50 protein-coding genes and 3 pseudogenes (2 of these 53 only partly in view) are annotated in these 56,607 nt (G+C 68.2%); 21 read left to right on the top strand and 32 right to left on the bottom strand.

Features of this window, described 5'->3' with window-relative positions; all coding sequences use genetic code 11:
• Positions 1 to 3,955: the 5' portion of a DNA-directed RNA polymerase subunit beta gene (gene rpoB, locus FGL25_RS05130; protein WP_138141130.1), read on the bottom strand. It extends 161 nt beyond the left edge of the window; only the first 3,955 of its 4,116 coding nucleotides appear in the window; its start codon is at positions 3,953 to 3,955; its stop codon lies beyond the left edge, outside the window.
• Positions 3,956 to 4,275: 320 nt separating this feature from the next.
• On the opposite strand from rpoB, the gene FGL25_RS05125 reads away from it, so the two are divergent.
• Positions 4,276 to 4,791: an FKBP-type peptidyl-prolyl cis-trans isomerase gene (locus FGL25_RS05125; protein ID WP_138141129.1), complete on the top strand. Its 516-nt coding sequence runs from the start codon at positions 4,276 to 4,278 to the stop codon at positions 4,789 to 4,791.
• On the opposite strand, the gene FGL25_RS05120 is transcribed toward FGL25_RS05125, so the two are convergent.
• Complete coding sequence (locus tag FGL25_RS05120; protein ID WP_076224669.1) at positions 4,788 to 5,729, bottom strand: DUF2268 domain-containing putative Zn-dependent protease; 942 nt, start codon at positions 5,727 to 5,729, stop codon at positions 4,788 to 4,790. The two genes, FGL25_RS05125 and FGL25_RS05120, sit on opposite strands and share 4 nt — an antisense overlap.
• Before the next feature lie 185 nt (positions 5,730 to 5,914).
• On the opposite strand from FGL25_RS05120, the gene FGL25_RS05115 reads away from it, so the two are divergent.
• The 3 genes and pseudogenes from FGL25_RS05115 to FGL25_RS05105 all read left to right on the top strand — a co-directional run bounded on the left by FGL25_RS05115 (position 5,915) and on the right by FGL25_RS05105 (position 11,137).
• Positions 5,915 to 7,864: a M61 family metallopeptidase gene (locus FGL25_RS05115; RefSeq protein ID WP_436835258.1), complete on the top strand. Its 1,950-nt coding sequence runs from the start codon at positions 5,915 to 5,917 to the stop codon at positions 7,862 to 7,864.
• A 50-nt stretch (positions 7,865 to 7,914) separates the two neighbouring features.
• Complete coding sequence (locus FGL25_RS05110; protein ID WP_138141126.1) at positions 7,915 to 9,906, top strand: M61 family metallopeptidase; 1,992 nt, start codon at positions 7,915 to 7,917, stop codon at positions 9,904 to 9,906.
• Between the two features lie 108 nt (positions 9,907 to 10,014).
• A pseudogene (locus tag FGL25_RS05105) lies at positions 10,015 to 11,137 on the top strand (Ppx/GppA phosphatase family protein).
• Positions 11,138 to 11,296: 159 nt separating this feature from the next.
• On the opposite strand, the gene FGL25_RS05100 reads toward FGL25_RS05105, so the two are convergent.
• Genes FGL25_RS05100 through gyrA form a run of 5 tightly spaced genes read right to left on the bottom strand, consistent with a single transcriptional unit; the run spans position 11,297 to position 17,177 of the window.
• Positions 11,297 to 12,190 carry a peptidylprolyl isomerase gene (locus FGL25_RS05100; protein ID WP_138141125.1) on the bottom strand — a complete coding sequence of 298 codons (894 nt, stop codon included), beginning with the start codon at positions 12,188 to 12,190 and terminating at the stop codon, positions 11,297 to 11,299.
• 35 nt (positions 12,191 to 12,225) lie between these two features.
• Positions 12,226 to 13,059 (bottom strand): peptidylprolyl isomerase, encoded by an 834-nt coding sequence (locus tag FGL25_RS05095; protein WP_167493379.1) that lies wholly within the window; start codon positions 13,057 to 13,059, stop codon positions 12,226 to 12,228.
• 26 nt (positions 13,060 to 13,085) lie between these two features.
• Entirely contained in the window at positions 13,086 to 13,571 is a 486-nt protein-coding gene (gene coaD / locus FGL25_RS05090) for a pantetheine-phosphate adenylyltransferase (RefSeq protein WP_003165515.1), read from the bottom strand.
• A gap of 54 nt (positions 13,572 to 13,625) precedes the next feature.
• A complete protein-coding gene (locus tag FGL25_RS05085; RefSeq protein WP_138141123.1) occupies positions 13,626 to 14,429 on the bottom strand; it encodes an aminotransferase class IV in 804 nt (267 codons plus the stop codon).
• A gap of 6 nt (positions 14,430 to 14,435) precedes the next feature.
• Positions 14,436 to 17,177: a DNA gyrase subunit A gene (gyrA, locus tag FGL25_RS05080; RefSeq protein ID WP_138142373.1), complete on the bottom strand. Its 2,742-nt coding sequence runs from the start codon at positions 17,175 to 17,177 to the stop codon at positions 14,436 to 14,438.
• Between the two features lie 282 nt (positions 17,178 to 17,459).
• Between gyrA and FGL25_RS05075 the strand changes: the two genes are divergently transcribed.
• Positions 17,460 to 17,945 (top strand): superoxide dismutase family protein, encoded by a 486-nt coding sequence (locus FGL25_RS05075; protein WP_252970247.1) that lies wholly within the window; start codon positions 17,460 to 17,462, stop codon positions 17,943 to 17,945.
• A 5-nt stretch (positions 17,946 to 17,950) separates the two neighbouring features.
• Here the strand turns inward: FGL25_RS05075 and FGL25_RS05070 are convergent, their stop codons facing one another.
• Positions 17,951 to 18,907 (bottom strand): DMT family transporter, encoded by a 957-nt coding sequence (locus FGL25_RS05070; protein WP_046654625.1) that lies wholly within the window; start codon positions 18,905 to 18,907, stop codon positions 17,951 to 17,953.
• Positions 18,908 to 18,968: 61 nt separating this feature from the next.
• On the opposite strand from FGL25_RS05070, the gene FGL25_RS05065 reads away from it, so the two are divergent.
• Positions 18,969 to 19,535 carry a nucleoside 2-deoxyribosyltransferase domain-containing protein gene (locus FGL25_RS05065; RefSeq protein WP_128720311.1) on the top strand — a complete coding sequence of 189 codons (567 nt, stop codon included), beginning with the start codon at positions 18,969 to 18,971 and terminating at the stop codon, positions 19,533 to 19,535.
• Between the two features lie 64 nt (positions 19,536 to 19,599).
• Here FGL25_RS05065 and ssb read toward each other — a convergent pair whose 3' ends face one another.
• The 14 genes from ssb to FGL25_RS17790 form a co-directional block, all read right to left on the bottom strand.
• Complete coding sequence (gene ssb / locus FGL25_RS05060; RefSeq protein WP_003165522.1) at positions 19,600 to 20,100, bottom strand: single-stranded DNA-binding protein; 501 nt, start codon at positions 20,098 to 20,100, stop codon at positions 19,600 to 19,602.
• Positions 20,101 to 20,188: 88 nt separating this feature from the next.
• A complete protein-coding gene (locus FGL25_RS05055; RefSeq protein ID WP_003165523.1) occupies positions 20,189 to 20,617 on the bottom strand; it encodes a hypothetical protein in 429 nt (142 codons plus the stop codon).
• Positions 20,614 to 21,282 (bottom strand): hypothetical protein, encoded by a 669-nt coding sequence (locus tag FGL25_RS05050; protein ID WP_046654628.1) that lies wholly within the window; start codon positions 21,280 to 21,282, stop codon positions 20,614 to 20,616. Before FGL25_RS05050 ends, FGL25_RS05055 begins: the two co-directional genes overlap by 4 nt.
• Before the next feature lie 79 nt (positions 21,283 to 21,361).
• Positions 21,362 to 24,079, bottom strand: a complete 2,718-nt coding sequence (locus tag FGL25_RS05045; protein WP_138141121.1) for a transcriptional regulator — start codon at positions 24,077 to 24,079, stop codon at positions 21,362 to 21,364.
• Positions 24,080 to 24,326: 247 nt separating this feature from the next.
• Positions 24,327 to 25,151: a flagellin gene (locus FGL25_RS05040; protein WP_003165527.1), complete on the bottom strand. Its 825-nt coding sequence runs from the start codon at positions 25,149 to 25,151 to the stop codon at positions 24,327 to 24,329.
• A gap of 135 nt (positions 25,152 to 25,286) precedes the next feature.
• Positions 25,287 to 25,568, bottom strand: coding sequence for a flagellar protein FlaG (locus tag FGL25_RS05035; RefSeq protein WP_138141120.1), 282 nt, complete (start codon positions 25,566 to 25,568; stop codon positions 25,287 to 25,289).
• Between the two features lie 91 nt (positions 25,569 to 25,659).
• On the bottom strand, positions 25,660 to 26,463 hold the full coding sequence (locus FGL25_RS05030) for a flagellin (protein ID WP_046654631.1): 804 nt from the start codon (positions 26,461 to 26,463) through the stop codon (positions 25,660 to 25,662).
• Positions 26,464 to 26,574: 111 nt separating this feature from the next.
• Positions 26,575 to 27,381, bottom strand: a complete 807-nt coding sequence (locus FGL25_RS05025; protein ID WP_003165530.1) for a flagellin — start codon at positions 27,379 to 27,381, stop codon at positions 26,575 to 26,577.
• A gap of 209 nt (positions 27,382 to 27,590) precedes the next feature.
• Complete coding sequence (locus tag FGL25_RS05020) at positions 27,591 to 27,773, bottom strand: hypothetical protein (RefSeq protein ID WP_138141119.1); 183 nt, start codon at positions 27,771 to 27,773, stop codon at positions 27,591 to 27,593.
• Positions 27,774 to 27,801: 28 nt separating this feature from the next.
• Positions 27,802 to 28,224 (bottom strand): hypothetical protein, encoded by a 423-nt coding sequence (locus FGL25_RS05015; RefSeq protein ID WP_138141118.1) that lies wholly within the window; start codon positions 28,222 to 28,224, stop codon positions 27,802 to 27,804.
• On the bottom strand, positions 28,221 to 28,604 hold the full coding sequence (locus tag FGL25_RS05010) for a M15 family metallopeptidase (RefSeq protein ID WP_138141117.1): 384 nt from the start codon (positions 28,602 to 28,604) through the stop codon (positions 28,221 to 28,223). Before FGL25_RS05010 ends, FGL25_RS05015 begins: the two co-directional genes overlap by 4 nt.
• On the bottom strand, positions 28,601 to 28,873 hold the full coding sequence (locus FGL25_RS05005) for a hypothetical protein (protein ID WP_003165534.1): 273 nt from the start codon (positions 28,871 to 28,873) through the stop codon (positions 28,601 to 28,603). The genes FGL25_RS05010 and FGL25_RS05005 overlap by 4 nt, the downstream gene beginning before the upstream one ends.
• On the bottom strand, positions 28,870 to 29,055 hold the full coding sequence (locus FGL25_RS05000; protein ID WP_003165535.1) for a hypothetical protein: 186 nt from the start codon (positions 29,053 to 29,055) through the stop codon (positions 28,870 to 28,872). Before FGL25_RS05000 ends, FGL25_RS05005 begins: the two co-directional genes overlap by 4 nt.
• A 5-nt stretch (positions 29,056 to 29,060) precedes the next feature.
• Positions 29,061 to 30,539: a DUF2793 domain-containing protein gene (locus FGL25_RS17790; RefSeq protein ID WP_138141116.1), complete on the bottom strand. Its 1,479-nt coding sequence runs from the start codon at positions 30,537 to 30,539 to the stop codon at positions 29,061 to 29,063.
• Positions 30,540 to 30,764: 225 nt separating this feature from the next.
• Here FGL25_RS17790 and FGL25_RS04990 point away from each other — a divergent pair, with 225 nt between their 5' ends.
• On the top strand, positions 30,765 to 31,712 hold the full coding sequence (locus tag FGL25_RS04990; RefSeq protein ID WP_138141115.1) for an endonuclease/exonuclease/phosphatase family protein: 948 nt from the start codon (positions 30,765 to 30,767) through the stop codon (positions 31,710 to 31,712).
• Here the strand turns inward: FGL25_RS04990 and FGL25_RS04985 are convergent.
• From FGL25_RS04985 to FGL25_RS17785, 6 genes are read right to left on the bottom strand one after another with little or no spacing between them, the layout of a single operon-like run.
• On the bottom strand, positions 31,693 to 32,901 hold the full coding sequence (locus tag FGL25_RS04985) for a CCA tRNA nucleotidyltransferase (protein ID WP_138141114.1): 1,209 nt from the start codon (positions 32,899 to 32,901) through the stop codon (positions 31,693 to 31,695). The two genes, FGL25_RS04990 and FGL25_RS04985, sit on opposite strands and share 20 nt — an antisense overlap.
• Entirely contained in the window at positions 32,898 to 33,572 is a 675-nt protein-coding gene (locus FGL25_RS04980) for a CoA pyrophosphatase (RefSeq protein ID WP_046651949.1), read from the bottom strand. Before FGL25_RS04980 ends, FGL25_RS04985 begins: the two co-directional genes overlap by 4 nt.
• Positions 33,569 to 34,129 (bottom strand): DUF1285 domain-containing protein, encoded by a 561-nt coding sequence (locus FGL25_RS04975; RefSeq protein WP_181409306.1) that lies wholly within the window; start codon positions 34,127 to 34,129, stop codon positions 33,569 to 33,571. Before FGL25_RS04975 ends, FGL25_RS04980 begins: the two co-directional genes overlap by 4 nt.
• A 48-nt stretch (positions 34,130 to 34,177) precedes the next feature.
• Positions 34,178 to 34,690, bottom strand: coding sequence for a GNAT family N-acetyltransferase (locus FGL25_RS04970; protein ID WP_088409966.1), 513 nt, complete (start codon positions 34,688 to 34,690; stop codon positions 34,178 to 34,180).
• Between the two features lie 51 nt (positions 34,691 to 34,741).
• Positions 34,742 to 35,515, bottom strand: coding sequence for an enoyl-CoA hydratase (locus FGL25_RS04965; protein WP_138141113.1), 774 nt, complete (start codon positions 35,513 to 35,515; stop codon positions 34,742 to 34,744).
• A complete protein-coding gene (locus FGL25_RS17785; RefSeq protein WP_167493287.1) occupies positions 35,512 to 36,585 on the bottom strand; it encodes an MBL fold metallo-hydrolase in 1,074 nt (357 codons plus the stop codon). The genes FGL25_RS04965 and FGL25_RS17785 overlap by 4 nt, the downstream gene beginning before the upstream one ends.
• Before the next feature lie 112 nt (positions 36,586 to 36,697).
• Between FGL25_RS17785 and FGL25_RS04955 the strand changes: the two genes are divergently transcribed.
• The 4 genes from FGL25_RS04955 (at position 36,698) to FGL25_RS04940 (ending at position 40,062) form a co-directional block, all read left to right on the top strand.
• Positions 36,698 to 37,627, top strand: coding sequence for a hypothetical protein (locus FGL25_RS04955; protein WP_138141111.1), 930 nt, complete (start codon positions 36,698 to 36,700; stop codon positions 37,625 to 37,627).
• Between the two features lie 107 nt (positions 37,628 to 37,734).
• Positions 37,735 to 38,520, top strand: a complete 786-nt coding sequence (gene xth / locus FGL25_RS04950) for an exodeoxyribonuclease III (RefSeq protein WP_128720324.1) — start codon at positions 37,735 to 37,737, stop codon at positions 38,518 to 38,520.
• Positions 38,521 to 38,523: 3 nt separating this feature from the next.
• A complete protein-coding gene (locus tag FGL25_RS04945; RefSeq protein WP_003165546.1) occupies positions 38,524 to 39,066 on the top strand; it encodes a hypothetical protein in 543 nt (180 codons plus the stop codon).
• Positions 39,067 to 39,141: 75 nt separating this feature from the next.
• Positions 39,142 to 40,062, top strand: a complete 921-nt coding sequence (locus tag FGL25_RS04940; protein ID WP_076224834.1) for a cobalamin biosynthesis protein CbiG — start codon at positions 39,142 to 39,144, stop codon at positions 40,060 to 40,062.
• A 184-nt stretch (positions 40,063 to 40,246) separates the two neighbouring features.
• On the opposite strand, the pseudogene recN reads toward FGL25_RS04940, so the two are convergent.
• Both recN and FGL25_RS04930 read right to left on the bottom strand, forming a co-directional pair.
• Positions 40,247 to 41,944, bottom strand: a pseudogene (recN, locus tag FGL25_RS18100) (DNA repair protein RecN).
• 94 nt (positions 41,945 to 42,038) lie between these two features.
• The gene (locus FGL25_RS04930) at positions 42,039 to 42,902 is read right to left on the bottom strand and encodes an outer membrane protein assembly factor BamD (RefSeq protein ID WP_138141110.1); all 864 of its coding nucleotides are present in this window, start codon (positions 42,900 to 42,902) and stop codon (positions 42,039 to 42,041) included.
• A 211-nt stretch (positions 42,903 to 43,113) separates the two neighbouring features.
• On the opposite strand from FGL25_RS04930, the pseudogene FGL25_RS04925 reads away from it, so the two are divergent.
• From FGL25_RS04925 to pth, 4 genes and pseudogenes are all read left to right on the top strand, one after another.
• Positions 43,114 to 44,050: pseudogene (locus FGL25_RS04925) on the top strand (ribose-phosphate pyrophosphokinase).
• A gap of 111 nt (positions 44,051 to 44,161) precedes the next feature.
• Entirely contained in the window at positions 44,162 to 45,226 is a 1,065-nt protein-coding gene (locus FGL25_RS04920; protein WP_138141109.1) for a hypothetical protein, read from the top strand.
• 150 nt (positions 45,227 to 45,376) lie between these two features.
• Positions 45,377 to 45,994 carry a 50S ribosomal protein L25/general stress protein Ctc gene (locus FGL25_RS04915; protein WP_003165552.1) on the top strand — a complete coding sequence of 206 codons (618 nt, stop codon included), beginning with the start codon at positions 45,377 to 45,379 and terminating at the stop codon, positions 45,992 to 45,994.
• A gap of 120 nt (positions 45,995 to 46,114) precedes the next feature.
• Positions 46,115 to 46,720, top strand: coding sequence for an aminoacyl-tRNA hydrolase (gene pth / locus FGL25_RS04910; RefSeq protein ID WP_138141108.1), 606 nt, complete (start codon positions 46,115 to 46,117; stop codon positions 46,718 to 46,720).
• A gap of 25 nt (positions 46,721 to 46,745) precedes the next feature.
• Here pth and FGL25_RS04905 read toward each other — a convergent pair whose 3' ends face one another.
• A complete protein-coding gene (locus FGL25_RS04905; RefSeq protein WP_138141107.1) occupies positions 46,746 to 48,347 on the bottom strand; it encodes a DUF4139 domain-containing protein in 1,602 nt (533 codons plus the stop codon).
• A 4-nt stretch (positions 48,348 to 48,351) separates the two neighbouring features.
• Positions 48,352 to 49,761 (bottom strand): DUF4139 domain-containing protein, encoded by a 1,410-nt coding sequence (locus FGL25_RS04900; protein WP_138141106.1) that lies wholly within the window; start codon positions 49,759 to 49,761, stop codon positions 48,352 to 48,354.
• 128 nt (positions 49,762 to 49,889) lie between these two features.
• Between FGL25_RS04900 and FGL25_RS04895 the strand changes: the two genes are divergently transcribed.
• The 6 genes from FGL25_RS04895 to FGL25_RS04870 all read left to right on the top strand — a co-directional run.
• A complete protein-coding gene (locus FGL25_RS04895; RefSeq protein WP_138141105.1) occupies positions 49,890 to 50,276 on the top strand; it encodes a DUF2946 family protein in 387 nt (128 codons plus the stop codon).
• Positions 50,277 to 50,351: 75 nt separating this feature from the next.
• On the top strand, positions 50,352 to 52,421 hold the full coding sequence (locus FGL25_RS04890) for a TonB-dependent receptor family protein (protein ID WP_138141104.1): 2,070 nt from the start codon (positions 50,352 to 50,354) through the stop codon (positions 52,419 to 52,421).
• A complete protein-coding gene (locus FGL25_RS04885; RefSeq protein WP_138141103.1) occupies positions 52,421 to 53,803 on the top strand; it encodes a PepSY-associated TM helix domain-containing protein in 1,383 nt (460 codons plus the stop codon). The genes FGL25_RS04890 and FGL25_RS04885 overlap by 1 nt, the downstream gene beginning before the upstream one ends.
• Before the next feature lie 14 nt (positions 53,804 to 53,817).
• Positions 53,818 to 54,312: a copper chaperone PCu(A)C gene (locus tag FGL25_RS04880; RefSeq protein WP_003165558.1), complete on the top strand. Its 495-nt coding sequence runs from the start codon at positions 53,818 to 53,820 to the stop codon at positions 54,310 to 54,312.
• A gap of 73 nt (positions 54,313 to 54,385) precedes the next feature.
• Positions 54,386 to 55,483, top strand: coding sequence for a redox-regulated ATPase YchF (gene ychF, locus FGL25_RS04875; protein WP_003165559.1), 1,098 nt, complete (start codon positions 54,386 to 54,388; stop codon positions 55,481 to 55,483).
• A 130-nt stretch (positions 55,484 to 55,613) separates the two neighbouring features.
• Positions 55,614 to 56,607, top strand: partial view of an O-acetylhomoserine aminocarboxypropyltransferase/cysteine synthase family protein gene (locus tag FGL25_RS04870; protein ID WP_252970037.1) — the 5' portion only. It continues 170 nt past the right edge of the window; only the first 994 of its 1,164 coding nucleotides appear in the window; the start codon lies at positions 55,614 to 55,616; its stop codon lies beyond the right edge, outside the window.

Raw genomic sequence — 56,607 nt, 5'->3', positions numbered from 1 at the left:
TTTCCTGCAGGGTGTAGGCGGCGCCGTAAGCTTCCAGAGCCCAGACCTCCATTTCCCCGAAGCGCTGACCGCCGAACTGCGCCTTACCGCCCAGCGGCTGCTGGGTGACGAGCGAGTACGGGCCGATCGAGCGGGCGTGGATCTTGTCGTCGACCAGGTGGTGCAGCTTCAGCATGTACACATAGCCGACCGTGACCGGACGCTTGAACTGCTCGCCCGTCTGGCCGTCGAACAGGATCGACTGACCCGAACGATCCAGGTCCGCCGATTCCAGCAGATCCTCGATGTCCGAGATGCGCGCGCCGTCGAAGACCGGAGTCGCGAACGGAACGCCCTTGGACAGGTTCTGGGCCAGTTCGATCAGCTCTTCGTCGCTCTGCGGCAGCGGGGTGTCGGCGCCGTAGATCTGAGTCAGACGCGACACCAGGGCGTCGCGCATGCCGCCGTCCATCCACTGCTCGAGCAAGCCCTTGATCTGCTTGCCCAGGCCAGCGGCTGCCCAACCCAGGTGGGTTTCGAAGATCTGGCCGATGTTCATGCGCGACGGCACGCCCAGCGGGTTCAGAACGATGTCGACGTGGGTGCCGTCGTCCAGGTGCGGCATGTCCTCGATCGGCAGGATCTTGGAGATGACGCCCTTGTTGCCGTGACGGCCGGCCATCTTGTCGCCCGGCTGCAGTTTGCGCTTCACGGCCACGAAGACCTTGACCATCTTCATGACGCCGGGCGGCATCTCGTCGCCGCGCTGCAGCTTCTCAACCTTGTCTTCGAAGCGGCGGTCGAGGGCCTTACGGGCGTCCTCGAACTGCTTCTTCATGGCCTCCAGCTCGCCCATCGCCTTCTCGTCGTCGAGGGCGACCTGCCACCACAGGCCCTTGGACACTTCGGCCAGCTTCTCTTCGGTGACCTCGCCGCGGCCCATGCCCTTCGGGCCGGACACGGCGGTCTTGCCGAGCAGCAGCGGCTTCACGCGGCCGTAGACGTTGCGCTCAAGGATCTTGAGCTCGTCGTCGCGGTCCTTGCCCAGACGCTCGATCTCGGCGCGTTCGATGGCCACGGCGCGCTCGTCCTTGTCGATGCCGTGACGGTTGAACACGCGCACGTCGACGATGGTGCCGGCGACGCCCGGCGGCAGACGCAGCGAGGTGTCGCGCACGTCCGAAGCCTTCTCGCCGAAGATGGCGCGCAGCAGCTTCTCTTCCGGGGTCATCGGGCTTTCGCCCTTCGGCGTCACCTTGCCGACCAGGATGTCGCCCGGCTGGACCTCGGCGCCGATGGCCACGATGCCCGCCTCGTCGAGGTTGCGCAGGGCCTCCTCGCCGACGTTCGGGATGTCGCGGGTGATTTCTTCCGGACCCAGCTTGGTATCACGCGCCATCACTTCGAACTCTTCGAGGTGGATGGAGGTGAAGATGTCGTCGCGCACGATGCGCTCGGAGATCAGGATGGAGTCTTCGAAGTTGTAGCCGTTCCAGGGCATGTAGGCGACCAGGACGTTGCGGCCCAGAGCCAGTTCGCCCAGATCCGTCGACGGACCGTCGGCGATCACGTCGCCGGTCTTCACTTCGTCGCCCACGCGCACGATCGGGCGCTGGTTGATGCAGGTCGACTGGTTCGAGCGCTGGAACTTCGACAGGCGATAGATGTCGACGCCCGAACGACCGGCGTCCACGTCGCCCGTGGCGCGAACCACGATGCGGGTGCCGTCGATCTGTTCGACCACGCCGTCACGACGGGCGATCACGACCGCGCCGGAGTCCACGGCCACGACCGCTTCCATGCCGGTGCCGACCAGCGGCGCGTCCGACTGCACCAGCGGCACGGCCTGACGTTGCATGTTGGCGCCCATCAGCGCGCGGTTGGCGTCGTCGTTTTCCAGGAAGGGGATCAGGGCGGCGGCGACCGAAACGACCTGTTTCGGCGACACGTCCATCATGTCGACCGTTTCCTTGGTCAGCAGCTGCGAGTCGCCGTTGATACGGCCCGGCACCAGCTCCTCGACGATCTCGCCGTCCTTCAGGTCGATGTTGGCCTGGGCGATGACGTGCTTCGCCTCTTCCATGGCCGAGATGTAGACCACCTCGTCCGTCGCCTTGCCTTCGACCACGCGACGGTACGGGCTTTCGATGAAGCCGTACTTGTTCACGCGAGCGTGCGTGGCCAGGGAGTTGATCAGACCGATGTTCGGGCCTTCCGGCGTTTCGATCGGGCAGATGCGGCCGTAGTGCGTCGGGTGAACGTCGCGGACTTCAAAGCCGGCGCGCTCGCGCGTCAGACCGCCCGGGCCAAGCGCCGAAAGGCGACGCTTGTGGGTGATTTCCGACAGCGGGTTGGTCTGGTCCATGAACTGCGACAGCTGCGACGAGCCGAAGAATTCACGCACAGCCGCAGCGGCCGGCTTGGCGTTGATCAGGTCGTGCGGCATGACCGTGTCGATATCGACCGAGGACATACGCTCCTTGATGGCGCGCTCCATGCGCAGCAGACCGACGCGGTACTGGTTTTCCAGCAACTCGCCGACCGAACGGACCCGGCGGTTGCCCAGGTTGTCGATGTCGTCGATCTCGCCGCGGCCGTCCTTCAGGCCAACCAGGATCTGCAGCACCTTCAGCACGTCGTCCTTCTGCAGGACGCGGATTTCGTCCGAAACCTCAGGGGTTTCCAGACGCATGTTCATCTTGACGCGGCCCACGGCCGACAGGTCGTAGCGCTCGGCGTCGAAGAACAGGGAGTTGAACATGGCCTCGGCCGCTTCCGGCGTCGGCGGCTCGCCCGGGCGCATGACGCGATAGACGTCGAACAGGGCGTCCTCGCGGCCCGTGTTCTTGTCCACACGCAGGGTGTTGCGCATGTAGGCGCCGACCGTGACGTGGTCGATGTCCAGCACGTCGATGGTGGTGAAGCCGTTGGCTTCCAGCAGTTCGATCGCGGCGGCGTCCAGCTCGTCACCCGCCTCGGCGTAGATTTCGCCGGTCTGGTAGTTGACGGCGTCAGCGGCCAGATACTTGGTCAGCAGGGCGTCAGCCGCCAGCGACAGCGACTTCAGACCGCCGTCGGCCAGCTTCTTGGCGGCGCGGGCGCTGATCTTCTGACCAGCCGGGGCGACCACTTCGCCAGTGTCGGCGTCGACCAGATCGAACTCCGGCTTCACGCCGCGCCAGCGTTCCGGCTTGTAGGGCGTGACCCAGCCTTCGCCGCGCTTCTCGTACGGAACGGTCTCGTAGAAGGTTTTGAGGATCTCTTCCCCGTCCATGCCCAGGGCATAGAGGAAGGTCGAGGCCGGCAGTTTACGACGGCGGTCGATGCGGACGTAGACGATGTCCTTGGCGTCGAACTCGAAGTCCAGCCACGAGCCGCGATACGGGATGACGCGGGCGGCGAACAGCAGCTTGCCCGACGAGTGGGTCTTGCCCTTGTCGTGGTCGAAGAAGACGCCCGGCGAGCGGTGCATCTGCGAGACGATCACGCGCTCGGTGCCGTTGACGATGAATGTGCCCTTGCCCGTCATGAGCGGAATGTCGCCCATGTAGACGTCCTGCTCCTTGATGTCCTTGACCGAACGGGCGCCCGTTTCTTCCTCGGTCTCAAAGACGATCAGGCGCAGCTTGACCTTCAGCGGCGCGGCATAGGTCATGTCGCGCTGGATGCATTCCTCGACGTCGTACTTCGGGTCTTCAAACTCGTAGGAGACGTATTCCAGGACGGCGCGCTCGTTGAAGTCCTTGATCGGGAAGACCGACTTGAAGACCGCTTCAATGCCCTCGTCGTTGCGCAGACCGGGGCGCGACTCGCGCTGCAGGAACTGCTCATAGGAAGCGCGCTGAACCTCGATCAGGTTCGGCATCTGCACGGCTTCGGGGATGCGCCCGAAGCTGTAGCGAATGCGCTTCTTGCCGGTAAACGACGTGGCGGCAGCGATCTTACCCAAGGCGAGACCGTCGGTGGACTTGGCCATTCTGTTTTCCCAATCGCGGCCCCTTGCGAGGCCCGCTCTCAATGCAGCAGCCACGGCGCGCCGACCGGCGATCCGTGACCGTAAATGTCTCTCGGCGCCCACCCTCGATCCGCGAGCGGATCAGGACGCCTGGATGTATCCGCCCCCTTGGGGAGGGGCGACGCCTTCGCACCGGTCGGAGGGCGACAAACCGGGCCTCGGCGCTTTCGCGCGGGATTCAGGGAATCTGCGAACGCGCATATATACGCCCTTCTTCGGCGAAATAAAGGCCCCTCACGCGAGCAGTCGACAGTTTCAATCAGCGTGATAAGCCTAGCCTTATGAAGCACATCGCCCTGCCCGTTCTCGCCGCCCTGTCGCTTGCCGCCTGCGCTTCGACGCAAGACGCTCGTCTCGCCGAACCGCGCACGCCCGTCGGCCCCGCTACCCAGGAGAACTGGGAGGTCGGCCAGGCCGCCTATCTGATGTGGAACAGCCAGCAGCGCGGCTGGACCGTCACGCCCTCCGGTCTGCAGTATCGTCGCGTCGGCAAGGCCAACCCCAAGGGCGAGCAGCCGACGGCGACCGACACGGTCAAGGTCCACTATCGCGGCACCTTCATCGATGGGCGCGAGTTCGACAGCTCCTACTCGCGCAACGAACCGACCAGCTTCCCGCTCAACCGCGTCATCAAGGGGTGGACCGAGGGCGTGGCCCTGATGCGCGAAGGCGAGACCTATGAGTTCGTCATCCCCGCCGAGCTGGCTTACGGCCCGCGCTGGATGGGCACGGAGATCCCCGCCAACTCGGCCCTGCGCTTCACGGTCGAGCTGCTTGAGGTGAACCCGGAGCGCTAGTCCAGGTTCATGCCCGGCTTCCAACCGCTCTCGACGAGGAAGGTCTTGGCGTCCGTCATCTGCAATATCTGTCGCAGGGCTTCGCTTTTGTCCGGAGCGTTCCTGTAATAGGCCTTGGCGATCCGGTAGCCGACCCAGTAGCCGAGGTCGCCAGGCTTCTCAGGCGTTGAATTATAGACCCAGGCCGACAGGTCGGTCTTGTCCTGATCAGCGATGAAGGCGGTCTCGATCTCGAGTTCACGTCCACGAGTCTGCGGCGCGAGATAGGCATAGGCCGGCGCGCCGATCATCAGTTCAGTGACGAACTCCGCGACGCCCTCGGCCATCGACACCTCCAGCACCGTGAACTGCTCTTTTTCAGTAAGCTCCGGCGCCTGCTGGGTGTGGACATACTCGTGGATCAGAACGCCCACGAAGCGGTCCTCGATGTCGGGATTGATGAAGTCGGTGGCGCAGAGCGCCTCCAAGCCCACCTGAATTCCGTCTACCGGACTGCCGACCGCGACCGGGCGGCCGCGACCGATCACAAAGGTCGCCGACGGAAACTGCGCCCCGGGATACTGATCGATGAAGCGGGCCAGCCCCTCGGCGACCCGCGCACGGACGCGCGGCAGGTGGTCAGCGCAGGCCCGCGCCTCGACATAGATTTCGGGTCGAGCAGCCATGGCGTCCGCCATCCTCGCGCCCGTCACCCTGCGCACCTTCGCCAGGTGCGTCAGGCCGGTGGAGCCGCCATCCAGATAGGCCTGAAGCTGCTCAGCGCTCGGCCGTCCGGCGGTGCTGTCGTAAAGCGCATAGAAGCGGTCGACGTCGCCGGTCTCGATCACGGGTTCGGGGCTGGTGCGATCCGGCGCCGCCATCTGGGCCGCGAACGTCGGCGACGACGCCAAAAGCGCCAGCACGGCGGCGACGCTCGCCAGAATCCGCTTCCCGTTCATGTGATCTCCATCGCCTTGTGACACCGCTGTCACGCTAGTACGCAATCGGAGCCGGTGAAATCCGCCTCCGCGCAGGCGACCCAAACATGACGGCGAATTCATCCGCCCACGTCGGGCTTGACCATAGCCGCAACGCACAGTGATCTGCTGCGTCCTCGCCGCCTTGCCGGAAAGTCCCTCTGATGATGCGTCCCGCCGCCCGCCTGCTTGTCACCGCCTGCGCCTCCGCCTTGCTGTTCAGCGCCGGTTCGGCCCTGGCCCAGGTGGGAACGCCCGCCCTGCCCGTCGCCCTGGCGCCGATTCCAGCGGCCAAGGACGAGGCCTATCCCGGCGTCATTAAGCTGGACGTCGACGCCACCGACATCGACCGCCGCCTGATCCAGGTGCGCCAGACCATCCCCGTCAGCGGCCCCGGCCCGCTGATCCTCTTCTATCCGCAATGGATTCCCGGCAACCACGGCCCGGTCGGCCCCGTCGCCAACGTCGGCGGATTGACCTTCACCGCCGAGGGGCGGCGGCTGGAGTGGGTGCGCAACACCGTCCAGCCCTGGGCCTATCAGATCGAGGTTCCGGCCGGCGTGACCGAGGTCGAGGCCGCCTTCCAGTGGCTGACGCCCATTGAAGGCAATCAGGGCCGCGTCGTCGTCACGCCCGAGATGCTGAACATCCAGTGGGAAAAGGCCCTGCTCTATCCGGCGGGCTATTATTCGCGTCAGATCACCTTCCAGCCGACGCTGAAGCTGCCTCAGGGCTGGAACTACGGCGTCGCCCTGGACACCGTCAGCTTCGAGAACGGCCTGGCGACCTTCGCCCCCATCACGCTGGAGCATCTGGCTGACAGCCCCGTCTTCGCCGGCGCCCACTATCGCCAGATCGACCTGGATCCGGGCGGCCGCTCGCCGGTGCGCCTGAACGTCGTGGCCGATGACGCCAAGATGCTGGAAGCGACGGACGAGCACGTCCAACTGCACCGCAACCTGGTCCAGCAGGCCGACCGCCTGTTCGGCGCGCGCCACTTCAACCACTACGACTTCCTGCTGGCCGTGACGGACAAGCTGGGCGGCATCGGGCTGGAGCACCACCGCTCGTCCGAGAACAGCGTCGATGTGAAGTATTTCACCGATCGAGAGGCGACCCTGGCCGACCGCGACCTGCTGGGTCACGAATACACCCACAGCTGGAACGGCAAGTGGCGCCGCCCGGCCGACCAGTTGACGCCCAATCTGAACGAGCCGCTGCAGAACTCCCTGATGTGGGTCTATGAAGGCCAGACGCAGTACTGGGGCCTGGTCCTGACCGCCCGCGCGGGCCTGATGTCCAAGCAGCAGGCGCTGGACGTCCTGGCCATGAGCGCCGCCAGCTTCCAGCACATCCCCGGCCGCCAGTGGCGCGCCATGCAGGACACCACCAACGACCCCATCATCAGCCAGCGCCGCCCCCAACCTTGGAGCAGCTATCAGCGCAGCGAGGACTATTACCGCGAAGGCGCGCTGATCTGGCTAGACGCCGACACCCTGATCCGCGAGCGGACCGGCGGGAAGAAGTCGCTGGACGACTTCGCCAAGGCCTTCTTCGGCGTCGAGGACGGCGACTGGGATCCGGCCCCCTACACCTTCGCCGATGTAACCTCGACGCTGAACGGAGTGCAGGCGAACGACTGGGCCGCCTTCCTGCGCGAACGTCTAGACGCGGTCGGCCCCGACTCGCGCGGACCGCTGGACGGCATTGAGCGCGGCGGCTACCGCCTGGTCTTCAAGGAGGAGCCGTCCGGCTACATGGGCGCCCTCTACAAGGAGCTGGGGCGCAACGACTTCACCTATTCGCTCGGCTTCATGATGAATGGTGCGAACAAGATCACCTCCGTCCTGTGGGGCGGCCCGGCCTTCGAACAAGGCCTGACCTCAGGCTGGGAAGTCGTCGCCGTCGGCGGGCGCGCCGCATCGGCCGACGCGCTGAAAGAAGCCGTCACCGCCGCCAAGGGGACGTCCGAACCGATCGAGCTGATCCTCAAGAACGGCGACCGCTTCCGGACGGTGCGCTTCGACTACCACGACGGCCTGCGCTATCCGCATCTTGAGCGGATCGAGGGAACGCCCGACCGCCTGGGCGACATCCTGTCGCCTCGCCGCCGATAACGCCTCCTGCCAAGCCTAATACCGACCGCTTTCAGAGTTCTGGATACCCGATGACCCGACGCCTGCCCGCCGCCGCCCTCGCCCTGCTGCTGACCTCGGCCGCCTCGACCGCGCTCGCTCAGCAATGGACCGGCCCGCAGGCCCCCGCCGCGCCGACGCCGCAGAACACGCCGCTGGCCCTGCCCCGCGCTCTGCCGCCGATCCCGGCGCCGACGGCAGAGGCCTATCCCGGCGTCATCCGCTATGAGGTCGACGCCACCGACGTCGAGAAGAAGATCGTCCGCGTGCGCCAGACCATCCCGGTCACGCCCGGCCATCTGGTCCTGCTCTATCCGAAATTCCTGCCCGGCAACCACGCGGCGACCGGCCCGATCCAGCTGGTGTCCGGCGTGACCGTCCAGGGGGGCGGCGCCCGCATCGACTGGCTGCGCGACACCATCGACCCCTACGCCTTCCACATCGAGGTGCCGCAGGGCGTCAGCGAGATCACGGTCGACTTCCAGTGGCTGACCCAGCCGGACAGCTCGACCTGGCGCGTGGTCATGACGCCCGAGATGGTCAATCTGCAGTGGGAGAAGGCCCTGCTCTATCCGGCGGGCTATCGCTCCACCGGCATCACCTTCGCCCCGTCGATCCGTCTGCCGCAGGGCTGGAAATACGGCGTGGCGCTGGACACCCAAAGCTTCGTCGACGGCCTGGCGACGTTTGCGCCGACCGACCTCTACACCCTGATCGACAGCCCCCTGTTCGGCGGCGCCAACTTCCAGCGCATCGCCATCGACCCGCGCCGCGGAAACGGCGAAGGCGCCGTCCACCTGAACATCGTCGCCGATGCGGCCAAGGATCTGGCCCCCACGACCGAGCAGCTCGGCTGGTTCGAGAACCTGGTCACCCAGACCGACCGCCTGTTCGGCGCCCGCCCCTATGACCGCTACGATTTCCTGGTGGCCGCCACGTCGAAGATGGGCGGCATCGGCCTGGAGCATCATCGCTCGTCCGAGAACTCGGTCCCGACCGACTTCTTCACCAACTGGGGCAAGAGCATGGGGGCCGTCGGCCTCTTGCCGCACGAGTTCGTCCACGCCTGGAACGGCAAGCGCCAGCGCCCGGTCGACGAACTGACCGCCAACCACAACATCCCGACCCAGAACACCCTTCTGTGGGTCTATGAGGGTCAGACGGAATACTGGGGCGATGTGCTGACCGCCCGCTCGGGCCTGGCCTCCAAGGAAGACATTCTGGTCACCGTGGCCGAGAACGCCGCCTTCTATGACAACCAGCCGGGCCGCGAATGGCGCCCGCTGCAGGATGCCAACAACCACAACCTGCTCGGCTATCGCACCTCGAACCCCTATTCGTCATGGATGCGCGGCACGGGCGACTACTACCGCGAGGCACTGCTGATCTGGCTGGACGCCGACACCCTGATCCGCGAAGCGACGGGCGGGAAGAAATCGCTGGACGACTTCGCCAAGGGCTTCTTCGGCGGCGACGACGGCTCCTGGGCGCCGCGCGGCTATACGTTCGACGACGTGGTCGCGGCGCTGAACGCGGTCCATCCGCACGACTGGGCGACCTTCCTGCGCACGCGCCTGGACGCCAGCGGGCCGGACGCCAGGGCCCCGCTGGACGGTCTGGCGCGCGGCGGCTACCGCCTGACCTACACCGACACCCTGACGGCCGACGAGAAGCGCATCCAGTCGGGCTGGGCCAACGACTTCCAGTATTCCCTAGGCTTCACCCTGTCCTCGTCGAACAAGCTGACCGGCATTCGCTGGGGCGGCCGCGCCTTCGAGGCCGACATCGGGCCGGGCTGGGAGCTGGTCGCCGTCAACGACATCGCCGCCTCGGCCGAAAAGCTGCGCGACGCCGTCACCGCCGCCAAGGGAACCGACGCCCCGATCCGCCTGCTGCTCAAGAACGGCGACCGCTACCGCACCGTCGATTTCGACTATCACGAGGGCCTGCGCTACCCGCGCCTGGAGCGGATTCCCGGCACGCCGGATCGGTTGGGCGACATCCTCAGCCCGCGCCGTCGCTAAGGGTCTAAAGGCGCGCCGAGCAGATCACGGCTTGGCGCGACCGGCCGGGGCGGTTTAACCTGTCAGGGACGGGCGCCGCTTCGGACCGCCCACATGAGAACTCGGCCCATGCCGGAGACCCCTGGCGCGCCCGGACGGCGCGACACGCGGTCCCTGCCTCGGAGGCCCCGCAACAGCGGTGCTTTCGATCGAGACGCGCCCCTCTACGGCGCGCTCGACCTGGGGACCAACAATTGCCGCCTGCTGATCGCGCGCCCAGCGCGTGACGGCTTTCGCGTGGTGGATTCTTTCAGCCGCATCGTACGCCTTGGCGAGAGCCTGTCGCGCACCGGCCGCCTGGACGATCGGGCGATGGACCGGGCCTATGACGCCCTGGCCCTGTGCGCCGAGCGCCTGGTGCGCAAGGGCGTCGATCCCAACCGCCTGACCGCCGTCGCCACCCAGGCCTGCCGCATGGCCGAAAACGGCCCCGCCTTCGTCGAGCGGGTGCGGCGCGGCACCGGCCTGCGGCTTCGGATCATCGATCCCTCCGAGGAAGCCGCCCTGTCGGTCGCGGGCTGTCTCAACCTGTTCGATCCGCGCGCCGAGGCGGTGCTGGTGATCGACGTGGGCGGCGGCTCGACCGAACTGTCCTGGCTGATGAAGGGACCGCGCGGCTTCGAAACCGCGGCGTGGATGTCAGCGCCGCTGGGCGTGGTCAGCCTGGCCGAACGCCACCCCGAGCCGGATGGCAGCCCGCCCGAATGGTATGAGGCCATGGTCGCCGACTTCGGCGCCGCCATCGCTACGGGCGGTCCAGAAGGCCCGGACTTCCTGACCCGCGTGGGCGCCGGGCGCGGACATATGGTCGGCACCTCCGGCGCCATCACCAGCCTGGCGGGCATTCATCTGGAGCTGAAACGCTATCAGCGCGATCTGGTCGACGGCCTCTGGATGACGCGCGGCGACTGCGAAAAGGCGGCCAACCGCCTGATCGCCCTCGGTCCCATCGGGCGCGCGGCTGAGAACTGCATCGGGCCGGACCGCGCCGACCTGGTGTTGGCGGGGCGCGGCGATCCTGGAAGCCGTACAGCGCGCCTGGCCGTGCGAGCGGGTGCGCGTGGCCGACCGCGGCCTGCGTGAAGGCCTGCTGCTGCAGAAGATGCGCGAAGACCGGCAGCCTAAACCGCGTCGTCGCCGGCGTCGCAGGGGCGGCGGTGGTGCTGGCGCTGGCGCTGGCGGCGGCCAATAATCGCCCTTCTCCCCTTGCGGGAGAAGATGGCCCGACAGGGCCGGATGAGGGGTCTCGCCACGCCTTATGCGGACAATGGGTTGAGCGTCCAGCAACCCCTCATCCGTCAGGCTGACGCCTGCCACCTTCTCCCACAAGGGGAGAAGGACTTTGAAGCGGCTAATCCACCTGGACCGGCAAGTCGATGTCGCAGACTGAGAAGTCGGCGCCCCTCGCCGTCCGCGTGGTTTCGACCAGGGCGCGGAACGGGGCGCTGCTCGTGCTCAGGACGCGCACCGTGGGCCGCTCGGCTTCGGCCAGATCGCCCGCTACGCGCACACGCATCATGCGGTCGGGATCGCTCACGATGCCGTCGGGATTCGGGCTGAACTTCAACGCGCGCACGACGTCCAGGCCCGACACCACCCGTCCCCAGACGGTGTAACGCTTGTCCAACGCCGGATAGGGCTGGCGCATCAGGAAGAACTGGCTGTTAGCGCTGTCGGGCGCATCGTCGCGCGCCATACCCGCGACGCCGGGACAATACAGGCCCCAGGCGTGGACCTTGCCGTCCGCCGTCGTCCTCATCACAGCGTCAGGCTGGGTCTGCACCGGAAGCGACTGGACGAAGCCCATCAGGGCGCCCGCAGGCGCAGCCACGGCGGCGAAGGGCGTCTGTGCGTCACGGCGGAAGGTGAACTCGGCCTTCAGGTCGGGATGCCAGCTCTGGCCCTCGCCTGTGCCCAGGGGATCGCCCGTCTGGGCCATGAAGGCGTCGATGACCCGATGCCAGTTCAAACCGTCATAAAAGCCCGCCTTGGCCAGCAGACGCATGCGCGCGACATGGCCGGGCGCGGCCTCGGGCGTCATCTCCACCAGGATGCGGCCCTTGCTGGTGTCGATGACCAGCAGATTATCCGGCGCCACCACGCGCCAGTCGCCGGCGGCGATCGCCGGGGCCGCCTCACGCGGCGCAGCGTCGCTGGGCGCCGGCGCCGCGTCCTGAGCCGTCGCCGCGCTCGCCATCAGGGCGGCCAGCAGCGCCGCCCCGATCGTCGGAAGTTGGTGCCTCATGTTCCGCGCCCCTCCCCTGGCGTGGATGATCGCCGTCAGCCGCCTTGAACCGGCGGCTGGACGTCGCAGATGCCGAAGGACGCGCCCTTGGCGGCCCGCGCCGCCTCGACGGCGGCGTTGAACGGCGCAGAGCCGGGCACAGCCACGCGGATCGTCGGCCGCTCGGCCTCCGGCATGGACGAGGCCAGACGCGCCCGCGTCATGACGTCGGCGTCGGGACCGACGGCCCCGTCGTTGGCGTCGTTGCCCGCCTTGAGCGCCTTGACCACGTCCAGGCCCTGCACCACCCGGCCGAAGACCGTGTAGGCGCCGTTCAGATTGTCGTTCTGGCCCATCATCAGATAGAATTGGCTGTTGGCGCTGTCAGGCGAGCCGGCGCGCGCCATGCCCGCCACGCCGGGGCAGAACAGCCCCTGGGCCGAGGTCTTGAAGTCCGCCGTGACGAACATCTGGGCGTCGGGCTGCGTCACCACCGGGATGGAGCCCATGATGCCGCGCAGGCCCGGCCCGCTGTTCTCGACCGGGACGAAGCCGCTGTCGCGGCCGCGACGGAAGGTGAACTCGCCCTTCAGGTCCGGAAGTTCGCTGCCGCCCGCGCCGGTGCCCTGAGGGTCGCCGGTCTGGGCCATGAAGTTCGGAATGACGCGGTGGAATTTCAGCCCGTCATAGAAGCCCTGATTGGTCAGGGTGCGGATGCGCTCAACATGGTTCGGCGCCGCGCGCGGCTCCAGCTCCACCAGGATGCGGCCCTTGGCCGTGTCGATCACCCACAGGTTCTCGGGCGCCACAGTGCGCCAATCGCCCGACTGGCCGCCCGACTGGGCCATCGCTCCACCGGCCAGCAGGGCCATGCCCGCCGCCAGCGCCATCACAGACTTGATCTTCAAACCCGACCTCAACCCTTCTTGACCTTGGCCAACACGCTCGCGGCGACCGCCGGGCTGACGAAGCTGTCGATCCGACCGTCCAGCCGGGCGATTTCCTTCACCAGTCGCGAGGCGATGGCCTGATGCCGCGGATCGGCCATCAGGAACACCGTCTCTATGTCGCTGTTGAGGCGCTGATTCATCGCCGTCATCTGGAACTCATACTCGAAATCGGCGACGGCGCGCAGACCGCGTATGATGACGCTGGCGTCCAGTTCCTCGGCGAAATGCATCAGCAGGCTGGAAAACGGCCGCACCTCGATGTCGGCGTTGAAACGCGCCACCTCGGCCTTGAGCATCTCGACCCGCTCAGCGGTCGAGAACAACGGGCCCTTGTCGTCGTTCTTGGCGACGCCGATGACCAGCCGGTCCACCAGCTTGACCGCCCGCCCGATGATATCGAGATGACCGTTGGTGACCGGATCGAAGGTGCCCGGATAAAGTCCGATACGCATGGCCGGCGGCCTCCCCATCGTTTGGGCCCGTTTAGCAGGTGCGAAATGAACGGCCTAGATTTTCTGACGCGGCTGTGATCGCCAAAGGGCGCCTATCTGCTGCACCGCATCCGTCGCGCCGGTGAAGACATGGTCGTCGACAGCCGCGATTTCCGCCGCGGGCGTGGCGCTGTTGCACAGGAAGGCGCCGTCAAACCGGGGCAGGTCCGACAGGCGCACGACCTCGGTCCGCTGCGGCGATCCGGCGCGCTCCAGCGCCTCGCGGATCAGGGCCTGCGCCACCCCGTCCAGCATGCGCGCCTCGGGCCAGACCACCGTCTCGCCCTCGATGAAGCCGACATTCCACAGCGAGCCCTCGGAAATCCGACCCTCGGCGTCGGTGAACAGGGCGTCGTCGAAACCCGCCAGCCGCGCCATGCGCCGCGCCCGCAACAGGCCCATCGTGGCGACGTGCTTCAGATGCGGCGCCTCGCGGGCATAGGCCTGGCTTTGCAGACGCACCCCGTGCGGCAGAGGCGACGGCGGCGCCGAGACGCTGATCATCACCTGCGGCGCGCCGATCCAGTCCGGCTGACGCAGGGAAAGCTCGTTTGAAAACAGGCTGACGCGCAGCCAGGCCTCGTCCCGCCCGGCCAGCGCCGTCCGCATCTGATCGCGCAGGCGGTCTTCGGCGACAGCCTCGCCGAACAGTTCGACCGCCGAACGGTTGAGACGGCCCAGGTGCCGATCCAGACCGCGCACCCCGCCCCCCTCCACGCGGAAAGAGGTCAGGGCGCCGTAGTTGAACAAGGCCTGGCGGCCCAGATCCTCAACCCCGGCAGGTCGGCCGTCGATCCAGAGTTCAGGAGCGACGGCCATGCAGGATCAGACCTCGCCGCCCTCGTCGGTCGACGTCTCGTTGACGTCGCCGTCTTCATCGTCGCCGCCGGAATCGGCCAGACGCTCGACCGAGACGACCTTCTCGTCCTTGCCGGTGCGGAAGATGGTCACGCCCTGGCTGGAGCGGCCGACGATGCGGACCTGGCTGACCGGGGTGCGGATCATCTGGCCGCCGTCCGTGACCAGCATCAGATCGTCCGACTCCTCGACCGGGAAGGCGGCGGCCAGGCGCGTGCCCGCGCGACCGCCCAGGCCGTGCGCCGTCAGCCCCTGCCCGCCGCGACCCGTGCGGCGATACTCATAGGCTGAGGACCGCTTGCCGAAGCCGGTTTCCGTGACCGTCAGGATGAACTGCTCGGCCGCACCCAGTTCCGCAATGCGCTCGACGGACAGGGCGGTGTCGCCGGCCTCTTCGTCATCGGCCTCGACCGTGACGACATCCTCTTCCGCATCGGCCCCGGCCAGCGCCTTACGCATGGCGTTGGCGTGTTTGACATAGGCGGCGCGCTCTTCCGGCGTCGCGTCCACGCGGCCCAGGATGGCCATGGAGATGACCGTGTCGCCGTGCTGCAGGCGGATGCCCCGCACGCCGGTAGAGTCGCGGCCCTTGAACACGCGCACGTCGTCGGCCTTGAAGCGGATGGCCCGGCCCAGGGCGGTCGTCAGCAGCACGTCGTCCTCGGCCGTGCACAGGCCGACGCCGACCATGCCGTCGCCGTCTTCCAGCTTCATGGCGATCTTGCCCGCGCGGTTCACCGTGGCGAAGTCGCTGAGCTTGTTGCGTCGCACGTCGCCCGACTGGGTGGCGAACATGATGTCGTAGTCGCCCCAGGTCGTTTCGTCTTCCGGCAGGGGCAGCACGTTCATGATGCTGTCGCCCGGCTCGATCGGCAGCAGGTTGACGAAGGCCTTGCCGCGCGACTGCGGATTGCCCAGCGGCAGGCGCCAGGTCTTCAGCTTATAGGCCTTGCCGTTGGTGGCGAAGAACAGGACCGGCGTGTGGGTCGAGGCGCTGAAGACGCTGGTGACGACGTCCTCATCCTTCATCGCCATGCCGCTGCGGCCCTTGCCGCCGCGATGCTGGGTCCGATAGGCGTTCAGCGCCACGCGCTTGACGTAGCCCGAGTGGGTCACGGTCACGACCATGTCCTCGCGCGGGATCAGGTCTTCGTCCTCCATCTCGGCGTCGCCTTCGCCGATGAGGGTGCGGCGATCGACGCCGAACTGATCCTTCACCAGCAGCAGGTCTTCGCGGATGATGGCCAGGACGTTCTTGCGATCCGACAGGATGGTCAGGTGGCCCTGAATGGTGTCGGCCAGCGTGCGCGCCTCGCCGAAGATGTCGTCGCGGCCCAGGCCCGTCAGACGCGACAGCGTCAAGGCCAGAATGGCGCGGGCCTGTTCATCGGTCAGGCGAATCTTGTCGCCCTCGACCAGGACGGTGCGCGGGTCGGCGATCAGCTCGACCAGGGCCATCATGTCCCCGACCGGCCAGGCCTTGGCCTGCAGCCGCTCGCGCGCCTCGGCCGGGTCGGCCGAGCTGCGGATGATGTGGATCACCTCGTCGATGTTGGCGACGGCGACGGCCAGACCGACCAGGACGTGGCCGCGATCGCGGGCCTTGGCCAGTTCGAACTTGACCCGGCGGACCACCACCTCCTCGCGGAAGTCGAGGAAGAGCTCCAGCAGCTTGCGCAGGCCCATCTGCTCGGGACGGCCGTGGTTCAGCGCCAGCATGTTGACGCCGAACGAGGATTGCAGCGCCGTATAGCGATACAGCTGGTTCAGGATCACATCGCCCGAAGCGTCGCGCTTCAACTCGATGACGATGCGCATGCCCAGGCGGTCGGACTCGTCGCGAACGTCGGCGATGCCTTCCAGACGCTTCTCGCGCACCATTTCGGCGATGCGCTCGATCAGGGTCTGCTTGTTCACCTGGAACGGCAGTTCGGTGATGATGATGGCGTCGCGATCCTTGCGGATCTCTTCGATCGACGCCTTGCCGCGCACGATGACCGAGCCGCGCCCGTCGCGCAGGGCGTTGCGCGGGGCCGTGCGGCCCATGATCTCGCCGCCCGTGGGGAAGTCCGGTCCCGGCACGATATCCAGCAGGGCGTCGTCCGACACGTCCGGGTCGTCCAGCAGGGCGACCGCGGCGTCGATCACTTCACGCAGGTTGTGCGGCGGGATGTTGGTCGCCATGCCGACGGCGATGCCGCCCGCGCCGTTGACCAGCAGGTTCGGAATCCGCGCCGGCAGGACGACAGGCTCCAGCTCCTTCTCGTCGTAGTTCGGCTGGAAATCGACGGTGTCCTTGTCGATGTCGGTCAGCAGGGCCACGGCGGCCGGGGCCATCTTGGCCTCGGTGTAACGCATGGAGGCCGGCATATCGCCGTCGACCGAGCCGAAGTTGCCCTGGCCGTCGACCAGCATCAGGCCCATGGAGAAGTCCTGGGCCATGCGGACCAGGGCCATGTAGACCGAAGCGTCGCCGTGCGGGTGGAACCGGCCCAGCACGTCGCCGACCACGCGGGCGCACTTCGAATAGGCGCGCTCCGGCGTCATGTTCAGATCGTGCATCGAATAGAGGATGCGACGATGCACCGGCTTCAGACCGTCGCGCGCGTCCGGCAGGGCCCGGCTGACGATCACGCTCATGGCGTAGTCGAGATAGGAGCGTTTCAGCTCATCCTCGATGGTGATGGTCGAAATATCGCCCGGCGCCATGGGGGCGGCGTTTTGGTAGCTGTCGTCGGTCAAGGAAATCAGGCTTTAGATGGCCGGAATCGGAACGTGATCCGCTATTCAGGTTTCTATCATCAGGGGGCCGTGGTGGCAAAGAAACGCCGCTGAAATCCCCGCGTGTAAAAGGACAGGAAATTCATGCGCTTGACACCAACCGCCTTCATCGCGCCCGGCGTTCTGGCGATCGCCCTCGCCGCAGGCGCCGCGTCGGCTCAACAACATGCGGGCCATGCAGGCCATACGCCGGATCAGCACGCCGCCCACATGGCCATGATGCGCGCTACGCCGGGTCAAACCTCTCAGGTCGCCATCATCAACGGCCAGGGCGCCGACATCGGCAAGGCCACCCTGACGCAGGGCGCGACCGGCCTGCTGATCAAGGTCGAGGCCACGGGCCTGACGCCCGGCTGGCACGGCATCCACATCCACGCCACGGGCCAGTGCGAGGCGCCCTTCACCTCGGCCGGCGCTCACATCAACCACGGCGATCCCAAGAAGCCCCACGGCCTGCTGAACGCTGAAGGCCCCGATGACGGCGACCTGCCCAACGTCTTCGCCGACGCCAGCGGCGCCGTGAACGCCGAGGTCTTCACCAGCCACGCCCGCCTGTCGCAGAACGGCCCCGGCCAGTGGCTGCTGGACGCCGACGGCTCGGCCCTGGTGATCCACGCCAACGCCGACGATCACTCCAGCCAGCCCATCGGCGGCGCGGGCGACCGCGTGGCCTGCGCGGTCATCAAGGCGCAGTAAGCCGCCTAAACCTTGGCGGGAGCGCCGGCGCGCAAGCCGCGCTCCCCCAGGGCCACCGTGACCACCCCCGCCAGGGCGATCGCCACGCCGGTCAGGATCTGCGGCGTCAGCACGTCGCCCATGAACAGGCCGCCGATCAGGATCGACACCAGGGGCGAGCCCAGCAGATAGGGCGTCACCCGCCCGGCCTCGCGCCTCTGCACCAGCCAGAACATCAGACTGGTCGCGAACACGGACGAAATCACCCCCGCCCAGATCAGGGTGCCCCACACCAGCGGCGTCGCCGCCTTCGCCGCCTCCCACTGCCCCGTCTCGAACAGGGCCGACCCCAGCGTCAGAGCCGGCAAGGCCATCAGCGCCAGCAGCCCCTGCATCTTCAGCGGCGGAATAGAGGTGGTGCGGCGCGCGATCACCGTCGTCAGCGCCCAGGCCGAGGCGCCCAGCGCCCCGACCAGAATAGCCTTCCAGTCCTGCAAGGCGTGGGGGTCCAGCGTCATCCAGGCCACGCCCATGAAGGCGATCACCAGGCCGACGGTCGCCATCCGACTGATCCGCTCGCCCAGCAACAGGAAGGCGAACAGGGACGTCAGCGGAATCCACAGCTGGGTCGCCACCGTCACCGGGCTGACGTCATGGGCCAGCCAGAAGGCCAGGTAGATCAGACCGTAGTGGATCGGCCCGCCCACCACGGCGATGATGAGCAGGCTCTTCCAGTTCGGAAACGGCGGCCGCACGAACCAGACCAGGCAGGCGGCGGCGATGGCGAAGCGCAGCGCCCCCGTCATCAGCGGCGGCAGCACCTCGGTGGCGACCTTGGCGGCGGCGTTGTTCACCCCCCAGATGACCAGAACGGCCACGATGGCGGCGATCTCGAGCGGCGTCAGCGCGTGCGGGGAGGAGGAGGAACTGGACACGCCCCCATGCTTGCCACAGGGCGCGACGATTGGCCTCTCACGAAGCATGACCGCAGGTTACCCGTCCGCGCCCCCTGCTCCGCCCGTGCGAACCGGCTATAGAGACGCGATGAAGACCTCTGCGCTGCTGTCCGCCCTCGCCGTCCTGACCGCCTGCGTCGCCGCCGCGCCCGCCGTAGCCGAGCCGACGGTCGTCGTCTCGCCCCAGCCTCTGCCGATCGACGACGCTCGGCCGCGCGTCTTCCTGGGCGGCAGCATCGACATGAGCGGCGCGCCGGACTGGCAGGCGGCGCTGACGCAGGCTCTGGGCGACATGGACGTCACCGTGCTGAACCCCCGCCGCCCCGACTGGAACCCCGCCTGGCGCCCCGAGGCGGACGAGCCCGAGTTCCGCCGTCAGGTCGAGTGGGAGCTGGCCGCCCTGGAAAGCGCCGACGTCATCGTCATGTATTTCGCGCCCGGCACGCAAAGCCCGATCAGCCTGCTGGAAATGGGCCTGCACGCGCGCGGCGGAAAGCTGATCGTGCTGGCCCCCGAGGGCTTCTGGCGCAAGGGCAACGTCGACATCACCGCCCGCGCCTATGGCGTGCGTCAGGTCCAGACCATGAACGAACTGACCGCCGCCGTCCGCCAGGCCCTGACCGAAGCCGCCGAGAAGGGCCGCTTCGTGCCCTGATCCTTCATTGAAAAAGGCCGCGCCCCCAGCAGAGGCGCGGCCTTCATATTCCGCTGAACGAACCTTAGAACGGAATGTCGTCGTTCAGGTCGTAGCTTTCCTTCGGACCCGAGGGCTTGTTGGCGCCGCCCGTCGAGAAGCCCGAGGAATAGTCGTCGTCGCGACCGCCGCCGCCGTAGCCGCCGCGATCACCGCCGCCGCCCTGGCTGTCGCCGCGGCCGCCCAGCATGGTCAGCTGGCCGTTGAAACGCTGAATGACGATCTCGGTCGAGTACTTCTCGACGCCCTGCTGATCGGTCCATTTGCGGGTCTGCAGCGAGCCTTCGACGTAAACGGTCGAGCCCTTCTTCAAATAGTTCTCGGCCACCTTGACGATGTTGTCGTTGAAGATGACGACCGAGTGCCACTCGGTCTTTTCCTTGCGCTCGCCCGTGGCCTTGTCGCGCCAGGTTTCCGAGGTGGCGATACGCAGGTTGGCGACGCGATCGCCGTTGTTCAGCGAGCGGATTTCCGGGTCGCGACCCAGGTTGCCGACCAGAATGACCTTGTTGACGCTGCCCGCCATGACCGATGTCCTTTTATTCGTCTTGTCGTCCGCTCCTTAACCGAAACGGACGAGATGTTCTAGTTTTGTTCACCCCATTCAGGGTGGGTTAGTTGGGCGCCACCGCCACGGGGCGCCCGTCGATCCGGCGCTGGATGGCCCCCGGAATGGCCAGACGGCCGTCGCCGGTCCGCGCCAGGGCGAAGAACCGCGCGCCGTCCAGGCTCTTGCTGAATTTGACGCCCGTGCGGTCGATGAAGATGAACTGGCCCTGATAGGCGCCGACCATCTCATTGTTGCTGCCGCCCAAGCTCAGGAATTTCAGGCGCATCTCTTCCAGTCGCGCGGCGCAGAACTCGATCTGCGGCTGATCGCGCGCCACCACGTTGAAGCGGGGCGCGTCGCTGGCCAGTTCGCCGACGTGATAGCAGACGCCCTTGTCGGTCGGCGCCTTGAGCTGAGGCGCGCCGCAGGCCGCCAGGGCGGCCGAGCCGAGCACGACGGCCAATCCAGAGGTCAGAACACGCACCTTCGTCACAGCTCCGGGAACTGACAGTTGCGGTCCTGCTGGGCCAGGGTGCGGAAGCGGTTGTTGTCGCTGGACTGCTCGACGCGGCGCGGCACCAGACGCAGGGTGGTGTCGCCCCAGCGGCCGTACTGGGCGTCGCCCGGTCGCACGCAGGTTCCGGCGTAGAGGGCCTGAACGCAGGCGCCCAGGCTCATATTGCCCGACACCTGCCGCCATTCAGAGCCCGTGTGGCGCAGACAGGCCGTGCCCGATGCGGCGGCCGCAGGGCGTGCGGCGTCGGCGGCGCTGGGCTGCCCCACAGGCGCGGCGTCGGCCATCGTCACGACGGGCGCTTCAGGCGGGGGCGCGAAGGAGGCGGTCGGCGCCGCGACCAGGGAGCCGGTCGAATCCAGGCCGACATCCAGGGCGCTGGTGGCCACGCCGTTCTTCTGGGCGCAATCGGCCAGGGTGGCCAGGCCGACGAACTGTCCGTTGACGAAGCAACGCAGTTCGCGCGTCGGCTCCAGGGTCGGGGCTTCGGCGACATCGATGGTCAGTCCGCCCTTGGACGCCGGCGGCGCCTCGACAGGTCCGTCGCGCCCGCCGCTGAACACCAGGGCGGCCGCCACCGCGCCGACGACGGCCAGGCCGGCGCCGACGATCAGGACCGTGCGATTGTCTTTGGAAAGGGCCATGCAGCTCTCAACGCTAACGAAGGCCCCACTAACCCCGTCCGCCCCACGGCCGTCAACCGAAAGCGCCGTTCACCCCGGCTTAGCCTGTGAGTCGCGCCAGTGCAGCCTGATAGTTGGCCAGTTGAGCCTGCAGATAGGCCGGCGCCTGCCCCGTGACCGGCGGCTTGGACGCTTCGGGCGACAGGGCGCGATAGGCGTCGCGCATGGCCTTGATCGCCAGTTGCACCTGATCCTTGGACTTGGCGATGGCCTCGGCGCCGGACAGGTTGAGCAACGGCGACAGGTTGACCCCGAAGGTCTTCTTCTTGTCGTCCGCCGACTTGCCGATGAAGCCGGGCGTCAGGCCCAGCCCCGCCAGGGCGTCGCGCCCCCCTTCGCCGGGGATCAGCACGGCGCCGGCCCGCCCGTCGGCGCTGGTGATCGACAGACGCTGGACGCCGCCGCTGGTCACGCGCGTGTCGCCGTCCATGCCCGTCAGATAGTCCCGGTCCGTCTTGATCGTGACCTTGAGATGGCGGCCCGAGGCCAGTTCGATCTTGCGCGCCAGGGACTGTAGCGTGTCCTTCGCCTCGATGGTCACGGCCGTCTGCCGCCCAGTCGCGGGATTCTGCACATAGAAGCGGTCGCCGGCGCGCACGGCGGTGGCGTCGACCAGGGCCTTGGAATCGCTCTGATCGATCTCGCCCTGCGGCAGGCCCAGCCGGTCCAGAACGCTGGCGCCTCCGGACGAAACCGTCAGGGCCAGCGGCTTGGCCTGTCCTTCGGCCGCCGTCCAGCTCTGGCTCCATTCCACCTGGCCGGTCTGAGCGTCCAGCCGCGCCAGATAACCGCGCGTGGGGTCGTCCTTCTTGGCGCCGACAGGGCGGTCCGAAACGCCCGTGAGCCAGACCTTGCCGTCGTGCACCTTGACGTCGGCGGCCGTGTCGTCGCCCTCGCCGCCGTAATAGGTCAGCCGATCGGCGCCCGAGGCGGTCAGGTCCGTGGACAAGCTGGCGACGAAGGCGTCCTGCCCGCCCGCGTGGGCGTTGGCGACCTGACCCGCGTTCAGGGCGCCGTTGCCCGTCGCCCCCGACACGATCAGCCGCCCGTTCGCCACCGCCAGACCGGCGATCTCGCCGCCCGAGGACGCGCCGAGGTTCCGCACGCTCAGCAACTCCGGCGCCCCGGTCGGACCGACGCGGAAGTGACGCAGCACGAAGGCGCCGTTCTCGACCCCCGCCGTATAGAGATTGTCGCCGTCGACGGTCATGGCCTGGACGTTGTCGTCTCCCGCCGTGCCGAACTGGGCCGCGCCCGTCGCGGTCGCCTTGATCGGCGCCAGGCTGTGGATCTGGCTTTCGCTGAAGGCCTGGACGTAGCCGTCCCAGCCGCCCACGGCCAGCGCGCCCGGCATGGCCGACTTGGCCCGTCCCGCCACATAGACCCGGCCGTCCGCGCCGAAGGAGACGGCCGTGGCCTCATCCTCGGCCCTGGCGCCGCGCCTCTGGGTCCACTGCTCGCGGCCGTCGGCGTCGAAAACGGTGACGAAGCTGTCCGCCGTCGTGGCCGAAGCTCCGGCCTCGCCAGGAACCAAGGCGCCGACCACTGAGCCGGCGACCGCCACCCGTCCGTCCGCATCCACGGCGATGGCGTAGCCGCTGGCCTTGGAGGCCGCGCCCAAAGCCCGGCTGACCACCACATTGCCCGCCGAATCCAGCTTCATCAGGACGACGTCGGCCTGGCCCTTGATCGGCTGCGTGGAAGAGCCGGCGCTGACGTCGGCCACGATCCACATGGAGCCGTCCGGCCCCGCAGCGCTGGCGCGCACCGTCTCTACGCCGTCCGGCAGGTTGGAGACGCCGCTGCGGCCCTCGACCCAGAAGCTCTCGCCGCCCGCGCCGGCGACCGGATTGCCGTCCGGGTCGAACTTCAGCACTTCGTGACCGCCCTTGGTCCCGACGCCCTGCACCACCTGGATCGAATCCCGCGCCTCTGCGGGAACGAAGCTGATCGTCTCCGCCGAGGTTCCGCTGACCGTCAGTCCCCAGCGCGTCGGCCCGGCGGGCAAGGTGATGGTCTTGTCGCCGACCTTCACGGTCCGCGGCTCGGCCTCGATCATCTGGCGGTGAATGCGGGTCTGCACGCCCGCCGCCTCCAGCTTGCCGTTGATGTGCTCCAGCACCGCATCCATCGTGCGCGGCGTCGACCCCATCTCGGCCAGGTCGATGGCGACCGTCTGACTGCCCGCGATCGTCTTCGCCGTCACGCCGAAACGCACATCGCCCTGGAAGGCGGCGACCTCGTCGGTCAGGGCGCCGTCATGAATCGGGCCGGTCAGATATTTGGAGCTGTCGCGGGCCACGGCCGCCGTCGACTGGCTCTGCGAAGCCGAAACGCCCTGAACGATCCGCACGCCGTCGAACTGGGCCGAGGCCAGAAAGTCCGTCACTTCCGCCATGCCCGAGGTGAAGCGCCGAGACAACTGATCGGACTCCAGTCGTCCCACGTTGCGCTCGCCCGCCCGCGTGGTCAGGGCCTCCAGCATCGTCAGCCCCTGATACAGGGCGAATATCTTGCGATAGTCGCTCGAAGAGGCGCCCTTGACGTCGAGCACCGCGTTTTCTTCGTTGACGAGCTTGCGTCCGCTCAGCGCCGAGCGCAGCAGCTCCGATTGGCTCGGCTTCTCCTTGGCGTCCAGGCTCCAGGGCGCCGTCGGCTGGGTCTTGGGCTTGGCCGCAGGCGCGGCAGAAGGCAGGCCGCCGAGACCCGCTCCGGCGCCGAAAAGACCCAGCAGATAACTGTTGTTGATGGCCGCCAAGCAAACCTCCGCCCGTCAGCATCGCCCGCCACGGTAACGAACTGTTTAACAGTCGCCAGGAACCGCGCGCCGAACACCGCCGTTTTTCGCCTCGCCACAGCCGAGGTGAGACTGCCCATGTCACGCGTGCGCTGGATATTGATGAGGCTGATGAGCCTCTACGGCCTGATCCCTCGACCGACCCGCCGTCGGCCGCCCCCCTTGTCGCTAGGACACGGCGCGCAGCGACGGCTGGGCTAGGCCGCGATCAGCCCTTGAACAGCGACAGGATGATCTGCGGCGCCTGGTTGGCGATCGACAGCGCCTGAGCGCCCAGTTGCTGCTGAACCTGCAGAGCCTGCAGTCGCGCGCTTTCACGCGCCATGTCCGCATCGACCAGGTTGCCGACGCCGACTTCCAGCGAGTCCATCAGCTTGGTGACGAACTGGGTGTGCTTCTCGATCTGCTTGGATTGAGCGCCCAGTTCGGCGAGCTTGGCGTTGGCGTCGGTCAAGGCCGCCTCGATGGCCGTCAGGCCAGCGGTTGCATTGGTTTCGGTCGTCAGATCCAGCCCGGTCAACGAGAGCCCGGCCAGAGTCAGATTCTGACGATTCATCGAAATCGTTTCAGAGGCGTCGGCGTTGGCGAGGAAATCCAGCGCCGTGGTCGAGCTGCCGTCGAGAATGTTCTCGCCGTCAAAAGAAGCGTTGGCCGCAAACGATCCCAGCGATGTCAGCAGAGCCTGAAACTCATCGTCATAGGCCTTGCGCGTCGCCGCCGACGCCGAAGGATCGGCCGCGGCGGTCGCCTTCTGGCGCAACTCGACCAGGATATCGGAAATCTGCTGCCCTGCGGCCAGGGCGACGTCCGCCAAGGAGGTGGCGCGGTTGAGGCTGGTCTTGACCGATTCGAGCGCGCTCATGTCGGCGCGCTGGTTCTGGGCGATGGCCCAGGTCGCGGCGTTGTCCTTGGCGCCCTGCACCTTCAGGCCCGTGTTCACCCGGCTCTGAGTCGCCGCCAGCTTGGAGTTGGTGGCGTTCAGGTTCTGAAGCGCGACAAGCGCCGACGCATTGGTGATTACGCTGTTGCTCATGGCTTTCTCGCCTCAGATCCGATTCTGGCGAGCATTAATGACGCTGATTCCTGAGCGTATGGTTAACGCCGTCGCAACGCCTGTTAACGCCGCCCGGCCATGCCGAGGGGCGTTTCATTGCTTGGGACGCGCGGATCAGGCTTCGGTCTTGATGATCTTCCCGACGTCGTAGGCTGGGCTCTGGCGCAGTTTCAGCACTTCCTCGCGGGGAAACTGGCGGATCACCTCTCCCGTCACGCGATCCAGGGTCTTGTAGACATAGCCCGTCGACTCGCGCTCGATCGTCAGCCGGTAGCGGCCGGCGTCATCGGCTGCGCCCTGCGACGCCTGAACAGCGGGTTTCGCCTCGAGCACGGCGCCCTGCGGCTCGCGGTCCAGATAGGTTACGCTGGAAACTCCTGCGACATTGTCAGCCATATCCCTCTGCGCGGACCTGCCGCGCCTCCCGTCTCAACGACGCGAGAAAGGGGCGAACCCAGCGGCCCGCCCCTTCCCTAACCGCGTCGGATTAGCGGAACAGACCCAGCAGGATCGAGCTGGACTGGTTCGCGATCGACAGCGCCTGCACGCCCAGCTGCTGCTTGGTCTGCAGAGCCGTCAGGCGGGCGCTTTCCTTGGCCAGGTCGGCGTCGACCAGGTTGCCGATGCCGACTTCAAGCGAGTCCTGCATCTTGCTGACGAAGGTCAGCTGGCGATCCATCGACTTGGACTTGGTGCCCAGGTCGCCCAACACGGCGGTGAAGGCCGTGATGGCGCCCTCGACCGCAGCGGTCGTGGCGGTGGCCACGGTCGCCGCGCCGCCGGCGGTGGCCACGGCGGTGTCAGCGCCGGCGATCGCCTTCACGGTGAAGGTGTCGCCCGCGCCCGTGCCGGTGCGGACGTCGACAGCCGCGGCGTTGGCCTTGAACAGGTTCACGCCGTCGAAGCTGGCGCCGCCCAGAGCCTTGGTGATTTCATTGCCCAGGGCGTTGAAGTCAGCCAGATAGGCCGTTTGGGCGTCGCCGGTCGACGAAGCGATGGCGACCGCCAGACCCTTCTGTTCTTCCAGAGCCTTGGTGACGATCTCGCCCGCGGCCAGAGCCACGTCGACGATCGACTGACCGCGCTGGATCGACTGCTTCACCGAGTCCAGAGCGCCCATTTCAGCGCGCTGCGACGTGGCGATGGCGAAGATCGCGCCGTTGTCCTTGGCCGTAGAGACCTTCAGGCCGGTGTTGACGCGGTTTTGCGTGACGTTGAGGTCGCGGTTCGTCGCGTTCAGGTTTTGCAGGGCGATGAGCGCGCCCGCATTGGTGTTGATGCTGTTAGCCATTTTGGCTGTCCTTTGTCTTCAGACGATGGCCGACGCCTTTTTGGCGTCGGTGAGCATTCTGCTCGGTAGCGAGAGGTGGTCAGGCGGCGGCTTCAACCGCCGCCTTCAGCGTTAGCGGAACAGGCCCAGCAGGATCGAGCTGGACTGGTTCGCGATCGACAGCGCCTGCACGCCCAGCTGCTGCTTGGTCTGCAGAGCCGTCAGGCGGGCGCTTTCCTTGGCAAGGTCGGCGTCGACCAGGTTGCCGATGCCGACTTCAAGCGAGTCCTGCATCTTGCTGACGAAGGTCAGTTGACGCTCCATCGACTTCGACTGGGTGCCCAGCTTGCCGAGTTCGGCGGTGAAGCCGCTGATGGCGGTGTCGACGGCCGTGATCGCGGCTTGCGCGGCCGTGGCGTCGGCCGGAGCCGTCAGCGTAGCCGTGGTGGCGACGGTGATCGCCGCGCCCGTGCCGATGTTCTGGGTCGCGCCCGAGGTGCTGGTCAGAACCGACTGCTGCGTGGTGTTGGAGAACAGGTTCACGCCGTCGAAGGTCGCGCCGGCCAGGGCCTTGGTGATTTCACCGCCCAGGGCGTTGTAGTCGGCCAGGTAGGCCGTTTGAGCCGCGCCGGTCGAAGAGGCGATGGCGACCGCCAGGCTCTTTTGTTCTTCCAGGGCCTTGGTGATGGTCTCGCCGGCGGCCAGGGCCACGTCGACGATCGATTGACCGCGCTGGATGGACTGCTTCACCGAGTCCAGAGCGCCCATTTCAGCGCGCTGTGCGGTGGCGATGGCGAAGATCGCGCCGTTGTCCTTGGCCGTGGAGACCTTCAGACCCGTGTTCACGCGGTTTTGCGCGACGTTCAGGTCACGATTCGTCGCGTTCAGATTCTGCAGGGCGATGAGAGCGCCAGCATTGGTGTTGATGCTGTTAGCCATTTTGGCTGTCCTTTGTCTTCGACGATGTCCGACGCCGTTTTGGCTGCCGGGAGCTTTCTGCTCGCAGGCCATGACCGCAAGGAGCGGGCCAGGCGAGGCCAGCCCCATCTCGAACGCACAGCCTTGATTTTTCAGCGTTAGATTTTGGCAACCACGCCGCCGAGCCCGGCAATATTTGCCCATTCACCCGGCAGCTCGGCGTTTTTTGCCTAGCCACCCGGCAATATCGGCCCAGCTCCCTTTCGCCCCTGCGCCCAGGCGTCGATCAAATCGCGTTCGGCCTTCAGCGTCTCCACAGCCAGGCGCCTGGCGGCGTCGCACGCCGCCACCTGCGCGCCGCGCCGCACATAGGCCGCCTCCAGATCCGCCGCCGTCGGGCGCTCGGGCAGCATGGCCAGTTCACAGGGCCGCGTCGCCGCCTCAGCCAGGATCAGCCGGGGCGGCGCAACCGGCGACGACGGGCGCGAGGCGGCACAGTTCGCGGTCGTGATCGCGCAGACGCCGAGCGCGATCAGGGTCCAGGGGCGTATCAGCATCATCAGCGGTCCTCGCTCGGGTTTCAGCCGCGACGGTCGCCTGCGTCACGGCCTGGGCGTTGCGGTGAAAGGCGTCGAGATCCTCGAGCTGGCGAGCGCGTGCGGCGGCCTCCAGACTTCGGGCGGACGCCTCGGTCTGCGCCCGATCGAGGCGTTGCTGGGCCGCCTCCAGCCGACGCGCCTGGAGGTGCAGCGGATCCCAGCGCAAGCCCAACCCCCGCCCGACGATCAGCAACAACACGCCCGTCGCCAGCATCGTCGCCCACCAGCCGAGCGGCGTCAGAATCCGCAGGAAACGGCCCATCATGGATAGGCCCTCCGATCCAGTTCGAAATGCGGTCCGTCACGCAGGCGCGGCCAGTCTCCGCCCCAGATCAGGGGCGCGCTCGCAGCCGCAGCCGCTTCCTTGAACGCCCCGGCGATGCGCGGATACAGCGGCCAGTCCCAGCGCACCCCGCCGTCGACCCAGGCGGCCACGTCGACCGCATGGCCGGTCAGGTGCCGCGAGTTCAACGTCCGGCTGGCCCCGGCCCGGACCAGCTCCGCCTGACGCGCAGGCGTCCGCAGCCCCTCCGTGACCATGAAGTCCACCGGCGTCAGCAGGATGGCCCCCTCGACCACGGCGACCAGATCGGGATGGACGCCCTTCAACCGCTCGCGCGAGCGTTGCGACAGACGAAAGCTCATGGCTTCCCGCCCGCGCGCAGTCGCGCCAGATTGACGATCTGCTGGGCGCTGGGCGCCACCAGATAGAGCAGCAGCATCAGGGCCATCAGCCCCATCAGCCCCTCGGCGATGCGCGGCAGGTCGTTCGCCGCCGCCCGCGTCACCGCCAGCCGCAACAGCAGCCACAGCGCCAGGCTGGCGGCATAGACATAGAGACGCCGCCACAGCCAGCGGCCCTCGGCCAGCTCCTGCGGACGCGCGGCCGGTTTGTCGTGATGCTCAGACGTCATTGCCCATCCTCCGGGTCATGAGGCGCGGCCGAGCTTCGCCAGTCGCCGCCCAGGTGGTCGAAACAGTCGTCGGCCGAGAGGCGATCGGGCGCGGCCCAGGCCTCCTCGTCCAACAGCGGCTCCAGTTCGCCGAGCGACAGGGCGTCCTCGGCGTCGATGATGCGATGCAGGCGTCGGATCATGGCGCTCACCCCACCGCCGTCAGCCAGACCACGCCGGCCGCGCCTGCGCCGCCTGCGCCCGCCGCCGTCACGCCCGCGCCGCCGCCGCCGCCGCCGCCGCCATGAAGTCCGCCCGCGCCGCCTGCCTGACCGGCCCCGGACGTCCTGGCGCCGCCGCCCGCGCCGCCGCCTCCGGCCCAGTGCAAATCAAGCCAGGGCGCCGTTTGCCCGGCCGCCCCCTCCGTCGTTCCGCCCGCCGCCTTCAGAAGCAGCATGGCGCCGTCGCCGCCTGCGCCGGACGTCTGCGCCGCATTGGCCGTGCTGAGGCCGCCGCCCGCGCCGCCCGCGCCAGGCCCATCGGGCCGCGCCGCCGCCTGCCCGGCGCCCCCGGCCGTCGAAACGGAAGAGGCCCCGCCTGCGTTGGAAGGCGGCAGGCCGCCGCCTCCGGCGCCGCCGGCTCCCGACGCCGCAGATCCGCCCGCGCCGCCGCGCCCGCCCTCCCCGGTCAGCAGGATTTGAGCGCCGGTCTTCACCAGGCTGGCCGCGCCCTGACCGCCCGCCGCGCCTGATGCGGCGCCGCCTGCGCCGCCCGCGCCCACAGTAATGTTCAGCCCCGCCGACAGATTCACGGCAGGCCAGCACGCCGACATCACGCCACCGCCGCCGCCGCCGCCGCCGCCATGCCGAGCCGTGCCGGAGGCTCCCGCCAGACCGGCCCCGCCCCCGCCGCCTGCGCCGACGCAGACCGCCTCGACCCAGCGCGCCCACGACGGCGGCGTCCAGCTTCCAGAGGTCGTCAATACCGTCGTCTCGCGCCGCGTCGCGCCCTGGCCGAACCAGGCGCGGCCCGTGCTGCGGTCGACCCTCAGCGCCTCATGCCAGGCCCCGCCGTCGGGACTGACTTTCAGCCGCAGGTCGTCGTCGCCGACCAGACCCAGCTCGGCCCGCCCGCCCCAGCCGCTCTGGAACAGCAGGGACAGGACGTCGCCCGCCGCCTGTTTGTTGAAGGTGAAACGCAGATCGCCGTCGCCGCCGCTCTCGCTCTCCAGCGCGGTCCACAGCGCCTTGTTGGCCCGCACGGCGACGACGTTCGTCGCGTCCGCCGTGGCGTTCACGCCCAGGCGGGTGATCTGCTGGATCTCCTCCGGCAGGCCGAAGGACAGGGGCGTCCAGACGCCTTCGCGGCGGACCAGCATCTCCTCGCTATCCAGCACCACGGCCAACAGGCCGTTCGGCGCCGGAACCGGCAGCCAGTCGCCCCGCTCATGTCGCAGCAGGCTGCCCGCCGGATGCGTCGCCCAGTCCGCGCCCGTCGCCGCCTCCGGCAGGATATAGAGCGCGCCCTCGGCCGGGTCGGCAGGCTGTACTGTCGTGGTGCGACTGACCGCCGCCGTCTGGATCAGGGCGTCCAGACGGGTCAAGGCCTCGTTCAGGGTCACGTGTTTCTGCAGCTGTCCGGCCGCCAGATAAGGCAGGCCCAGTCGCGCGCTGGCGTCATCGCTCATGGCGGTCTCCAAAGGTTGAGACCGCAGTCTGCTCAGGCGCCGGGCCCCGGCGCGCCGATCCGCTCCAACCTGCGCCAAAGCCGGGAATTTTCAGGGATTGGCGGCGTCGAACGCGCTATCGACACGCGCCGCGCCAGCGCATTCGGCCGCATGAGGCCACGCTCGACAGGCCCGGCGCCGGCGCGCTAACCGACGCTTCCGCCCATTTTCACCAAAGGTCGCAGCATGACCCTGACCCAGGCCCTGATGCGGCTGGCCGCCCTGGCCCTGCTGGCGCCCTCCGGCCTCGTCGCCGTCTCGGCCCTCAGCCGCATCGGCCACCGCCTGCCCGACCTACTGACCCAGTTCACCGCGCCCGCCCTGGTCGCGACCGTCGTGCTGTGCGGCCTCTTCCTGCTGCTTCGTCTGTGGGACATGGCGGCGCTGGGCGCGGGCGTGGCGGGGCTGCTGCTTCTGGCCGTCTGGCCCCAGTGGACGCCTGAGAAAGGCCGCGCCGCCGGACCGGAAACCCTGACCATCTATTCCGCAAACCTGTGGGCCCGAAATCAGGACGTGGCGGCCATCGCCCGCTCCATCGAACAAGCCGACGCCGATGTGGTCATGCTGATCGAGTTGGGCGACGCCCCGGCCGCGCAACTGGACACGATCCTGCGCGCCTACCCGCACCGGGTCAGCACCCCGCGCAAGGACCGGCCCAGCGGAGCCGCCCGTTCGGTGATCGCCTCGCGCCTGCCTCTCCATCAAGTGCGCGACGCCGACGGTCAGGGCCTGGCCGCCCTGGTCGCCCAGGCCGAGACGTCGCTGGGGCCGGTCAGCCTGATCGCCGTCCATATGACGCGGCCCTGGCCCTTCCAGCACCCCTACGGCCAGATCAGCCAGGCGCAGCGGCTGGCCGGACTGCGCGCCGGGCTGGAGGGTCCGGTCGTCGTGGCGGGCGATTTCAACAGCGTCTCCAGCGGCCGCATCGGCCGTCAGATCAAGGCCGAGACGGGCCTGATCCCAGCCCCCGCGCGGCCCGGCACCTGGCCCTCGGCCCTGCCCGCCTTCCTCGGCATCACCATCGACCACGTCTGGCGCTCGCCCGATCTGGCGCTGGTCGAGCGACGGCTGGGTCAGAAGACGGGATCGGACCACCGCCCGGTGATCGTGCGCCTCAGCCGGGCCGAGCCATAAGGGCCTTCAGCCGCGCCTCGTGCCCGTGGTCGGGGAAGTCGTCGGCGATCCAGCCGTCTTCAAAGGCCTTGAGCAGCCGCCCCGTCTCCGGGCCCGGCTGTAAACCCAGCCGCGCCAGATCCTTGCCTCCGACCGGCAGTTTCGGCGGCGTCCAAGCCGTCGCCAGCGCCAGCAGACGCTGCACCACCCCGGCGTCCGCGCCCGACGCCCAGGCGCGATAAAGCCGGTCCTCCACCGCCTGACGCCCGGCGCGCCAGATAGCGGCGCGCGTCTCGGCCTCGCTCATCGCCGGGTCGATCCGTTCGGCGACGGCCTCGACCAGTCGGTCCCGCTGGGCGTTCGAAAGCCGAAGCTTCAGCGCCGCTGCGCGCACGGCCTCCGCTTCATCCGGCAACAACGCCGACAGGCGCAGCACCGGGTCCGCGCTGACCCCGACCATCGCCTCGAACAGCGTCAGACTTTCCGGCTGCGGCGCCACCCGCCCCAACACGCCCGCCTGATCCATCAACCGCACCGCCGCGCGCGGATCAGGCGCGGCCAGCAACTTGAGCAGCTCCTTCGACACCCGCTCGGCCGATAGTTGCTCCACGCCCTCGGCCAGAGCCGCGCAGGCCGACACCGCCGCCGCATCCGGCGCGCCGCGCCCATACCAGGCGAAGAAACGATAGAAACGCAGGATGCGCAGATAGTCCTCGCGAATGCGCTGTTCCGGCTCGCCGACGAAGACGATCCGTCCGGCCAGGGCGTCCTCATACCCCGCGCCCGTCGGATCGAGGATCAGCCCGTCCGCATCGGCATAGAGCGCGTTCAGACGGAAATCCCGCCGCGCCGCATCCTCGGCCCAGTCGTCGGTGAAGGCGACCGTGGCGCGCCGCCCGTCGGTCGACACATCCCGACGCAAGGTGGTGATCTCGAACGGCTGGCGTTCCGATATGGCCGTCACCGTGCCGTGCTCCATGCCGGTCGGCACGCTCTTCAGGCCCGCCGCCTTCAGCGCCTGCACCACCGCCTCGGGCGTCAGGACAGTGGCGACGTCTACGTCGTCGATCGGCGCGCCCAGCACAGCGTTGCGCACGCAGCCGCCGACGAAGCGGGCGCAGTCCGCCCCGCCCGCCGCCGCCAGCGCCGCCATCACCGCGCGGGTGGCGTCGGCCGTCAACCAGTCCTGTCCCTCAAGGACGCGGCTCATCCCACGCGCTCGCTGGCGTCAGCCTCGGCGGCCTGCTGCGGCGCAGCCTCTTCGCCGTACAGCCGGTTGAACAGCCCCTTCAGAATGCCGGCCGTCGCGCCCCAGATGTAGCGCTCGCGATAGGGCATGGCCCAGAACCAGCGGCGCGGCCCGTTCTCCTGATCATAATAGTCCCGGCGATGGTTCACCGGGTCCATCAGGAAGTCCCACGGCGCCTCGAACACCTCGGCCACCTCGGCGGGCGAGGCGGTGACGACCGGCGGCGCCGTCAGCCAGCCCACCACCGGCGTCACCAAAAAGCCGGTGCCCGTCTCATAAGGGTCGCCCAGCCCCAGCGGCTCGACCACGGCGGGGTCCAGCGCGATCTCCTCCCACGCCTCGCGCAGGGCCGCGTCCAGCGCCGTCTCGCCGGGATCAAGCCGCCCGCCCGCAAAGGCGATCTGCCCCGTATGGCTGGCCAGACTGTCGGATCGGCGGGTCAAAAGGACGCTGGGCCCATCCTCACGCGCGATGATGGGGATCAGCACCGCCGCGGGTCTCAACTTGGCCTTCGGGCGACTGTAGTCGGGGTTCAGGTCATAGTCGGACCGCACCGCCACACGCTCCGGCGACCATGCGGACACAGGGTCCAGCCTCTGTTGAAGCCGCGTCTTCAAGCCGGAACAGGTCAAAGCCCCGCTCCTTCCGGCCCCAGCGGGTACATCACACCGCCCGAACGCACGGCCAGCCGCCCGTCCGCCTCCTGCGCCCGTTCGACCAGCTCATAGAAGACCGGCCGCGCGATCCGCGCCCACAGATCACCCCGCACATGGACGCGCGGTGCAGGCTCGCCAGTCGCCGGGTCCGTCTCGACGACGATGGCGTGGTCAGGCCCGGCGACAGCTTCATCGCCCTGATCCGTAATGAAGACCAGGGCGTCGTCCTCCGCACGCACCGCCACGGCGCGGAACGGCAGATCCTCGACCGTGATCTTCAGCTTCTCGACCGGCGTGACCAGATGATAGCCGTCCGGGTCTTTCCTCAGCACCGTCGAGAACAGCCGCACCAGCTCCGCCCGCCCGATGGGCGAGCCTTCATGCATCCACACCCCGTCGGCGCGGATCAGGATGTCGATCTCGCCGCAATGTTCGGGGCGCCACAGATGAACGGGCGGCAGGCCACGCCCCGGCGCCTGCCGCGCAGCCTCGGCCACGCCTGTCAGACCCGAGGATGTCGGTGGGTTCGTCATAGGCAAACTATGGGATGCGTCGCCTCGCAAAGGAAGGCCGCGTCCGGCTCAGACGTCGGGGCGAACCGCTCCGACCGGCGCCGCTGCGGTGAAGGGCAGCCACATCACCCGGCGCTGATCCACCGGCCCCGGCAGGACGGCGTCCGGCGCAGGCACGAACCCGAAACGCGAGAAATAGGGCGGATCGCCGACCAGCAGGACGCCGTCCAGCCCCAGCGCCTTCGCCTCTGCGATACAGGCCCGCACCAGTTCGCCGCCCAAGCCGGTGCTGCGGCTGGCCCTGTCCACGGCGATGGGGCCCAGAAAGACCGACCGCGCCTCGCCCGTCAGGATCGACCACAGCCGCACCGACCCGATCAGACGCTCGCCTTCATACAGGCAGAACCCAGCCGCCAGCGGCGACCGCTCGCGCAGACGCTCGGCCGTCTTGGCGAAGCGACCGGGGCCGAAGGCGGCGATGACCAGGGCGTCGATCGCGGCGGCGTCCTCGAGCGTTTCACGCACGATTCCGCGTACGAAATGCGGGTCGTTTTCAGGGGCGGAGGCAGGCGCGGCGTTCATGCGCGGCCCGTAGTCCCCCTCGCCCCTCGAATCAATCGCGATTTCGCGACATCAGCCCAGTTTGGAAAAGTCCGGCGCCCGCTTCTGGCTGAAGGCCATGAAAGCCTCCATCGCCTCAGGGCTGCGCATCTGCGCGCCGAAGGCCTGGGCTTCCAACTGCATCACGGCCCACAGTGCCTCGGCGTCGCGCATCAGGGCCTTGGTCTTGCGGATGGAGTTGGGCGCGCGCGCCGCCAGCTTGGCCGCCAGATCCACCGCCGTCGCCTCGACCTGATCGGCCGGAACCGCGCGGTTGGCCAGGCCCCAGGCCAGGGCCGTCCTGCCGTCGATCGCCTCGCCCAGGGCGAACAGCTCAAACGCCCGCTGATGGCCGAGAACGCGCGGCAGCAGCAGCGACGACGCCGCCTCCGGCGCCAGCGCCAGATTGACGAAGGGCACGGACAGCAGGGCGTCCTCGGCCACCACCACCATGTCGCAGTGCAGCAGCAGCGTCAGCCCGATGCCCACCGCCCGGCCGCGCACCGCCGCGACGGCGGGCTTGTCCAGGTCCGCCAGCGCCTTCAGAAAGCGGAACACCCCCATCTCGACCAGGTCGCCGGGCGTCTGTCCCAGGGCGATGAAGTCGGCGATGTCATTGCCCGCCGAGAAGGAATCCCCCTCGCTGCGGAACAGGATGACCCGCACGGCGTCGTCGGCCTTCGCCTGCTCCGTCGCGTCGGCCAGGGCCGCATACATGGCCTGGGTGATCGCGTTCTTCTTGTCCGCGCGGTCGAAGACGACCGTCAGGACGCCGCCTTCCAGATGAGTCCGGATATGTTCGCTCATTGGCCTGTCTCCAAAAGGCTCCACCAGTCGACGCCGCCTTCGTCCCGCACGCGGCGGCCCCGTCCCTGGCGTTCAAGATAGTTGAGGTGCGCCAGCGCCTCGCCGGTCGCCATGCCCAGCACGGCGTCGCCGACCGGCCGCGCGAACAGGGCGCCGAACACGTCCACGGCGCGGCACGGCGTGCGCAGCGTCTTCTCCAGCCGTTTCAGCGCCACCTCATGCCCGCGCATCAGCGCCTCCAGCCGCAAGGTCACGCCGTAGAACGGCTCCCCGTGCGACGGCAGCACCAGCAAATCGCCCGGCAGCCGTTCCTTCAGCGCCGCCAGCGACCGCAGCCAGTCGCCCAGCGGATCGGCCTGCGGCTCCGTCGGCCAGATCGAGATGTTAGAGGAAATGCGCGGCAAGATCTGATCGCCCGCGATGAAGACGCCGTCCTTCTCGCGCCACAGACAGACGTGTTCGGGGCTGTGCCCCTCGCCGACCACCACGCGCCAGTCATCGCCGCCGACGCTCAGGACATCGCCGTCCTGCACCCGACGATAGTCGCGCGGAAAATCCTGAACCATGCGGCCGAAGCCGCCGTAGCCGTCGCGCCAGCGCGCCAGTTGCTCATCCGACCAGCCCGCCGCACGATAGAAGGCCTCGGCCGCCGCCGGCGGCCCCAAAGGGTCATCGCCGATCAACATCCGCGCCGTCACATACTCTGTCCGCGACATCAGCAGCGGCGCGCCGAACCGCTCGCACAACCAGCCCGCCAGGCCGATGTGATCCGGGTGCATATGGGTGCAGATGACGCGCGTGACCGGCCGCCCGCCCAGCACGCCCGCCAGCGCCTTGGTCCAGCCTTCGCGCGATACATCCGTCGCCAGTCCGGCGTCGACGACGGCCCAGCCCTCGCCGTCTTCGATGGCGTAGAGGTTGATGTGGTTCAGCGCCATCGGCAGGGGCAGCCGCAACCACAGCACGCCGGGCGCAACCGCTATGGCTTCGCCCGCCGCAGGCGCTGCCTCAAACGGATAATGCAGCCCGCGTTCCGTCCGGGAACTTGTCAGAGTGTCGCCGTCAGCCAAGTCCGTCTCCAATTGCAACCGTCCTTTTAGAGCGGCTTTTCGACGGCGTCCATTCTTGACCGAGGTCGCCCGCGCGGTCAGGGATAGCGCTCTGTTCATTTGGAGCGTCCCCGTGTCTCGCAATGCCCGCACCTTCGTCGCCCTGAGCGCGGCGGTCCTCATCTCCGGTCTCGCCACCCCTTCTTTCGCCCAGCGCACGTCGCAAAACCCCGACGGGCCTCAGGTGACCGAGAGCAACGGAGGCCGCGCCTCGCGTGGTCGTCAACGTCAGCCCCGCCCGCCTCAGCCGCCCAGCGCCGAGGAAATCCAGGCCGCCGCCCAGGGCGTGCTGACCGCGACCAACACCAACTGCCAGATCACCGAGTCCAAACTGCTGGGCCAATCAGCGAACAAAGAGTCGCTGTATGAAGTCGCCTGCGCGACCGGCCCCGGCTACCTGCTGCTGACCTCGACGCCGCCGCAAGCCACCGACTGCATGGTGCTGGCCTCTTCGGCTGAACAGGCGCGCGCTCGCGATCCCAACGCCGACGTCGGCTCGCAGTGCTCCCTGCCCGCCAACGACAACGCCATGGCCGTCTTCACCGCCTTCGCCAAGGAGGCCGGCCTGCCCTGCACCGTCGACCAAGGCGCCATCATCGGCGCCAAGCCCGGCGGCGCCATTGTCTATGAAATCGGCTGCGCCGGCGTCGAGGGCGCCCAGATCAACAAGGCCGCCTCGGGTTGGGAAGTTGCATCCTGCATGGAGCTGGTCTCGGCCAACGCCTCGTGCCGCTTCACCACGCCGGCCGAACAGGTCGCCACGCTGAAGGGCTGGCTGGCCGGTTCCGAAGCCGCCGCCTGCGACATCAGCCAGGCCCGCTACATGGGCAAGAACGCCAACGGCTCCTTCTATGAAGCCGCCTGCAACGGCGCAGACGGCGTCATCGTCCGCTTCGACACGGCCAAGGCCGTGCAGCAGGTCTACCCCTGCGCCACCGCCCAGCAGATCGGCGGCGGCTGCAAGCTGACGACCACGGCTCCGGCCGCCGCGCCGAACAGCTGATCCTCATTTCAGGCTGAAAATCAGACGCCGCCGGAGCGATCCGGCGGCGTCTTTGTTTTGCCCGCCCCTCTTCCCGAACGCAGCGGCTCACCTTAGCCTTGCGTCCCATGCGCATCGCCACCTGGAACGTGAACTCGGTCAACGCCCGCCTGCCCACGGTGCTGGAGTGGATTCAGGCCGCCAATCCCGACGTCGCCTGCTTCCAGGAGATCAAGTGCATGGACGAGAAGTTCCCGCGCGAGGCCTTCGAAGACCTCGGCTACAACGTCGAGACGCACGGCCAGAAGAGCTACAACGGCGTCGCCCTGCTGTCGAAATACCCGCTGTCGGACGTGCGGCGCGGCCTGCCCGGCGACGACCGCGACGAACAGGCCCGCTATCTGGAGGCCCTGATCGAGGCGCCCCGCCCGATCCGGGTCGCCTCCATCTACCTGCCCAACGGCAATCCGCTCGGCACGGAAAAATTCGCCTATAAGCTGGCCTGGTTCCAACGGCTTCAGAACCACGCCCGCGAACTGCTGGCTCTGGAAGAGCCGCTGGCCCTGTGCGGCGACTACAACGTCATCCCCGAGGCTGAGGACGCCAAGAACCCCGCCGCCTGGGCCGAAGACGCCCTGTTCCAGCCGGAAAGCCGCGAGGCCTTCCGCGCGCTGAAATGGCTGGGCCTGGCCGATTCCCACGAACTGGGCCGCGAACCCGCCGGAACCTTCACCTTCTGGGACTATCAGGCGGGGGCCTGGCAGAGGAACCACGGCATCCGCATCGACTTCGCCCTGCTGTCGCCCCACGCCGCCGATCGCTTCCGCGCCATCGAGACGCACCGCGAGGCCCGCGACATGGAAAAGCCGAGCGATCACGTTCCCGTCGTGGTCGATCTGGACCTGGAGGCCTGATCCATGGGCGAGACGTTCAGGGCCATTCTGCTGATCGCCCTGATCGCCGCCTTCCTGACCACCGGCGTCTTGCTGTTTTCCTGGTGGATGGAGTCCGAGCGGCGACTGCGGCGGGCGATGAAGAAGGCGCTGGGTGCCCCGGCCGACACCCTGGCCCTGTCCGCCCATGAAGGCCGCGCCGCCGGACTGGACCTTGAAGGCGGCCAGTTGGCGGTCCTGTGGAATCGCGGCGCGATGGGCCTCGTCTACGCCTTCGAAGAAGTGCTGGGGGCCGAGATCATCGTCGACGGCCACGTCGTCGCCCGCGTCCTACGCGGCCAGCACCGCAAGGAGATCGACCTCGACGCGCCCGACGCCGAACTGGTCGTGCTGCGCTTGATCTTCAGCGATCCGCACAACGCCGAGTTCGAGCTGGCCCTGTGGAGCGGCTCGCGCACCGCCCCCGCCTCCGAGGCCGAGACCGCCACCGGAACCCGCTCTCCCGGCGAGGGCCTGCGACTGGGGCGCCGCTGGTTGTCGCACGTCGAAGCCTTGATGCAACGCTGATCGCCCTTCACGGCTTGAGTCAGGGCGGCTAGAAGCCCCCGTTCCTGTTCTTCGCTTCTTTCTTCAGGAGCCCCCGTGGCCCGCCTTTTCGACGCCTACATCATCGCCAACTGGACCGCCGCCGAGGGCAAGAAGCTGGGCGAGCAGACCCTGTGGGTCGGCGTCGCCAAGCGCGACGTGCGCTTCCGCCTGTACGCCGAGACGCACAACGTCGCCACGCGCGCCGAGGGCGAGAAGCTGATCGCCGACCTGCTGACCGAGCACCGCAAGCGCGGCGACCGCGTGCTGGTGGGCTTCGACTTCGATTTCGGCTTCCCGACCGGAACGGCTGCGCGGCTGAAGCTGGACGGCCGCCCGTGGGACGCCATGGGCAAGTTCCTGGCCGCCAACATCGTCGACAAAGCCGACAATACGAACAACCGCTATCAGGTCGCGGCCAAGATGAACCGCCTGATGACGGACGAGCCCTGGCCCTTCTGGGGCGCGCCCGCCAGCCAGGCTCAACGCTGGCTGACCACGACCAAGCCGCCCGAAGGCGCCGGCGCCGACATTCCCGAGTTCCGCGCCACCGAACTGGCCGCGCGCAAGGACAAGCTGCCCCCCAAGAGCGTCTGGCAGATGCACGGCGCGGGCGCGATCGGCGGCCTGACCCTGGTCGGCGTGCCCATGCTGCGCCGCCTGCTGGATGCGCTAGGCGCCTCGGCCGCCGTCTGGCCCTTCGGCACCGGCTGGCGCGAACTGACCGAGGCCGACATCGAGCCCCTGTCGGCCGTCGTCGTCGAAGTCTGGCCCCTGATGTTCGAGGCCAAGCGCGGCGTGAACGCCGAAGGCGTCAAGGAATACAAGACCCAGGCCCAGGTCCGCGCCGCCGCCGAAGCCTTCGCCCGCATGGACGACGCCGGCGACCTGCAGAAAGCCTTCGCCCCGCCCGCCAGCGCAGACGAAGCCCTGATCGCCCAGGTCGAGGGTGAAGAAGGCTGGATCCTAGGTGTCTAAATCTTCCTTCTCCCCTTGAGGGAGAAGGCGGGCGCCGGAGGCGCTCGGATGAGGGGTGTCAGCGCATCGGTTGTGAACGCCGTACTGACGCCCGCTCATCGAATTCCGAGAAAATGGGGAGTCGACACCCCTCATCCGTCAGGCTCCGCCTGCCACCTTCTCCCACAAGGGGAGAAGGAAGAGGTTAGCCGATCAGCACCCGCGCCGCCGCGCGCGCTTCATCGGTGATCTCGGCGCCCGACAGCATCCGCGCGATCTCTTCCTGGCGCGGACCTTCCTCCAACACGTCGATGGAGGTCCGCGTATGGCCCTCCACGTCCGCCTTGCGCACCTTCCAGTGAGCGTGGCCGCGCGCGGCGACCTGCGGGCTGTGCGTCACGACCAGCACCTGCGCCCCGCGCGACAGGCGTTGCAGGCGCCCGCCCACGGCCTCGGCCACGGCGCCGCCGACGCCCTGATCCACCTCGTCGAAGATCATGACCGGCTGGCGCTGATCCTCGCGGCTGGCCAGCGCCGCCTTCATCGCCAGCGCGAAACGCGCCAGCTCCCCGCCCGACGCCACCGTGTCCAGCGGCCCGAAGGCGGTTCCGGCGTTGGTCGCCACCTCGAACCGCACCGTCTCGACGCCCAGCGGACCGCGACGCCCTTCGACCGGCTCCAGCGTCACGCGGAAGCGGGCGCGCTCCAGCTTCAACGGGCCAAGTTCGTCCATGACGGCGGCGACCAGCCGGTCCCCGCCGCCTCGCGCGCCGAGGTCAGCAGCATGGCCGCCACGTCATAGGCCTCCCATCGCCACGGCGACGTCGCGGCGGGCCTTGGTCAGCGCCTCTTCACCGTCCTCGATCAGGCGCAGCTGTTCGCGCAGGCGCAGTCGTAGCCCCGGCAACGCCTCGACCGTGGTGTTCAGCTTGCGAGCGGCGGCGCGCAGGGCGAACAGCCGCTCCTCCGCCTTGTCCAGACGGCCCGGCTCGAAGTCGAAGGCGTCAGCCGCAGCGTCGACACAAGCCACCGCTTCGGTCGCTTCGACCAGGGCGCGGTCCACCGCCTCGGCGGCCGAGGCCAGTTTGACGATGATGGGATTATCGCCCTCTGCGCCCGCCTGCACCGCCCGCTGGCGCGCGTGCTCCACCGCGCGCAGGGCCGAGGCCAGACGCTGGCTCAGCTTGTCGCCGCCCAGCAGATTGCGCGCGTCGGCCAGATCGGCCACCGCCTTTTCCGCCGCGCCCAGGATGGCGCGTTCACCCGCAAGCTCCGTCTCTTCGTCCGGCCTTGGGATCAAGGGCGTCGAGATCGGCCAGATTCTGCGCGATTTCCTCGGCCTTGGCCGCAGCCTCGGCGGCCGAGGCTTCCAGATCATCCAGATGGGCCTGCGCCGCCTTCAGACGCTCGGCCGCCCCCGCTACGCCCGCCAGTTGCGGCTGCAGCCCGCCGTAGTTGTCCAGCAGCGCCCGGTGCGTCTTCCAGTCCAGCAGGCCGACGGTTTCATGCTGGCCGTGCACCTCGACCAGCAGGGCGCCGATCTCGCGCAGGGCCGTCACCCCGGCGGGCTGATCGTTGACATAGGCGCGGCTGCGGCCGTCGGCCGAGACCACCCGGCGCAGTATCAGCTCTTCGCCCGGCGCGACCTCGAAGCCGCGTTCGGACAACAGGGCGATCAGCGCCTCATCATCAGCGCGGTGAAGACGGCCGTAGCCGAGGCCTGCTTGGCGCCGTTGCGCACCAGCCCCGCGTCGGAACGCGCGCCCAGCGCCAGGCCCAGCGCGTCGAGGATGATGGACTTGCCCGCCCCCGTCTCGCCGGTCAGCACGGTCAGACCGTCCTCGACCTCCAGGTCAAGGGCGTCGACGAGGACGACGTCACGGATCGAGAGGGTGGTCAGCATGGGCGATCTGATTCGATGTTTCGCCGCATCCTAGCCGGAAACAGAACAGGAACGCAGCGCCTTAATCACGCTGCGTCACTGCCCTGCGACCGGATCAGGCGCCGCCGGGGATCAGGCGTTGCAGCCAGGATTCGCGCTTGCCTTCAAGCTGGACCGTCGGGTTCTCGCCGCGCTCGCGCAGCAGGGCGAAGGCCTCGGCGTACCAGGGGCTGCCCGGATAGTTGTGGCCCAGGACGGCGGCGTTGCGGGTCGCCTCCTCCGTCAGACCTAGGCTCAGATTGACCTCGACCAGACGATACAGGGCCTCAGGCGTGTGCGAGGTGCGCTGGAAGTCGGGGTTGTTGATGACGGCCTTGTAGCGATTCAACGCGCCCAGCGGCTGGTTGGCGCGCTGGTAATAGCGGCCGACGGTCATTTCCTTGCCGGCCAGCTGGTCGTTGACCATGTCGATCTTGACCCGCGCATCGGTGGCGTAGGACGAACCGGGATAGCGACGCACCACGTCGCGCAGACCCGCCAGGGCGGCCTCGGCGTAGCCCTGGTCCCGGCCCACGTCGACGATCTGCTCGAAGTTGCAGACAGCCTTCATGTAGAAGGCGTAGCTAGCCGACGGATTGCCGGGGAACAGGGCGATGAAGCGGTCAGCCGCCGCGATCGCGTCCTGATAGTTGTTGTTCTGATAATAGGCGTAGACCTGCATCAGGATCGCCCGACGCGCCCATTCCGAATAGGGGTGCTGACGCTCCACCTCCTGGAAGTAGTCGACGGCGTCCATCCAGCGCTTGGACTGCAGGCGCTGATAGCCGGTGTTGTAGAGGGCCTCGACCGGACGCTCCTCATAGGCCAGCTTCTGGCGCGGCTTGTTGCCGGCGCAGGCGGAAAGCGACAGGGCCGCGACGGCGACCGTCAACAGGGTCAGGCCGGTACGAGACTTCGAAGCGAGCAAGGGCGACCTCATCAAGATGCCTTCGGGACGCGGACACGCGACACGCGCCCTCGTTAGCAGGATGCGTCCTCTATAACAGCGCCCGCGCCCAAGCCAATCGGCTGAAATCGAAGATCCGACCGGAACACGGCTGGACGCCGCACCGTTCGCCGCCTAGAGAGCGCGTCCAGAAACGCATCCGCGACTATTGGCGGAGCGATGACGGCGAAAGGATGACCGGTCAATGAAGCTGCTCGCAGGCAATTCGAACCGGAGCTTGGCCCAGGCCATCGCTGCCCACCTGGACATGCCGCTGACCAAGGCCCAGGTGAAGCGTTTCGCGGATAATGAAGTGTTCGCCGTCGTCGAGGAGAACGTGCGCGGCGAGGATGTCTTCATCATCCAGTCGACCTCGTATCCGGCCAACGACAATCTGATGGAGCTGCTGATCATGACCGACGCGCTGGTGCGCGCCTCGGCCAAGCGGATCACGGCCGTCATGCCCTACTTCGGCTACGCCCGTCAGGACCGTAAGACCGGCGGCCGTACGCCGATCTCGGCCAAGCTGGTCGCCAATCTGATCACCCGCGCTGGCGCCGACCGCGTGCTGACCATGGACCTGCACGCCGGCCAGATTCAGGGCTTCTTCGACATCCCGACCGATAATCTGGTGGCGACGCCCGTCCTGGCCCAGGACATCAAGGACAACTATCCGAAGGGCGACGACCTGATGATCGTCTCGCCCGACGTCGGCGGCGTGGTGCGCGCGCGCTCGCTGGCCAGCCGCCTGAACGCCGACCTCGCCATCGTCGACAAGCGCCGTCCCAAGGCGGGCGAGAGCGAAGTCATGAACATCATCGGCGACGTCGAAGGCCGCCGCTGCATCCTGTTCGACGACATCGTCGATTCGGGCGGCACCCTGGTGAACGCCGCCAAGGCGCTGATCGACCCGCGGCGCGACCGAGGTCTCGGCCTACATCAGCCACGGCGTCCTGTCGGGGCCGGCGGTCGACCGCGTCGCCAACGGCCCTCTGAAGGAGCTGGTGATCACCGACTCCATCGAACAACCTGACGAAGTTTTGAACTGCTCGAAGATCCGTCGCGTGCCCGTGGCTCCGCTGATGGGCGAGGCGATTCGGCGCATCGCCAACGAAGAGTCGGTCTCAAAGCTGTTCGATTAAGGTTCGGCTAACCATTCCCTCCGCGATATAAGGGCTTGTAGTTCGGTAGGCGCCTCGCGCCTCCGACGCCCGTCCAAGTGCGTATCGCTTAAAAGCAAGGGAAGATCGCCGATGCCCCAGGCCTTCTTGCGTCGCGGCCTCTCCGTCGCCGCTGTCGCCGCCGCCGCCGTCCTGGCCAGCTGTTCGACGCCTGAGCCGGAAGCGCCGCCCCCTGCGCCGCCCCCGCCGCCGCCCCCTGCCCTGGCGCTGAACCAGAGCGTGGCCGAGGCCGCCTCGGTCTATGTCGCCTTCGTGCGCGAAGTCGGGTCGATCCAGGCCGGCTTCCCTGACGCCGAATCCATCCAGGCCGCCGTCCGCAAGGGCGCCGCCGTCGAGGCCGGCCAGCTGTCGCGCGGCATGATCGCCTACGGCGCCATCCTGGCCCTGCAATCGCCTGAATACGTCGCCGGCGTGCGCCAGTTCGCCTCCGACCCGGCCCAGCGCCAGCAGATGGTGTCGCGAATCGTCGCCGACCCGGCCTACGCCGCCACCCTGCCCGGCGCGGAAGCCGCCGCCGGCCTGATCGCCAGCACCATGGGCCAAGACGCGGCGACCATGACCGCCATCGCCGAGGCGGTGGAGACGGACGCCTACACCATCCAGGGACGCAGCGACCCGCGCCGCCGCTGGGCCACCCAGCCCGTCGCCGACCGCAACGGCCGCCTGGAAGGCGCCAAGTCCCTGTCGGCCGTGCCGCGTCTGCCCTCGGCCGAGGACAGCGCCCGTCTTTTCGCCGCCGCCCACAGCGGCTCGGGCCTGAACCTGACCGCCGCCCAGCGCGGCGCGCCGTTCACGCCCGCCATCGTCAACTCCCTGGCCATCGCGGCCCTGGCGGCCCTGGGCGCGGCGGGCGAGGACGCCAAGGCGAACACAGACGCCCTGACGACCGAATCGAACAATGAGTTCTGCCTCAGCATGTCGAAGCTGATGCTGTTCCAGTGCCTTGCGGCGGCCAAGCCGAACTATGAAGACATCTTCTGCGCCGGTCGTCACGTCGTTCGCGACCTGGCCCAGTGCACCTCGCAGTATACGGGACCGATGCCGACCATCACCGTGGCCGTGCCGCCTACAGGCGCGCCCACGCCGATGGCCCAGGCGCAGAACCAGTCTTCGCCGACCGCGTCCCCGCACGGCTGAGGCTGATTATCGCAGTGGGCTGAGCCGGGGCGGTTGCGTCCTCCCCGTGTTCCGTGTAATAGCCCGCGCTCTTGAATTCGAAGGGTTCATGACCCCGCCGCGCGGGACACGGTTCTGCGCAGGCGTTTACTTGTATTGAAGGCGAGCCCGATGGCTGAGATCATTCTGAACGTTGATGTCCGCGAAAACGTGGGCACCGGCGGCGCCCGCGCCGCGCGCCGCGAAGGCGCCGTCCCCGGCGTGCTGTACGGCGGCGACAAGGCCCCGGTGGCCATCTCCGTGAACGAGCGTGAGTTCCGCAAGTCGCTGTACACCGGCAAGCTGATCGGTCACCTGGTGACCCTGAAGTACGGCAAGGAAACCCAGCCGGTCATCGCCAAGGACATCCAGTTCGATCCGGTTTCCGACCGTCCGCTGCACTTCGACCTGATGCGCGTCGGCGCCAAGGAAGAGATCAAGATCGAAATCCCGGTCGCCTTCGTCAACGCCGACGAAGCTCCCTACACCCGTCAGGGCGGCATGCTGGAAGTGGTTCGCCACACCGTCGAGATCATGGTCCGCGCCGACCGTATCCCGGCTGAACTGGTCGTCGACCTGAAGGGCCGCGAGATCGGCGAGAACATCCGCATCTCGGACATCCAACTGCCGGAAGGCGCTGCGCCGACCATCACCGACCGTGACTTCATGATCGCCGCGATCAAGAACTCGGCCGCCGCTCAGTCGGACGCCGGCGACACCACCGCCGAAGGCGAAGCCGAAGAAGCCTAAGGTTTCTTCCCCTATCGCCCTGCGCGCGGCGCAGGGCTGCCTGAGGGGATCAGAAATCAGCCCCGCCCGGTTCGCCTGGCGGGGCTTTTCTTTGCCCGAAGCACGAGGCATGAGGATCGCATGATCATCATCGCCGGCCTGGGCAATCCCGGCCCCAAATACGAAAAGAACCGCCACAACATCGGCTTCATGGCCGTGGACGAGATCGCCAGCCGCTGGCGCTTCGGCCCCGCCCGCGCCAAGTTCCAGTCGATCGTCGCCGACGGCGAGGTCGAGGGGACCAAAGTTCTGCTGATGAAGCCCCAGACCTATATGAACGAGAGCGGCCGGGCCGTGGGCGAGGCGGCGCGCTTCTACAAGGTGAAGCCCGAGCACGTCATCGTCTTCCACGACGAGATCGACCTGGCCCCCGGCCGCTTCCGCATGAAGAAGGGCGGCGGCGCGGCGGGTCAGAACGGGATCCGCAGCCTGATCAGCCACCTGGGCGCCGACTTCCGCCGCGCCCGCATGGGCATCGGCCACCCTGGCGAGCCTCAGTTGGTCCACGCCCACGTCCTGGGCGACTTCCACAAGGCCGACAAGCCGTGGCTGGACGCCATGCTGCAGGCCTGCGCCGACGCCCTGCCCTTCGCGGTGAACGGCGACGACGAACGCTATCAAGGCGAAGTGATGCGCCTGGCTCCTGCTCCCAAGTTCAGTCCGAGGCAGGCGGCGAAGGGGGAGTAACCCTCTCCCGCTGGGAGAGGGTCGATCAATCCGTCGTCGTCCACGCCGCCTTCAGAGTCGCCGCGCCATTCGCCGGCACGCTCAGCGTCCAGACCGGATAGCCGGTGTCGTCCACCCGACTGCGCACCGACTGGCTGCGGATACGGAAACCGCGCTGCATAGCGGCCGAGGCGACCAGTTCGACCGTCACTTGTTCAGAGCGGGCGTTGGTGACGGTGGTCTCGACTTCGGTGCGCTCGGTCGTGACGGCGCCGCGCGTCGAGCGCCCGGACTTCACCAGCCGCGTCTGAACTCGCACATCCGGCGATTCGCCGAAGGTCAGCCGCACCGGCAGGCCTACGCCCTTGTCCTCGAACCGGTCCTGACCGGCCAGCAGCACTCCGCCCGCTCCGTCCGGCTGCATCACCGCCACCGAACCGCCCGGCAGGGCCACGCCCAGCCCGGCGCCCTCCTCATTGCGCAGCTTCATGACGATGGCCGTGGGCTGCGTCTCCTCGTCCGGGTTCAGCACCCCGGCGCGATAGACCCGCTCATAGGCCACGGCCTCGCGCTCCAGAAAGCGCACCTGCTTGGTCTGGCGCGCCGCTACCGTGGTCGGCTCGGGCAGGGTGTAGATCTTGTAGTCGCCCAGTTCGCCCTGACGCGCCATGGCGGTTACAGTGACCTCTCGCGCGGCCATAGGCACAGGGGGCGGAGGCGGACCAGGTAAAATAACAGGAGGCCCTGTGTATTCGACGCGATCCTGCTTGTAAGTGGGCTGCAGACCACTGCCCAGCGTCGTCGTCCCCTGCGGCCAGCACTGGTTCTGCTGATAGCGGACCAACGGCTCGACCGGCACGGTGCCTGCGTCCTTCCTCAGCGTGCCCGCCACCACCTGAACCGGGGCGTCGGGGAACCCCGTGCCGCCGAAGTTGGCCAGCGTCACCCATCCGGTCAGGTCCAGCGTCCCGTCCGTCGGGTTAAGCTGGGCCACATAGTCCGCCGACCACTGCAGCCCCGTGGTCAGATAGGCCAGCGTCACCGTATGCCGTCCCGCTCGCTCGGCGCGCGTGCGCACCGACAGGGTCGGCTGGTCGCCCAGCCCCTCTGGCACGCGGTCGAACACGACCCGCTCGGTCTGGCCCGAGCAGTCCAGCGCCTCGAACCGGCCGTCGATCTCCAGCACAGTGCCTTGAGCGCCCGCACGGATGACCGCGGCCTTCTCGACCTGTTCGCCAGTCGCCGGATTGGTGCGAACGACGCGCACCACCTCGCCCACCGACTTCTCCATCAGACTGGCCGGCGACAGCAGGTCGAAGTCGGCGTTGCGCTCGACCACATGGGCGGGCAGGCCCTCCAGCACCGCGCTCTGCGGCACCACGCCGGTGGCCAGTCCGCGAAAACGGATGATCCCCTCGCCCGCCGGAAGATCGACCGTGCGCGTCTCGACGATCAGGGCCAGCCCCTGACGGTCCAGCCGGCTCCACGGCTGGCGCGACTGTTCCATCAGGGCGACCGTATCGACCGGCCGGTCGCGATAGATCACCACCGTCGCCCCGTCAGGACGCGCAGACACGCTCTCCGTCTGGGCCCAGGCCGTGGGCCCCAGAAGGCTCAGCGCAGTGGTGATCGCCAGAAGGCGGCGCATGAGATCAACCGCCCGTGGTGATGGTCGCGGTCAGCTTGGTCTCGCCGTTGGCGGGCACGGGCACGCGCCAGACGACGGTGCGTGCGTCGCGCATCTCGCCCGTGATGCTCTGATCCGTCAGTTCGGTGTCGCGGCCCAGACCGCGCTGGCGCACTTCGACCGTCACCGGCTCAGGCCGAGCGTTGCGGACGGTGTATTCCATCGCATAACGGGTGCGGAAATAGTCGACCAGGCGCTTCGACACCCGCTCGGACGAGACCAGACGCGGCTGCACCGTCACATCAAAGGCGTCGCCCGTCGTCACCACGATCTCGGACCCGGCAGGCGAGTGGTCGACCTGGCTTTCGCCGATGAAGCGCGGCTCGCCCGCCTCATCCTTCACATAGACGCGGATCACGCCCGCAGGCAGGGCGCGCGCCGCATCACCCGATCCGTTGGCGAAGATGACCCCGACCTCGGCCGCCGCCGGCTCCTCGGCGCTGTAGAAACCGTCGACCACCCGCAGATAGCGCTTGGTCGCGGGAACGCCCGCCGCGTCGATCAGACCGACCTGCTTGGTCTGGTTGTTGGCGACCGTCACGGCCTCGGGCAGCGGATAGACATAGACGTCGGCCAGCGCGCCCTCACCGCCCGACTGGGTTCCATTGCCGCGCGTATTGGCACGGACCGGCGGGCGCGGATTATAGCCGCCCTGATTGATCAGATTGACGTCGCCCGCCACCACGCGCGTCTGGGCGTTGCTGAAGGTCGCGCCTGAGTTGTTGGTCAGCGTCACCCAGCCGGTCAGGTCGAGCTTGCCCGCCTTTTCATCAAAACGGGCGACATAGTCCGCCTTCCACGTCAGGCCGCTGGTCAGATAGGACAGGGTCGTCTCACGGCGACCAGCCCCCTCGGCGTCTAGGGTGACGCTGAGCGTCGGGCGCGGGCGCAGGTTCTGCGGCACCCGGTCGAAGATGACGCGCGTCGGCACGCCGTCGTCGCGCAGCACCTCGATGCGGTCGCCGATCTGCAGCACCACGCCCTGATTCGCCGCCAGCACGCGGGCGCGCTCGGTCGATTGCGCGCCCGATCCGGGGTTGGTGCGGACGATGCCGATCTCATTGCCGACGGCGCTTTCCATCAGCTTGCCCGGTGTCAGCAGGTCATAGTCGAAGTTCTGCTCGACCACCGACAGGCCGCGCCCCGACAGGCCGACCGTCTCGGGCCGGATGCTGGCCGAAACGCCCGGAAACACCTGACGCGAGCGCCCGGCGGGCACGTTCAGGTTCCGCACGTCCTCCACCAGGGCGATGTTCTGGTTGTAGACCGTCAGGGAGACGCGATCGGGACCGCCCGGCCCCTCCTCCACCTGTTGCGCGGCCGCAGGCGCGGCAAGAAGCAGGGCTAGAGCGAAGGGTCCGATGGCGCGGATCATGCGTGTCCTCGATGACTGTCCAAGCGTCACGCTGCACTGCGAAGGCGATCTTGTCGAGGCCGCACGCGACGCCGTGTCGTCCCTCGCCGGTCTAGCTTCCCCGCCTGGGAAGGTTTAAGCCCTGCCGCGTGACCCGCTCTCAGGCTGAAAACTGGTCGACCTGGCGCTCGCTGGCCTTCCTGGCCGCGACGTTCGCCATCGTGATCGGCAGCCTGATGCCGTTCGCGGCGCTAGCGGCGTCCACGCCCGGCCAGCCCATCGTCATCTGCTCGGCCGATGGTCCCCAGACCATCCAGTCCGGCGGCGTCGACGGCCCGATCAAGGCCGAGATGGGCGCCAAATGCGCCGCCTGCGTCATGCCGCTGCTGGCGGCCCTGCCCGCGCCCGCCGCGCCGGAACCGGCGCCGGTCGTGCGCCTGACGCAGGCCGTCGTCTACGCCCCCTTCATCGCCAGCCCCCCGCCCCCGGCCCGCGCTCCGCCGCGCCCGCCGTCGCGCGCCCCGCCTCACGCCTGAAAACCAGCCCCATCGACGCCGCGCGCCTGCTGAAGGCCTGCGCGGCCGCACATCTGTTTTCAGGATACGAATTCCATGTCTCTCAAGACCGCTGCGGCGCCGTGCGCCCTGCTGATCGGCGCCTGCCTGGCGCCGTCCCTCGCCCATGCCTACGACCTGTCGGAGGCTGACAGCCCAACCGTCGTCGACAGCATCATCGTCACCGGCCGGCGCAACGCCGAAGACCCGACCGTCGTGGCCGAGGCCCGCGACCGGCTCAGCCGCACCCCCGGCGCCGTCGCCGTGGTGTCGGCCGAAAGCTACTCCGACCGCTTCGTTCAGGGGTTCGCAGACACCCTGCGCAACGTCCCCGGCGTGCTGGCGCAGAAGCGGTTCGGCGAGGAAAGCCGCCTGTCCATTCGCGGCTCGGGCATCGCCCAGGGCTTCCACCAGCGCGGCGTCCTGTTCGCCCAGGACGGCGTGCCCTTCGCCGACGCCGACGGCTTTTCCGACTTCCAGAGCGTCGATTCCCTCAGCGCCCGCTATGTCGAGGTGTGGAAGGGCGCCAACACCCTGCGCTTCGGCGGGGCCCAGTTGGGCGGGGCGATCAACCTCGTCACCCCGACCGGCCGCACGGCCCGCCAGCGCGCCCTGATGCAGGTCGAGGGCGGCAGCTACGGCTTCGTGCGCGCTCATGCCGCCGTCGCCGAGACCTATGGCGACTGGGACGTCTTCGCCGCAGCCACCGCCATGCAGGGCGACGGCTGGCGCGACCACAGCCAGCAATCGCAGGGGCGCCTGACCGTCAATGCGGGCCGTTCCTTCGGCGAGGACCGCGAAGTGCGCCTGATCGCCCAGGCCGCCGACATCAAGCAGGACATGCCCGGCTCTCTGACATTGGAAGAGGCGCTGAACACGCCGCGCAAGGCCGCCGCCAACGCCCTGTCCGGCGATCAGGCGCGCGACCTGACGGTCAAGCGGCTGACGCTCCAGACCCGCTGGCGCTTCAATGAGTCCACCCTGTTCGAGGGCGCCGTCTGGGGCTGGGAGAAGTCGCTGTATCACCCGATCTTCCAGGTGATGGATCAGGACAGCGCCACGCGCGGCGCCTTCGCCCGCATCGACTGGACCGGCCAGATCGGCGGCCTGCGCGCCGACGCCTTCTACGGCTTCTCGTGGCGCGAGGGAGAGGTCGAGGCCCTGCGCTATGTGAACCTGGCGGGTCAGCGCGGCGCCAAGACCGCCGATGCGCGTCAGGACGCCTCTGGGCTGGACGTCTTCGCCGAGGGGCGGCTGTTCGTAACCGACCAACTGGCGCTGGTCGCGGGCGGCTCATGGGGACGCGCCACCCGCGACTATCTGAACCGCATGACCCCGGCCAATGACGCCAGCCGCGACTACGAGTGGTTCTCGCCGCGCATGGGCCTGTTGTGGGAAGCCGAAAACGGCGCCCAGGTCTTCGCCAACGTCACCCGCTCGGTCGAACCGCCGACCTTCGGCGCCCTGGTGCAGGCGCCGCTGACCGGCTTCACCCCGGTCGAGGTTCAGGACGCCTGGACCGGCGAGATCGGCACGCGCGGCCGTCATGGCCCTCTGGCCTGGGATCTGGTCGCCTATCGCAGCCGGATCGAGGGCGAGATGCTGAACTTCATCACCGGCCCCGACATCCCCGCCGCCACCTTCAACGCCAAGAAGACGATCCATCAGGGAATCGAGGCCGGGCTGGACTGGACCCTGCCGGTCGAACTGGCGGACGGGTCGCTGATGCTGCGTCAGGTCTATAACTGGAGCGACTTCCGCTTCGACGGCGATGCGCGCTGGGGCGACAACCGCCTGCCGGTCGTGCCTGAGCACCAGTACCGGGCCGAGCTGGCCTGGCGCCATCCGACGGGCGTCTTCGTCACGCCGTCGGTCGAGTGGCGGCTGTCCAGCCCCTATGTCGACTACGCCAACACCATGAAGGCGCCGGACTACGCCGTGCTGGGACTGACCGGCGGCTTCAACATCGGCCCAAACGCCTCGATCTACATCGACGCGCGTAACCTGACCGACAAGCGTTACGTCGGCGAGTTCTCGGCCGTGACCGACGCTCGCTCGTCGCAGACGGCCGTCTTCTTCCCCGGCGAGGGCCGTTCGGTCTTCGTCGGCCTGCGGCTGGCCTACTGATGACCGCCTCTCTCAAGACCAAGGCGCCGGACATGATGTCCGGCGCCTATCGGGCCGTCTGGCGCTGGCACTTCTACGCCGGGGTGCTGGTGATGCCGTTCCTGATGCTGCTGACGCTGACGGGCGGCCTGTATCTGTTCAAGGACGAGATCGACCACGCCGTCTATCGCTCCATGATCCAGGTTCCGGCCAGCGCCCAGCAAGCCGATCCTGATCAGTGGCTGGCCGCCGCCGCCCGCGCAGGCGAAGGCCGGGCGGCAAATGTGCTGGTGCCTGACCGCGCCGATCAGGCCGTGCGCGTCCGCGTCGACAGGCCCGACGGCGCCCAGCGCACCGTCTTCGTCGATCCGCACACCGCCACGGTCACCGGCGTCACCGCCTATGGCGGCGTGACCGAGACGATCAAGACGCTGCACTCCCTCAGCCTGTTCGGCGGCCCCATCGGCACGGCGCTGAACATTCTGGTCGAGATCGTCGCGGGCTGGGCCATCATCCTGTGCGCCACCGGCCTCTACCTGTGGTGGCCGCGCCGCCGCACCGGCGCCGTGCTGAGGCCGCGTGAGACGGACGCGGGACGCCGCCCCTTTTGGCGCGACGTTCACGCCCTGACCGGCTTCTATGTCGGCGGGGTGATCATCTTCCTCGCCGTCACCGGGATGCCTTGGTCGGCCGTCTGGGGCGATCGGTTCATGGGCGTCATGCGCGGCACGGGTCTGGGCCGCCCGCCCGCGCCCGCCGCCGCCAGCCCGTGGAGCCACGCCCAACCCCACGACACCCCGGCGGGCGTGGGCTGGACGCTGGAGAACGCCGTCCTGCCCGTCCATGACCACGGGCATGGGCACGGCGTCGCCAGTCTGTCGCGCGTTCTTGAAACCGCGCGTGAACAGGGCCTGCCCCGCCCCTTCACCGTCAGCATCCCCCGATCCTCCGACCTGGCCTGGACCGTCTCCCGCCAGACCCGCAAGGCCGAGGACGCCCGCAGCCTCTATGTCGATGGCGCCACCGGGGCGGTGAAGGCCGACCTGCGCTGGAGCCAGTTCGGCGTCATGGCCAAGGGCTTCGAATGGGGCATCGCCGTCCATCAGGGAACGCAATACGGCTGGATCAACCGCATCGTCATGCTGATCGGCTGCATCGCCGTCTGGCTGCTGGCGATCAGCGGGTTGATCATGTGGTGGAAGCGCCGCCCGCCCAGCCTGTCGCGCCGCCTTGCCGGCGCCCCGCCCGCGCCGCCCGGCCCCCGCGCGAGAATCGCCGTGCTGTGCATCGTCATCCCCCTGTCCATCCTCTATCCCTTGACGGGACTGAGCCTCGTGGCCGCCCTGCTGCTCGACCGAGCGGCGCGGGCGTTCGCCAGGTCCAAGCCCGTCGCAGCCTCTTGAGAAGGAGCTTCAACATGAAACCTCTGTTCGCCCTGACCGTCCTGTCGGCCGCCGCCCTCACCCTCGCCGCCTGCGGCCAGCCCGCCGAAAAGTCGGCCGAAGCCGCCAAGGACGCCGCCGTCGCCCCCGGCGTGGTCCAGGTCGCCGACGCCTGGTGCCGCCCCACCCCCAACGGCGCCAAGGCCGGGGGCTGCTACCTGACCCTGACGGCAGGCTCCGACGACCGTCTGGTCAGCGTCTCGACCGCCCTGGCCCAGTCGGCCGAGGTGCATGAGATGAAGATGGAGAACGGGGTCATGAGCATGGCCCACCTGGCCGACGGCCTGCCCCTGCCCGCCGGAACCCCGGTCGAGCTGAAGCCCGGCGGCAATCACATCATGCTGATGGGCCTGCGCGATCCTCTGGTCGACGGCGGCGTCGCCTCCTTCACCCTGACGTTCGAGAAGGCCGGTCCTATCGGCGTCCACGCGGCCATCAAGCAGCCGCCGGTGGTGGATTCCGAAGAGTAGGAAGCTCTCTTGACGGCGCGAGCCTGACAAACCGGCCCGAACCGGCTAAAGGCTCGCGCTCACGAGGAATACCATGGCCCTGAAAGTCGCGATCGTCGGCCTGCCCAACGTCGGCAAGTCCACCCTGTTCAACGCCCTGACCAAGACGGCGGCGGCCCAAGCGGCCAACTATCCGTTCTGCACCATCGAGCCGAACACCGGCGACGTGGCCGTGCCGGAGCCGCGCCTGAACGTCCTGGCCGGCATCGCCGGTTCCAAGGAGATCATCCCCTCGCGGATCACCTTCGTGGACATCGCCGGTCTGGTGCGCGGCGCATCCAAGGGCGAGGGCCTGGGCAATCAGTTCCTGGCCAACATCCGCGACTGCGACGCCATCGCCTTCGTCGCCCGCTGTTTCGTCGATGACGACATCACCCACGTCGAGAACCGCATCGACCCGATCTCGGACCTCGAGATCATCGAGACCGAGCTGATGCTGGCCGACCTCGAGAGCCTTGAGCGCCGCCGCGTCCAGATCGAGAAGCGCGCCAAGGGCGGCGACAAGGAATCCCAGCTGAACCTGAAGCTGATCGACGCCGCGCTCGAAAAACTGCGCGACGGCAAGCCCGCGCGTCTGGCCGAGGTGTCCAAGGAGGACAAGAAGGCCTGGGACATGCTGCAGCTGCTGACCGCCCTGCCCGCCCTCTATGTCGCCAACGTCGAGGAAGGCTCGGCCGACAAGGGCAATGAGCTGTCCGATCTGGTCGCCAAGCGCGCCGCCGAGGACAACGCCAACTCAGTCGTCATCTCGGCCCAGATCGAGTCGGAAATCGCCGTCCTGGACGACGAGGAGCAGAAGGAGTTCCTCGAGACCCTGGGTCTGGAAGAGCCCGGCCTGAACCGCCTGATCCGCGAGGCCTACAAGCTGCTGGGCCTGCAGACCTACTTCACCGTCGGGCCGAAGGAAGCGCGCGCCTGGACCATCCCCGTCGGCGCCACCGCGCCGCAGGCGGCGGGCGTGATCCACACCGACTTCGAAAAAGGCTTCATCCGCGGCGAGACCATCGCCTTCGACGACTATGTCGCGCTGAAAGGCGAAGCGGGCGCCAAGGAAGCCGGCAAGATGCGCGCCGAAGGCAAGGCCTACGTCGTCAAGGACGGGGATGTGATGCATTTCCTGTTCAACAACTAGGACGTTTCCTCAGGGCGGTTAGAAAATCTGACCGCCCTGATAGAATTACTGAAATTCCATACCCTTGCAGGTGTCGCCAAAGCCCTGGATGAATCGGCTCGACTGACGCTGAAAATTCTCCAGGGACGCCATGAAGTTCGATACCCTCGCCGTGCATGCGGGCTATTCGCCTGATCCGACCACCAAATCGGTTGCCGTGCCTATCTATCAGACCACCAGCTACGCCTTCGACGACACCCAGCACGGGGCGGATCTGTTCGACCTGAAGGTGGCGGGCAACATCTACACCCGCATCATGAACCCGACGTCCGACGTGCTGGAACAGCGCATCGCGGCGCTGGAGGGCGGCATTGCGGCGCTGACCGTGGCCTCGGGTCAGGCGGCGATCACCTATGCGATCCTGACCATCGCGGAGGCGGGCGACAACATTATCGCCACCTCGACCCTGTATGGCGGCACCTATAATCTGTTCGCCCACACCCTGCCCCAGTACGGCGTCACGGTGCGCTTCATCGACGCCGCCGACCCGGCCGCCATCGCCGCCCATACGGATGAGCGCACCAAGGCGGTCTTCTGCGAATCCATCGGCAACCCGCTGGGCAATGTCGTCGACTTCGGCGCCCTGGCCGACGCGGCCCACGCGCAAGGGTTGCCGCTGATCGTCGACAACACCGTGCCGACCCCCTACCTGACCCGCCCGATCGAGCACGGCGCGGACATCGTCATCCACTCCCTGACCAAATACATCGGCGGCCACGGCACCAGCATCGGCGGCGCCATCGTGGACAGCGGCAACTTCCCCTGGGCCGAGCACAAGGCGCGCTTCCGCCGCCTGAACGAGCCGGAAGTCAGTTACCACGGCGTCGTCTACACCGAGGCGCTTGGCCCGGCGGCCTTCATCGGCCGGGTGCGCACCGTCCTGCTGCGCAACACGGGCGCCGCCATCTCGCCGTTCAACAGCTTCCTGATCCTTCAGGGGCTTGAGACGCTGGCCCTGCGCATGGACCGCCACGTCGAGAACGCGACCGCCGTCGCCCAGTGGCTGAAGGCCCACCCCAAGGTGGAATGGGTCAACTACGCCGGGCTGGAAGACCATCCGTCCAACCCGCTGATCAAGAAGTATT

The sequence above is a fragment of the Brevundimonas vancanneytii genome (assembly GCF_901421975.1).
GTDB lineage: Bacteria > Pseudomonadota > Alphaproteobacteria > Caulobacterales > Caulobacteraceae > Brevundimonas > Brevundimonas diminuta.
Note: the sequence above shows the minus strand (reverse complement) of the source record. Positions and strands in the feature narration are given on the sequence as shown.

Bases quoted from the DNA above. Each gene is read 5' to 3' on its own strand.
- FGL25_RS04890 (WP_138141104.1), top strand. From the start codon at position 50,352: ATGTCTCTCAAGACCGCTGCGGCGCCGTGCGCCCTGCTGATCGGCGCC.
- FGL25_RS05070 (WP_046654625.1), bottom strand. From the start codon at position 18,907: ATGCTTCGTGAGAGGCCAATCGTCGCGCCCTGTGGCAAGCATGGGGGC.
- FGL25_RS05095 (WP_167493379.1), bottom strand. From the start codon at position 13,059: ATGGCGCTGGCGGCGGGCATGGCCCTGCTGGCCGGTGGAGCGATGGCC.
- FGL25_RS05115 (WP_436835258.1), top strand. From the start codon at position 5,915: ATGCGTCCCGCCGCCCGCCTGCTTGTCACCGCCTGCGCCTCCGCCTTG.
- FGL25_RS04970 (WP_088409966.1), bottom strand. From the start codon at position 34,690: ATGAACGCCGCGCCTGCCTCCGCCCCTGAAAACGACCCGCATTTCGTA.
- FGL25_RS05075 (WP_252970247.1), top strand. From the start codon at position 17,460: ATGGCCATGATGCGCGCTACGCCGGGTCAAACCTCTCAGGTCGCCATC.
- ychF (WP_003165559.1), top strand. From the start codon at position 54,386: ATGGCCCTGAAAGTCGCGATCGTCGGCCTGCCCAACGTCGGCAAGTCC.
- FGL25_RS05030 (WP_046654631.1), bottom strand. From the start codon at position 26,463: ATGGCTAACAGCATCAACACCAATGCGGGCGCGCTCATCGCCCTGCAA.
- FGL25_RS05040 (WP_003165527.1), bottom strand. From the start codon at position 25,151: ATGAGCAACAGCGTAATCACCAATGCGTCGGCGCTTGTCGCGCTTCAG.
- FGL25_RS04915 (WP_003165552.1), top strand. From the start codon at position 45,377: ATGGCTGAGATCATTCTGAACGTTGATGTCCGCGAAAACGTGGGCACC.
- FGL25_RS05005 (WP_003165534.1), bottom strand. From the start codon at position 28,873: ATGACGTCTGAGCATCACGACAAACCGGCCGCGCGTCCGCAGGAGCTG.
- FGL25_RS05050 (WP_046654628.1), bottom strand. From the start codon at position 21,282: ATGGCCCTTTCCAAAGACAATCGCACGGTCCTGATCGTCGGCGCCGGC.
- gyrA (WP_138142373.1), bottom strand. From the start codon at position 17,177: ATGGCGCCGGGCGATATTTCGACCATCACCATCGAGGATGAGCTGAAA.
- FGL25_RS05110 (WP_138141126.1), top strand. From the start codon at position 7,915: ATGACCCGACGCCTGCCCGCCGCCGCCCTCGCCCTGCTGCTGACCTCG.
- FGL25_RS05120 (WP_076224669.1), bottom strand. From the start codon at position 5,729: ATGAACGGGAAGCGGATTCTGGCGAGCGTCGCCGCCGTGCTGGCGCTT.
- FGL25_RS04965 (WP_138141113.1), bottom strand. From the start codon at position 35,515: ATGAGCGAACATATCCGGACTCATCTGGAAGGCGGCGTCCTGACGGTC.
- FGL25_RS05100 (WP_138141125.1), bottom strand. From the start codon at position 12,190: ATGAGGCACCAACTTCCGACGATCGGGGCGGCGCTGCTGGCCGCCCTG.
- FGL25_RS05020 (WP_138141119.1), bottom strand. From the start codon at position 27,773: ATGCTGCCCGAGCGCCCGACGGCGGCGGATCTGGAGGCGGCCTATGTG.
- FGL25_RS05010 (WP_138141117.1), bottom strand. From the start codon at position 28,604: ATGAGCTTTCGTCTGTCGCAACGCTCGCGCGAGCGGTTGAAGGGCGTC.
- FGL25_RS05065 (WP_128720311.1), top strand. From the start codon at position 18,969: ATGAAGACCTCTGCGCTGCTGTCCGCCCTCGCCGTCCTGACCGCCTGC.
- FGL25_RS04930 (WP_138141110.1), bottom strand. From the start codon at position 42,902: ATGAGGTCGCCCTTGCTCGCTTCGAAGTCTCGTACCGGCCTGACCCTG.
- FGL25_RS04880 (WP_003165558.1), top strand. From the start codon at position 53,818: ATGAAACCTCTGTTCGCCCTGACCGTCCTGTCGGCCGCCGCCCTCACC.
- pth (WP_138141108.1), top strand. From the start codon at position 46,115: ATGATCATCATCGCCGGCCTGGGCAATCCCGGCCCCAAATACGAAAAG.
- coaD (WP_003165515.1), bottom strand. From the start codon at position 13,571: ATGCGTATCGGACTTTATCCGGGCACCTTCGATCCGGTCACCAACGGT.
- FGL25_RS05125 (WP_138141129.1), top strand. From the start codon at position 4,276: ATGAAGCACATCGCCCTGCCCGTTCTCGCCGCCCTGTCGCTTGCCGCC.
- FGL25_RS04945 (WP_003165546.1), top strand. From the start codon at position 38,524: ATGGGCGAGACGTTCAGGGCCATTCTGCTGATCGCCCTGATCGCCGCC.
- FGL25_RS04920 (WP_138141109.1), top strand. From the start codon at position 44,162: ATGCCCCAGGCCTTCTTGCGTCGCGGCCTCTCCGTCGCCGCTGTCGCC.
- FGL25_RS05025 (WP_003165530.1), bottom strand. From the start codon at position 27,381: ATGGCTAACAGCATCAACACCAATGCTGGCGCTCTCATCGCCCTGCAG.
- FGL25_RS17790 (WP_138141116.1), bottom strand. From the start codon at position 30,539: ATGAGCGATGACGCCAGCGCGCGACTGGGCCTGCCTTATCTGGCGGCC.
- FGL25_RS04900 (WP_138141106.1), bottom strand. From the start codon at position 49,761: ATGATCCGCGCCATCGGACCCTTCGCTCTAGCCCTGCTTCTTGCCGCG.
- FGL25_RS04885 (WP_138141103.1), top strand. From the start codon at position 52,421: ATGACCGCCTCTCTCAAGACCAAGGCGCCGGACATGATGTCCGGCGCC.
- FGL25_RS04975 (WP_181409306.1), bottom strand. From the start codon at position 34,129: ATGACGAACCCACCGACATCCTCGGGTCTGACAGGCGTGGCCGAGGCT.
- xth (WP_128720324.1), top strand. From the start codon at position 37,735: ATGCGCATCGCCACCTGGAACGTGAACTCGGTCAACGCCCGCCTGCCC.
- FGL25_RS05000 (WP_003165535.1), bottom strand. From the start codon at position 29,055: ATGATCCGACGCCTGCATCGCATCATCGACGCCGAGGACGCCCTGTCG.
- FGL25_RS05085 (WP_138141123.1), bottom strand. From the start codon at position 14,429: ATGGCCGTCGCTCCTGAACTCTGGATCGACGGCCGACCTGCCGGGGTT.
- FGL25_RS05015 (WP_138141118.1), bottom strand. From the start codon at position 28,224: ATGATGGGCCGTTTCCTGCGGATTCTGACGCCGCTCGGCTGGTGGGCG.
- FGL25_RS04905 (WP_138141107.1), bottom strand. From the start codon at position 48,347: ATGCGCCGCCTTCTGGCGATCACCACTGCGCTGAGCCTTCTGGGGCCC.
- FGL25_RS04990 (WP_138141115.1), top strand. From the start codon at position 30,765: ATGACCCTGACCCAGGCCCTGATGCGGCTGGCCGCCCTGGCCCTGCTG.
- FGL25_RS05035 (WP_138141120.1), bottom strand. From the start codon at position 25,568: ATGGCTGACAATGTCGCAGGAGTTTCCAGCGTAACCTATCTGGACCGC.
- ssb (WP_003165522.1), bottom strand. From the start codon at position 20,100: ATGGCGGGCAGCGTCAACAAGGTCATTCTGGTCGGCAACCTGGGTCGC.
- FGL25_RS04985 (WP_138141114.1), bottom strand. From the start codon at position 32,901: ATGAGCCGCGTCCTTGAGGGACAGGACTGGTTGACGGCCGACGCCACC.